At 36.6% G+C, this 56,125-nt stretch carries 66 protein-coding genes (2 of these 66 running past the window's edge); 20 read left to right on the forward strand and 46 right to left on the reverse strand.

What is annotated here, in order from left to right:
- Window positions 1-1,238, reverse strand: the 5' portion of a protein-coding gene (locus tag Q0947_RS11420) for a citrate synthase (RefSeq protein ID WP_299397361.1). 49 nt of this gene lie to the left of the window's left edge; only the first 1,238 of its 1,287 coding nucleotides appear in the window; its start codon is at window positions 1,236-1,238; its stop codon lies off the left edge, out of view.
- Window positions 1,239-1,566: 328 nt separating this feature from the next.
- Between Q0947_RS11420 and Q0947_RS11425 the strand changes: the two genes are divergently transcribed.
- Window positions 1,567-2,244, forward strand: coding sequence for a DUF481 domain-containing protein (locus tag Q0947_RS11425; protein ID WP_299397364.1), 678 nt, complete (start codon window positions 1,567-1,569; stop codon window positions 2,242-2,244).
- Window positions 2,245-2,254: 10 nt separating this feature from the next.
- Here the strand turns inward: Q0947_RS11425 and eno are convergent, their stop codons facing one another.
- From eno to rpsL, 34 genes are all read right to left on the reverse strand, one after another.
- Window positions 2,255-3,547 carry a phosphopyruvate hydratase gene (eno, locus tag Q0947_RS11430; protein WP_299397367.1) on the reverse strand — a complete coding sequence of 431 codons (1,293 nt, stop codon included), beginning with the start codon at window positions 3,545-3,547 and terminating at the stop codon, window positions 2,255-2,257.
- A 206-nt stretch (window positions 3,548-3,753) separates the two neighbouring features.
- Entirely contained in the window at window positions 3,754-4,857 is a 1,104-nt protein-coding gene (gene carA / locus Q0947_RS11435) for a glutamine-hydrolyzing carbamoyl-phosphate synthase small subunit (protein WP_299397369.1), read from the reverse strand.
- A gap of 86 nt (window positions 4,858-4,943) precedes the next feature.
- Entirely contained in the window at window positions 4,944-5,432 is a 489-nt protein-coding gene (gene rplQ, locus Q0947_RS11440; RefSeq protein ID WP_299397371.1) for a 50S ribosomal protein L17, read from the reverse strand.
- 142 nt (window positions 5,433-5,574) lie between these two features.
- On the reverse strand, window positions 5,575-6,567 hold the full coding sequence (locus Q0947_RS11445; RefSeq protein ID WP_299397373.1) for a DNA-directed RNA polymerase subunit alpha: 993 nt from the start codon (window positions 6,565-6,567) through the stop codon (window positions 5,575-5,577).
- A 94-nt stretch (window positions 6,568-6,661) separates the two neighbouring features.
- Window positions 6,662-7,267, reverse strand: coding sequence for a 30S ribosomal protein S4 (rpsD, locus tag Q0947_RS11450; protein ID WP_299397376.1), 606 nt, complete (start codon window positions 7,265-7,267; stop codon window positions 6,662-6,664).
- A gap of 177 nt (window positions 7,268-7,444) precedes the next feature.
- The gene (rpsK, locus tag Q0947_RS11455; RefSeq protein ID WP_027126054.1) at window positions 7,445-7,834 is read right to left on the reverse strand and encodes a 30S ribosomal protein S11; all 390 of its coding nucleotides are present in this window, start codon (window positions 7,832-7,834) and stop codon (window positions 7,445-7,447) included.
- A gap of 100 nt (window positions 7,835-7,934) precedes the next feature.
- The gene (gene rpsM, locus Q0947_RS11460; RefSeq protein WP_146893517.1) at window positions 7,935-8,309 is read right to left on the reverse strand and encodes a 30S ribosomal protein S13; all 375 of its coding nucleotides are present in this window, start codon (window positions 8,307-8,309) and stop codon (window positions 7,935-7,937) included.
- Window positions 8,310-8,311: 2 nt separating this feature from the next.
- Window positions 8,312-8,428 carry a type B 50S ribosomal protein L36 gene (gene ykgO / locus Q0947_RS11465; RefSeq protein WP_008269159.1) on the reverse strand — a complete coding sequence of 39 codons (117 nt, stop codon included), beginning with the start codon at window positions 8,426-8,428 and terminating at the stop codon, window positions 8,312-8,314.
- 12 nt (window positions 8,429-8,440) lie between these two features.
- The gene (gene infA, locus Q0947_RS11470) at window positions 8,441-8,656 is read right to left on the reverse strand and encodes a translation initiation factor IF-1 (protein WP_146893516.1); all 216 of its coding nucleotides are present in this window, start codon (window positions 8,654-8,656) and stop codon (window positions 8,441-8,443) included.
- 7 nt (window positions 8,657-8,663) lie between these two features.
- Window positions 8,664-10,010, reverse strand: a complete 1,347-nt coding sequence (secY, locus tag Q0947_RS11475) for a preprotein translocase subunit SecY (protein ID WP_299397388.1) — start codon at window positions 10,008-10,010, stop codon at window positions 8,664-8,666.
- A gap of 13 nt (window positions 10,011-10,023) precedes the next feature.
- Window positions 10,024-10,476, reverse strand: coding sequence for a 50S ribosomal protein L15 (rplO, locus tag Q0947_RS11480; RefSeq protein ID WP_299397390.1), 453 nt, complete (start codon window positions 10,474-10,476; stop codon window positions 10,024-10,026).
- Window positions 10,477-10,488: 12 nt separating this feature from the next.
- On the reverse strand, window positions 10,489-10,671 hold the full coding sequence (gene rpmD / locus Q0947_RS11485; RefSeq protein ID WP_299397393.1) for a 50S ribosomal protein L30: 183 nt from the start codon (window positions 10,669-10,671) through the stop codon (window positions 10,489-10,491).
- 11 nt (window positions 10,672-10,682) lie between these two features.
- On the reverse strand, window positions 10,683-11,207 hold the full coding sequence (gene rpsE / locus Q0947_RS11490; protein WP_299397395.1) for a 30S ribosomal protein S5: 525 nt from the start codon (window positions 11,205-11,207) through the stop codon (window positions 10,683-10,685).
- Window positions 11,208-11,213: 6 nt separating this feature from the next.
- On the reverse strand, window positions 11,214-11,570 hold the full coding sequence (rplR, locus tag Q0947_RS11495; RefSeq protein WP_299397398.1) for a 50S ribosomal protein L18: 357 nt from the start codon (window positions 11,568-11,570) through the stop codon (window positions 11,214-11,216).
- A gap of 10 nt (window positions 11,571-11,580) precedes the next feature.
- Window positions 11,581-12,123: a 50S ribosomal protein L6 gene (gene rplF, locus Q0947_RS11500; protein WP_299397401.1), complete on the reverse strand. Its 543-nt coding sequence runs from the start codon at window positions 12,121-12,123 to the stop codon at window positions 11,581-11,583.
- Window positions 12,124-12,135: 12 nt separating this feature from the next.
- On the reverse strand, window positions 12,136-12,534 hold the full coding sequence (gene rpsH, locus Q0947_RS11505; RefSeq protein ID WP_299397404.1) for a 30S ribosomal protein S8: 399 nt from the start codon (window positions 12,532-12,534) through the stop codon (window positions 12,136-12,138).
- Between the two features lie 64 nt (window positions 12,535-12,598).
- On the reverse strand, window positions 12,599-12,868 hold the full coding sequence (gene rpsN / locus Q0947_RS11510; RefSeq protein WP_299397407.1) for a 30S ribosomal protein S14: 270 nt from the start codon (window positions 12,866-12,868) through the stop codon (window positions 12,599-12,601).
- 3 nt (window positions 12,869-12,871) lie between these two features.
- Entirely contained in the window at window positions 12,872-13,423 is a 552-nt protein-coding gene (gene rplE / locus Q0947_RS11515; protein ID WP_299397410.1) for a 50S ribosomal protein L5, read from the reverse strand.
- A gap of 2 nt (window positions 13,424-13,425) precedes the next feature.
- Window positions 13,426-13,737, reverse strand: a complete 312-nt coding sequence (gene rplX / locus Q0947_RS11520; RefSeq protein WP_299397413.1) for a 50S ribosomal protein L24 — start codon at window positions 13,735-13,737, stop codon at window positions 13,426-13,428.
- An 11-nt stretch (window positions 13,738-13,748) separates the two neighbouring features.
- Window positions 13,749-14,117 carry a 50S ribosomal protein L14 gene (gene rplN / locus Q0947_RS11525; protein WP_299397415.1) on the reverse strand — a complete coding sequence of 123 codons (369 nt, stop codon included), beginning with the start codon at window positions 14,115-14,117 and terminating at the stop codon, window positions 13,749-13,751.
- 2 nt (window positions 14,118-14,119) lie between these two features.
- Window positions 14,120-14,377: a 30S ribosomal protein S17 gene (gene rpsQ, locus Q0947_RS11530; RefSeq protein WP_066436347.1), complete on the reverse strand. Its 258-nt coding sequence runs from the start codon at window positions 14,375-14,377 to the stop codon at window positions 14,120-14,122.
- Window positions 14,378-14,395: 18 nt separating this feature from the next.
- Window positions 14,396-14,587 (reverse strand): 50S ribosomal protein L29, encoded by a 192-nt coding sequence (rpmC, locus tag Q0947_RS11535; protein ID WP_299397421.1) that lies wholly within the window; start codon window positions 14,585-14,587, stop codon window positions 14,396-14,398.
- A 12-nt stretch (window positions 14,588-14,599) separates the two neighbouring features.
- A complete protein-coding gene (gene rplP, locus Q0947_RS11540) occupies window positions 14,600-15,025 on the reverse strand; it encodes a 50S ribosomal protein L16 (RefSeq protein WP_299397423.1) in 426 nt (141 codons plus the stop codon).
- Window positions 15,026-15,044: 19 nt separating this feature from the next.
- The gene (rpsC, locus tag Q0947_RS11545; RefSeq protein WP_199599717.1) at window positions 15,045-15,776 is read right to left on the reverse strand and encodes a 30S ribosomal protein S3; all 732 of its coding nucleotides are present in this window, start codon (window positions 15,774-15,776) and stop codon (window positions 15,045-15,047) included.
- An 8-nt stretch (window positions 15,777-15,784) separates the two neighbouring features.
- Window positions 15,785-16,192 (reverse strand): 50S ribosomal protein L22, encoded by a 408-nt coding sequence (rplV, locus tag Q0947_RS11550; RefSeq protein ID WP_027126036.1) that lies wholly within the window; start codon window positions 16,190-16,192, stop codon window positions 15,785-15,787.
- Between the two features lie 8 nt (window positions 16,193-16,200).
- The gene (gene rpsS / locus Q0947_RS11555; RefSeq protein WP_299397431.1) at window positions 16,201-16,479 is read right to left on the reverse strand and encodes a 30S ribosomal protein S19; all 279 of its coding nucleotides are present in this window, start codon (window positions 16,477-16,479) and stop codon (window positions 16,201-16,203) included.
- Between the two features lie 10 nt (window positions 16,480-16,489).
- Complete coding sequence (rplB, locus tag Q0947_RS11560) at window positions 16,490-17,317, reverse strand: 50S ribosomal protein L2 (protein WP_299397434.1); 828 nt, start codon at window positions 17,315-17,317, stop codon at window positions 16,490-16,492.
- Window positions 17,318-17,327: 10 nt separating this feature from the next.
- Window positions 17,328-17,618, reverse strand: a complete 291-nt coding sequence (rplW, locus tag Q0947_RS11565; RefSeq protein ID WP_299397436.1) for a 50S ribosomal protein L23 — start codon at window positions 17,616-17,618, stop codon at window positions 17,328-17,330.
- Between the two features lie 6 nt (window positions 17,619-17,624).
- Complete coding sequence (gene rplD / locus Q0947_RS11570; RefSeq protein ID WP_299397439.1) at window positions 17,625-18,254, reverse strand: 50S ribosomal protein L4; 630 nt, start codon at window positions 18,252-18,254, stop codon at window positions 17,625-17,627.
- Complete coding sequence (gene rplC, locus Q0947_RS11575; protein WP_299397441.1) at window positions 18,254-18,871, reverse strand: 50S ribosomal protein L3; 618 nt, start codon at window positions 18,869-18,871, stop codon at window positions 18,254-18,256. The genes rplD and rplC overlap by 1 nt, the downstream gene beginning before the upstream one ends.
- A 253-nt stretch (window positions 18,872-19,124) precedes the next feature.
- Window positions 19,125-19,430, reverse strand: coding sequence for a 30S ribosomal protein S10 (rpsJ, locus tag Q0947_RS11580; protein WP_066436369.1), 306 nt, complete (start codon window positions 19,428-19,430; stop codon window positions 19,125-19,127).
- Window positions 19,431-19,441: 11 nt separating this feature from the next.
- A complete protein-coding gene (gene fusA / locus Q0947_RS11585) occupies window positions 19,442-21,571 on the reverse strand; it encodes an elongation factor G (protein WP_299397445.1) in 2,130 nt (709 codons plus the stop codon).
- 3 nt (window positions 21,572-21,574) lie between these two features.
- Window positions 21,575-22,051: a 30S ribosomal protein S7 gene (gene rpsG, locus Q0947_RS11590; protein ID WP_133758911.1), complete on the reverse strand. Its 477-nt coding sequence runs from the start codon at window positions 22,049-22,051 to the stop codon at window positions 21,575-21,577.
- A 21-nt stretch (window positions 22,052-22,072) separates the two neighbouring features.
- On the reverse strand, window positions 22,073-22,447 hold the full coding sequence (gene rpsL, locus Q0947_RS11595; RefSeq protein WP_299397451.1) for a 30S ribosomal protein S12: 375 nt from the start codon (window positions 22,445-22,447) through the stop codon (window positions 22,073-22,075).
- A gap of 174 nt (window positions 22,448-22,621) precedes the next feature.
- Here rpsL and Q0947_RS11600 point away from each other — a divergent pair, with 174 nt between their 5' ends.
- The 4 genes from Q0947_RS11600 to rlmB all read left to right on the forward strand — a co-directional run bounded on the left by Q0947_RS11600 (window position 22,622) and on the right by rlmB (window position 30,247).
- On the forward strand, window positions 22,622-24,307 hold the full coding sequence (locus tag Q0947_RS11600) for a ShlB/FhaC/HecB family hemolysin secretion/activation protein (RefSeq protein WP_299397454.1): 1,686 nt from the start codon (window positions 22,622-22,624) through the stop codon (window positions 24,305-24,307).
- A 350-nt stretch (window positions 24,308-24,657) separates the two neighbouring features.
- Window positions 24,658-27,897 carry a SusC/RagA family TonB-linked outer membrane protein gene (locus Q0947_RS11605; RefSeq protein ID WP_299397456.1) on the forward strand — a complete coding sequence of 1,080 codons (3,240 nt, stop codon included), beginning with the start codon at window positions 24,658-24,660 and terminating at the stop codon, window positions 27,895-27,897.
- A 13-nt stretch (window positions 27,898-27,910) separates the two neighbouring features.
- Complete coding sequence (locus Q0947_RS11610) at window positions 27,911-29,347, forward strand: SusD/RagB family nutrient-binding outer membrane lipoprotein (RefSeq protein WP_299397458.1); 1,437 nt, start codon at window positions 27,911-27,913, stop codon at window positions 29,345-29,347.
- 165 nt (window positions 29,348-29,512) lie between these two features.
- Window positions 29,513-30,247 (forward strand): 23S rRNA (guanosine(2251)-2'-O)-methyltransferase RlmB, encoded by a 735-nt coding sequence (rlmB, locus tag Q0947_RS11615; RefSeq protein WP_299397461.1) that lies wholly within the window; start codon window positions 29,513-29,515, stop codon window positions 30,245-30,247.
- Window positions 30,248-30,526: 279 nt separating this feature from the next.
- On the opposite strand, the gene Q0947_RS11620 is transcribed toward rlmB, so the two are convergent.
- Window positions 30,527-31,369: a rhomboid family intramembrane serine protease gene (locus tag Q0947_RS11620; protein WP_299397464.1), complete on the reverse strand. Its 843-nt coding sequence runs from the start codon at window positions 31,367-31,369 to the stop codon at window positions 30,527-30,529.
- 228 nt (window positions 31,370-31,597) lie between these two features.
- On the opposite strand from Q0947_RS11620, the gene Q0947_RS11625 reads away from it, so the two are divergent.
- A complete protein-coding gene (locus Q0947_RS11625; protein WP_299397467.1) occupies window positions 31,598-32,878 on the forward strand; it encodes a replication-associated recombination protein A in 1,281 nt (426 codons plus the stop codon).
- Between the two features lies 1 nt (window position 32,879).
- On the opposite strand, the gene Q0947_RS11630 is transcribed toward Q0947_RS11625, so the two are convergent.
- From Q0947_RS11630 to radC, 4 genes are all read right to left on the reverse strand, one after another.
- Window positions 32,880-33,791, reverse strand: coding sequence for a hypothetical protein (locus tag Q0947_RS11630; protein WP_299397469.1), 912 nt, complete (start codon window positions 33,789-33,791; stop codon window positions 32,880-32,882).
- Between the two features lie 141 nt (window positions 33,792-33,932).
- Entirely contained in the window at window positions 33,933-34,622 is a 690-nt protein-coding gene (locus Q0947_RS11635) for a YjjG family noncanonical pyrimidine nucleotidase (protein ID WP_299397472.1), read from the reverse strand.
- Window positions 34,612-35,913, reverse strand: a complete 1,302-nt coding sequence (locus Q0947_RS11640) for a polysaccharide deacetylase family protein (protein WP_299397475.1) — start codon at window positions 35,911-35,913, stop codon at window positions 34,612-34,614. The genes Q0947_RS11635 and Q0947_RS11640 overlap by 11 nt, the downstream gene beginning before the upstream one ends.
- A 183-nt stretch (window positions 35,914-36,096) precedes the next feature.
- Window positions 36,097-36,795, reverse strand: coding sequence for a DNA repair protein RadC (gene radC, locus Q0947_RS11645; RefSeq protein WP_299397478.1), 699 nt, complete (start codon window positions 36,793-36,795; stop codon window positions 36,097-36,099).
- A 143-nt stretch (window positions 36,796-36,938) separates the two neighbouring features.
- On the opposite strand from radC, the gene Q0947_RS11650 reads away from it, so the two are divergent.
- From Q0947_RS11650 to Q0947_RS11660, 3 genes are all read left to right on the forward strand, one after another.
- Complete coding sequence (locus Q0947_RS11650; RefSeq protein ID WP_299397481.1) at window positions 36,939-37,415, forward strand: DUF1569 domain-containing protein; 477 nt, start codon at window positions 36,939-36,941, stop codon at window positions 37,413-37,415.
- Window positions 37,416-37,580: 165 nt separating this feature from the next.
- Complete coding sequence (locus tag Q0947_RS11655; RefSeq protein ID WP_299397484.1) at window positions 37,581-38,174, forward strand: FMN-binding negative transcriptional regulator; 594 nt, start codon at window positions 37,581-37,583, stop codon at window positions 38,172-38,174.
- Window positions 38,175-38,281: 107 nt separating this feature from the next.
- The gene (locus tag Q0947_RS11660) at window positions 38,282-38,953 is read left to right on the forward strand and encodes an RluA family pseudouridine synthase (RefSeq protein ID WP_299397487.1); all 672 of its coding nucleotides are present in this window, start codon (window positions 38,282-38,284) and stop codon (window positions 38,951-38,953) included.
- Between the two features lie 9 nt (window positions 38,954-38,962).
- On the opposite strand, the gene Q0947_RS11665 is transcribed toward Q0947_RS11660, so the two are convergent.
- On the reverse strand, window positions 38,963-40,840 hold the full coding sequence (locus Q0947_RS11665; protein ID WP_299397490.1) for a radical SAM protein: 1,878 nt from the start codon (window positions 40,838-40,840) through the stop codon (window positions 38,963-38,965).
- A 243-nt stretch (window positions 40,841-41,083) separates the two neighbouring features.
- Between Q0947_RS11665 and Q0947_RS11670 the strand changes: the two genes are divergently transcribed.
- The 3 genes from Q0947_RS11670 (at window position 41,084) to Q0947_RS11680 (ending at window position 43,079) form a co-directional block, all read left to right on the forward strand.
- A complete protein-coding gene (locus Q0947_RS11670; RefSeq protein WP_299397493.1) occupies window positions 41,084-41,449 on the forward strand; it encodes a DUF2200 domain-containing protein in 366 nt (121 codons plus the stop codon).
- A gap of 57 nt (window positions 41,450-41,506) precedes the next feature.
- Window positions 41,507-42,502, forward strand: a complete 996-nt coding sequence (locus tag Q0947_RS11675) for an alpha/beta hydrolase (protein ID WP_299397496.1) — start codon at window positions 41,507-41,509, stop codon at window positions 42,500-42,502.
- Between the two features lie 169 nt (window positions 42,503-42,671).
- Window positions 42,672-43,079, forward strand: a complete 408-nt coding sequence (locus tag Q0947_RS11680; RefSeq protein WP_299397498.1) for an antibiotic biosynthesis monooxygenase — start codon at window positions 42,672-42,674, stop codon at window positions 43,077-43,079.
- Window positions 43,080-43,108: 29 nt separating this feature from the next.
- On the opposite strand, the gene Q0947_RS11685 is transcribed toward Q0947_RS11680, so the two are convergent.
- Entirely contained in the window at window positions 43,109-44,032 is a 924-nt protein-coding gene (locus tag Q0947_RS11685; protein WP_299397501.1) for a mechanosensitive ion channel domain-containing protein, read from the reverse strand.
- A gap of 227 nt (window positions 44,033-44,259) precedes the next feature.
- Here Q0947_RS11685 and Q0947_RS11690 point away from each other — a divergent pair, with 227 nt between their 5' ends.
- The 8 genes from Q0947_RS11690 (at window position 44,260) to Q0947_RS11725 (ending at window position 50,301) form a co-directional block, all read left to right on the forward strand.
- Complete coding sequence (locus Q0947_RS11690; RefSeq protein WP_299397504.1) at window positions 44,260-44,820, forward strand: GNAT family N-acetyltransferase; 561 nt, start codon at window positions 44,260-44,262, stop codon at window positions 44,818-44,820.
- Between the two features lie 144 nt (window positions 44,821-44,964).
- Window positions 44,965-45,531 carry a GNAT family acetyltransferase gene (locus Q0947_RS11695; protein ID WP_299397507.1) on the forward strand — a complete coding sequence of 189 codons (567 nt, stop codon included), beginning with the start codon at window positions 44,965-44,967 and terminating at the stop codon, window positions 45,529-45,531.
- Between the two features lie 115 nt (window positions 45,532-45,646).
- Window positions 45,647-46,438 carry a YoaK family protein gene (locus Q0947_RS11700; RefSeq protein WP_299397510.1) on the forward strand — a complete coding sequence of 264 codons (792 nt, stop codon included), beginning with the start codon at window positions 45,647-45,649 and terminating at the stop codon, window positions 46,436-46,438.
- A gap of 149 nt (window positions 46,439-46,587) precedes the next feature.
- Window positions 46,588-46,920, forward strand: coding sequence for a metalloregulator ArsR/SmtB family transcription factor (locus Q0947_RS11705; RefSeq protein ID WP_299397512.1), 333 nt, complete (start codon window positions 46,588-46,590; stop codon window positions 46,918-46,920).
- Between the two features lie 34 nt (window positions 46,921-46,954).
- Window positions 46,955-47,842 (forward strand): arsenite methyltransferase, encoded by an 888-nt coding sequence (locus tag Q0947_RS11710; RefSeq protein WP_299397515.1) that lies wholly within the window; start codon window positions 46,955-46,957, stop codon window positions 47,840-47,842.
- Between the two features lie 101 nt (window positions 47,843-47,943).
- Complete coding sequence (locus Q0947_RS11715; protein WP_299397517.1) at window positions 47,944-48,723, forward strand: HipA family kinase; 780 nt, start codon at window positions 47,944-47,946, stop codon at window positions 48,721-48,723.
- Window positions 48,713-49,096 carry a DUF3037 domain-containing protein gene (locus Q0947_RS11720; protein ID WP_299397520.1) on the forward strand — a complete coding sequence of 128 codons (384 nt, stop codon included), beginning with the start codon at window positions 48,713-48,715 and terminating at the stop codon, window positions 49,094-49,096. The genes Q0947_RS11715 and Q0947_RS11720 overlap by 11 nt, the downstream gene beginning before the upstream one ends.
- A gap of 95 nt (window positions 49,097-49,191) precedes the next feature.
- Complete coding sequence (locus Q0947_RS11725; protein WP_299397522.1) at window positions 49,192-50,301, forward strand: formylglycine-generating enzyme family protein; 1,110 nt, start codon at window positions 49,192-49,194, stop codon at window positions 50,299-50,301.
- 82 nt (window positions 50,302-50,383) lie between these two features.
- Here Q0947_RS11725 and Q0947_RS11730 read toward each other — a convergent pair whose 3' ends face one another.
- From Q0947_RS11730 to Q0947_RS11745, 4 genes are all read right to left on the reverse strand, one after another.
- The gene (locus Q0947_RS11730; protein WP_299397524.1) at window positions 50,384-51,841 is read right to left on the reverse strand and encodes a glycosyltransferase family 2 protein; all 1,458 of its coding nucleotides are present in this window, start codon (window positions 51,839-51,841) and stop codon (window positions 50,384-50,386) included.
- Window positions 51,842-52,158: 317 nt separating this feature from the next.
- Window positions 52,159-54,102, reverse strand: a complete 1,944-nt coding sequence (locus tag Q0947_RS11735) for an OmpA family protein (RefSeq protein WP_299397527.1) — start codon at window positions 54,100-54,102, stop codon at window positions 52,159-52,161.
- Window positions 54,103-54,122: 20 nt separating this feature from the next.
- Window positions 54,123-55,052, reverse strand: a complete 930-nt coding sequence (locus Q0947_RS11740; RefSeq protein WP_299397529.1) for a type IX secretion system membrane protein PorP/SprF — start codon at window positions 55,050-55,052, stop codon at window positions 54,123-54,125.
- Between the two features lie 16 nt (window positions 55,053-55,068).
- Window positions 55,069-56,125, reverse strand: partial view of a gliding motility-associated C-terminal domain-containing protein gene (locus tag Q0947_RS11745; protein ID WP_299397532.1) — the 3' portion only. 185 nt of this gene lie beyond the right edge of the window; only the last 1,057 of its 1,242 coding nucleotides appear in the window; its start codon lies beyond the right edge, outside the window; the stop codon is at window positions 55,069-55,071.

The raw sequence follows: 56,125 nt of genomic DNA on the forward strand, positions 1-56,125 counted from the left end.
ATCTGTCTTGGTCTACCTATTGGTTCCTTATTCAATCTCATTTCACGCCATTGTGCAATCCAACCTGGTAAACGTCCTAATGCAAACATTACTGTAAACATATCCGTTGGAATACCCATAGCTCTGTAGATGATTCCTGAATAGAAATCTACGTTTGGATATAACTTACGATCTACGAAATAAGGATCTTTTAAAGCTTCTTGCTCTAGGGCTTTTGCAATTTCTAAAATTTTATCTTCAACACCTAAATCGTTCAACACTTCATCAGCTGCTTTTTTAATGATTTTAGCTCTAGGATCGAAGTTTTTGTACACACGGTGTCCGAAGCCCATCAAACGGAATGGATCCTCTCTGTCTTTGGCTTTTGCCATGTATTTATCAGTATCTCCACCATCAGCGTTAATGCCTTCCAACATTTCCAACACAGCTTGGTTAGCACCACCGTGAAGTGGTCCCCAAAGTGCAGAAATACCTGTAGAAAGTGATGCAAATAATCCAACGTGAGATGAACCTGCTATTCTTACTGTAGATGTAGAACAGTTTTGCTCATGATCAGCATGAAGGATCAATAATTTATCCAACGCGTTTAATACGATAGGATTCATTTTATACTCTTCATTAGGTTGTTTGAACATCATTTTCAAAATGTTCTCTACGTAACCTAAATTTTTATCACCATAATCTAATGGTAAACCATTTTTCTTACGGAACGTCCAAGCAACCAATACTGGGAATTTACCTAAGATTTTAACGATGGCTTTATACATATCCTCTTCAGAATCTACATTCACTGAAGATGGGTTAAACGCTGTCAATGCACTAGTAAGTGAAGCAATAACACCCATTGGATGCGCCGACTTAGGAAATGCATCTACTATTTTGCGGATATCTTCGTCAACAACAGATTGCGCTTTAATATCTGCATGGAATTTTTCCAATTGCTCTTTTGTTGGCAATTCTCCAAAAATCAACAAGAACGCTACCTCAAGAAAATCTGCCTTTTCGGCCAATTCCTCAATAGAGTAACCGCGGTACCTTAAAATTCCTTGTTCACCGTCTAAAAATGTAATGGCACTCTGGCAAGAACCTGTATTCTTATAACCTGGGTCCAGTGTAATAACACTATCTGTAGTACTTCTTAAACTGCTGATATCAATGGCAACTTCTTTTTCAGTGCCTACAATCAGTGGGAATTCGTATTTTTTACCGTCTATTTCTAACGTAGCTTTGTCTGACATATGTTTTTATAAGTTTATTTTGAGTTTGTGTATCTGAAAAGATGTCACGAATTTACAAAATATATCACTATTCTGAAAGCAAGTTAACAAGCATTTTAACAATCCTAATATTTATAAAATCTATATAGAAACCTTCATAACACACCCGAGATTGAATGGTTTTATTAATTTTACCCTATTCCAAATTAAGGTATAGTACCTCCTCTTTTGTAGAGGTCAACTAAAAACTCATTTTTACTAATTTGATTATTACATGCGACTCCCAATTTTCATATTCTTATTATTTCTCACCGGATATACTCATGCACAGGTGATTAATGTTGAAACGATGAGAAAGAAAACCGATTCTGCAAAATGGACAGGTTCTGTAAGTTTGGATGCGAGCTTAATAAAAAACAAGAACAGTATCTTTAAAATTGCTACTAAAGCCGATGTTCAGTATAACAATAAAAAAGAATTATGGCTTTTTGTCAACGATTTAAAGTTTGAAAAAGCAGCAGAAAAATCCTTTGTCAATAAAGGTACCCAACATTTACGTTACAATCATAAAGTTATGGAAACCATAAAGATGGAAGGGTTCGTCCAAGCGCAATATGATGCTATTTCAGAAATTGATTTCAGGGGATTAATAGGCGCTGGACCACGATTTAAATTGTCGTCTGATGAGGATTATCGTTTTTATTTGGGAACGCTTATCATGTATGAATATGAACAAACGTCCGAAATTGAAAACAACAAAATAAACAAGGACGTGCGCGGCAGTACTTATTTTTCGTTCAGCATTTATCCTACAGAAACCATCGGCATCATTAGTACGAGCTATTACCAACCCCGCTTGGATGCTTTTAAAGATTACAGGCTGTCGAGCACCACAAGTGTCTTGTTTAAGATTTTGGAGAATCTTGCGTTTAAAACAACGTTTACATACAATTTTGACGCTTACCCAGTGGTTACAATACCAAAAGCCCAATACGAGTTAACGAATGGGCTTTTATATACGTTTTAAAAACTAAGGTTTATTTCAGCTTAAAGGCGTTAGTTTGTGGAAAGTAAGCCACATGTTCCAATTCTTCCTCTATGCGCAACAATTGGTTGTATTTCGACATACGGTCACTACGTGATGCTGAACCTGTCTTAATCTGTCCTGTATTCAACGCTACTGCCAAATCCGCAATAGTGTTGTCCTCAGTTTCTCCTGAACGGTGAGACATTACAGACGTGTAGCCCGCATTGTGAGCCATATTGACTGCTGCAATAGTTTCCGTTAAGGTTCCAATTTGGTTTACTTTAATTAAAATTGAGTTGGCAATACCATTTTCAATTCCTCTAGATAAACGTTCTACGTTAGTCACGAACAAATCATCGCCCACCAATTGAACCTTATCACCAATTTTCTCAGTTAAATATTTCCAACCTTCCCAATCATTTTCATCCATTCCATCTTCAATAGAAATAATTGGATATTTAGATGCTAATTCTGCTAAGTAATCCGCTTGCTCTGTGCTTGTTCTTACTTTTCCAGTTTCGCCTTCAAATTTGGTGTAATCATATTTTCCATCCACATAAAATTCTGCGGCAGCGCAATCTAAAGCAATCATAACGTCATCACCTAAAGTGTAACCAGCTTTATCAACTGCTTTTTTGATCGTATCCAAAGCATCTTCCGTACCACCAGCTAAGTTTGGTGCAAAACCACCTTCATCGCCAACAGCAGTACTTAAGCCTCTATCATGAAGAACATTTTTTAGGTTGTGGAAAATTTCAGATCCCATTTGCATGGCATGGGTGAAATTTTTCGCTTTTACCGGCATAATCATGAATTCCTGGAAAGCGATAGGCGCATCAGAATGTGAACCACCGTTGATGATGTTCATCATTGGTACAGGAAGCGTGTTTGCAGAAACACCACCTACATATCTGTACAACGGCATGCCCAATTCTCCTGCTGCTGCTTTCGCAACGGCCAAAGAAACACCCAAAATAGCATTAGCGCCTAATTTTGACTTGTTTTTGGTACCGTCCAAATCGATCATCATTTGGTCGATTTTATTTTGTTCAAATACAGATGTTCCCAAAAGTTCCTGAGCAATCTTAGTGTTGACGTTTTCTACCGCCTTAAGCACACCTTTGCCCATATAATCTTTACCACCATCTCTAAGTTCTACTGCTTCATGTTCTCCCGTAGAAGCGCCAGACGGTACTGCAGCGCGTCCCATAATCCCGTTTTCTGTAACGACATCCACTTCTATTGTAGGATTGCCACGTGAATCAAAAATTTGTCTTGCATGAATGTTGATGATGATGCTCATTGTTATAATTTTTATTAGTGTTGTTATTAATTTTTATTGATGACACATTGAAAAGCCAATGGTTTCCATGCCCCACACTGTTGCTAATTTACAAAATACTTACCCCAATCCCTTAATTGGGTTTCAGAATTACGTTTAAAATCAGCTATAATGTTTGCGCAATGAAGAAACCTCAAAAAACACTGAGGTTTTTTGAGGTTTTACTACTATATATTTTTAATGTTTTCTATAAACTGATCGAACAAATAAGAGGCGTCTTGTGGCCCTGGACTTGCTTCCGGATGGTATTGTACCGAGAAACAGTTTTTAGACTTCATACGCATTCCTGCTACAGTCTGATCATTTAAATGCAGGTGTGTAATTTCAAAATCTGGATGCTTTTCAGTTTCCTCCTTATTGATAGCAAAACCATGATTCTGTGAAGTGATCTCTCCTTTTCCAGTAAGTAAGTTCATTACAGGATGATTGATCCCTCTATGTCCATTATGCATCTTATAAGTTGAAATTCCGTTAGCTAATCCTATCACCTGATGCCCAAGGCAAATACCGAAAAGTGGTAGGTTACGATCGATGATTTCTTTTGCTACAGAGATCGCATTCTCTAAAGGTTCTGGATCTCCAGGCCCGTTAGAAAGAAAGAATCCATCAGGATTAAAGCTATTCATCTCCTCAAAGGTTGCAGTGTATGGAAACACTTTGATGTACACATCTCTCTTAGCAAAATGTCTTAGAATATTCTTCTTAATTCCTAAGTCTAACGCTGATATGCGGTATGTTGCATTTTCATCACCTACAAAATAAGGTTCTTTAGTGCTTACTTTGGAAGCGAGTTCCAAGCCATTCATATCAGGTATTTCAGCCAATTGCTTCTTTAGACCTTCAATATTGTCAACCTCCGTAGAAATAACAGCGTTCATCGCGCCATTTTCTCTGATATAGGTTACCAAGGCACGTGTATCGACATCTGAAATGGCCAATAAATTATTTTTATCAAAAAAATCTTCAAGAGATCCTTCTGCTGATGGTCTTGAATAATTATAGCTAAAGTTCTTGCAGATTAATCCTGCAATTTTAATAGAATCAGATTCTACTTCTTCAGCATGAGTCCCATAGTTACCAATATGTGCATTGGTAGCTACCATCAATTGTCCGTAATATGAAGGATCTGTAAAAATCTCTTGGTACCCAGTAGTTCCAGTATTAAAACAAACTTCTCCAAAGGCCGAACCTTCTTTACCTACTGATTTACCGTGGAAAATTGTGCCATCTGAAAGTAGAATAATGGCTTTTTGTCGTTTATTATATTTCATAATTCGAAAAGAGTTTGGCAAAATTGCATAAAAAAAAGGATAAACTAAAATGTTTATCCTTTTTATATTTATAAATGTAATCCCATTTATTCTTCTTCTTCGTTGGTTGCCTTTTTATCAACAGCTGGAGCAGCAGGTGCCACAGCAGCGTCAGATTTTTTAGAACGACCTCTACGAGTAGTTTTCTTTTTAGGTTGCTTATCTACATTGTAAATTTCGTTGAAATCTACTAATTCGATCATTGCCATATCAGCGTTATCACCTAAACGATTTCCTAATTTAATGATACGTGTGTATCCTCCTGGACGATCGCCAACTTTTGGTGCAACATCTCTGAACAATTCAGCTACCGCTTCTTTTTGTCTGATTCTGCTATACACAATACGTCTGTTGTGTGTAGTGTCTTCTTTAGACTTTGTAATCAATGGCTCAACAAATTGCTTTAAAGCTTTTGCTTTTGCAACTGTAGTGTTGATGCGCTTGTGCTCAATTAAAGAACAAGCCATGTTTGCCAACATTGATTTTCTGTGTGCGGTTTTACGACCTAAATGGTTTACTTTTTTTCCGTGTCTCATGACATTTTTGTTTACATCATCTTGCTACAATATCCGTTCGTCGGAGAGCAAATTATGATGGGTTATTTATTAATTTTTGATTTATGACTTCCGAATTACGACTTCAACATTCCAAAATCGTAAATCTAAAATCGTAAATCGACTAGTCTTTATCTAGTTTGTATTTGCTTAAGTCCATTCCGAAGTTCAAACCTTTAACGTTTACTAGTTCTTCTAGCTCAGTTAATGATTTTTTACCGAAGTTTCTGAATTTCATTAAATCATTTTTATTGAAAGATACTAAGTCTCCTAAAGTATCAACTTCTGCAGCTTTTAAGCAATTTAATGCACGTACAGAAAGATCCATATCAACCAATTTGGTTTTCAATAGTTGTCTCATGTGAAGTGATTCTTCATCATAAGTCTCCGTCTGTGCAATTTCATCAGCTTCTAATGTGATACGCTCATCAGAGAATAACATAAAGTGATGGATTAAAATCTTAGCCGCTTCAGTTAACGCATCTTTAGGATTGATTGATCCGTCCGTTTGAATTTCAAAAACCAATTTTTCGTAATCGGTTTTTTGCTCAACACGGAAGTTTTCAACTGCGTACTTTACATTTTTTATTGGCGTATAAATTGAATCTGTAAAGATGGTTCCAATTGGTGCAGAAGCTTTTTTATTCTCTTCAGCAGGAACATAACCTCTACCTTTTTCAATAGTCAACTCCATGTTGAAGTTTACTTTAGAATCTAAATTACAGATTACCAAATCTTTGTTCAACACTTGAAATCCTGATATGAATTTTTGGAAATCGCCAGCAGTAATTTGGTCTTGTCCTGAAATAGAAATGGTAACAGTTTCGTTATCAATTTCATCAATTTGACGCTTAAAGTTAACTTGCTTTAAGTTCAAAATAATTTCAGTAACATCTTCAACTACGCCTGCAATTGTAGAAAACTCATGATCTACACCTTCAATTCTAACAGAAGTAATAGCAAATCCTTCCAAAGAAGACAACAAAACTCTTCTTAAAGCATTTCCTACTGTTAATCCGTAGCCAGGTTCAAGAGGTCTGAATTCAAACTTACCTTCAAAAGGTGTTGAATCAATCATGATTACTTTATCAGGCTTCTGAAAATTTAATATTGCCATAGTGTTCTTCGTTTTAATTGTTAATTAGTTGCGCGGTCTATAAGTATGAAGAAGACTAATAAACCCTTTGGCTAATTCCCAATATAATTAATTATTATTTAGAGTATAACTCAACGATAAATTGTTCGTTGATATTTTCTGGAATTTGAACTCTTGCTGGAACTGATACATAAGTTCCTTGTTTAGTTTCGTTGTTCCATGTCATCCACTCATAAACAGTGTTAGAGTTAGACAATGAATTTTGAATAGCATCTAGAGATTTAGATTTTTCTCTAACGGCAACAACATCTCCAGCTTTTAATTGGTAAGAAGGAATGTTTACGATTTCTCCGTTTACAGTGATGTGTCTGTGAGAAACTAATTGACGTGCTCCACTACGAGATGGTGATAAGCCCAATCTGAAAACTACGTTATCTAAACGAGATTCACATAATTGTAACAATACCTCACCAGTAATACCTTGTGCAGCAGTTGCTTTTTTAAACATGTTTCTGAATTGCTTTTCTAATATACCGTAAGTATATTTCGCTTTTTGCTTCTCCATTAATTGGATTGCATATTCAGATTTTTTTCCACGACGCTTGTTAGCACCATGTTGACCTGGAGGATAGTTTCTTTTTTCGAAAGCTTTATCATCTCCGAAAATAGCTTCACCGAATTTTCGGGCTATTTTAGTTTTAGGACCAGTATATCTTGCCATTTCTTAAATTTAATTATGAGAGTGTTTATGAATTAAGGTCTTAATCTTATCCTTCGATAAACAGTGATCTCTCGTTAATACTTGTTTGTTATTTTTTTTGAGTCTGCAAATTTACATATAAAAAAACTAATATCAACCATTAAAAACGGTTGATATTAGTTCTACATATATTATAAATTATACACGTCTACGTTTTGGAGGACGACATCCGTTATGTGGTAATGGTGTAACGTCAATGATTTCTGTAACTTCAATACCTGCATTGTGGATAGAACGGATAGCAGATTCTCTACCATTTCCTGGTCCTTTTACGTATACTTTTACTTTTTTCAGTCCAGCTTCTCTTGCTACTGCTGCAGCATCTTCAGCGGCCATTTGGGCAGCATATGGAGTATTCTTTTTAGAACCTCTAAAGCCCATTTTACCTGCTGATGACCAAGAAACGACATCACCTTTTTTGTTTGTCAAAGAGATAATGATGTTGTTGAATGAAGCGGCAATGTGTGCCTCTCCGTTAGCTTCAACAATAACCTTACGTTTTTTAACTTTTGTACTTGACTTTGCCATATTTAATTAGTTTTTAGTATTAGTTTATAGTCGCTAGAATCCTAAACCGTTAAATTTCAAACAGATTCTTTCCAACGTCTAATAGACTAAAGACTATTTTTTATTTAGTTGCCTTTTTCTTGTTAGCAACAGTTTTTCTTCTACCTTTTCTCGTTCTAGAGTTGTTTTTAGTACGTTGACCTCTTAATGGAAGTCCAGCTCTATGACGAATACCTCTGTAACATCCGATATCCATTAAACGTTTAATGTTTAATTGAATTTCTGAACGTAACTCACCTTCAATAGTTAAGGCACCTACAGCTTCACGAATATTACTGATTTCGTCATCTGTCCAGTCCTGAACTTTTGTGTTTTCATCAACTTTAGCTTGTGCTAAAATTTCTTTTGCTCTGCTTGCACCTATTCCATAGATGTAAGTTAAAGAGATTACTCCTCTTTTCTGTTTTGGTATATCTACACCTGCGATTCTTGCCATAATTAACCTTGTCTTTGTTTGAATCTAGGATTCTTTTTGTTAATGACGTAAAGTCTTCCTTTGCGACGTACTAACTTACAGTCAGCACTTCTTTTTTTAACTGATGCTCTTACTTTCATCTGTTCTATATATTAATATCTATAAGTTATTCGAGCCTTAGACAAGTCATAAGGGCTCATTTCTAATTTGACCTTGTCTCCTGGTAACAGTTTTATGTAGTGCATACGCATTTTACCAGAAATATGCGCTGTAACTATATGTCCATTTTCTAATTCAACACGGAACATTGCATTGGATAATGCTTCAATTATTGATCCGTCTTGTTCTATTGATGCTTGTTTTGCCATAATAATATTAAGCTACTGCTTTTCTATTTTTGCCGGTTTTCATTAAGCCATCGTAGTGCTTGTTCAGTAAATATGAATTGATTTGTTGCATTGTATCAATAGCAACACCAACCATAATCAATAAAGATGTACCTCCAAAGAACAATGCCCAACCTTGCTGAACGCCCATCAATTTCACAACAACTGCAGGGAACACAGCAATCATTGCTAAAAATATAGAACCTGGTAGGGTAATTTGAGACATAATCTTGTCTAAATACTCTGAAGTTTCAGTGCCCGGTCTAATACCTGGTATAAAACCACCACTACGTTTTAGATCATCAGCCATTTTATTAGTTGGTACTGTAATAGCAGTGTAGAAATACGTAAACACGATAATCAACAATGCAAATACAACGTTGTACCAAAGTCCAAAGATGTCAGAGAAGTTAGTTTGCATCCAAATTCCAACAGCACCTTCACCTAAACCTTTACCTATTAATGTTGGCACGAACATAATTGCTTGCGCAAAAATGATTGGCATAACACCAGAGGCATTTAATTTTAAAGGTAAAAACTGTCTTGATCCAAATACATTCTTTTCATAACCACCAGAAGCGGTACGACGAGCATATTGTACAGCAATCTTACGAACGCCCATTACCAACATAATTGATAGTAAAATAATAACGAACCAGATAACCAATTCAATAAGTACCATCATCAATCCACCGTTACCACCACCTTCTAATCTAGAAGCGTAGTTAAGTAGGAAAGACGCTGGCATGTTAGCGATGATACCAACCATAATCAATAAAGAAATACCGTTACCGATACCTTTATCAGTGATTTTCTCACCCAACCACATTGCAAACACAGTACCAGTTACCAAGATAATTACTGAAGATACGTAGAACATTGTTCCTGTACCCAATAAGAATGCTGATGAAGGAATACCTAATGCTGGTAAACTTGCCAAGTATCCTGGTGCTTGCACCAAACAGATACCTATGGTTAACCAACGTGTAATTTGATTGATCTTTTTACGTCCGCTTTCTCCATCTTTCTGTAATTTTTGAAGATAAGGGATTGCGATACCCATTAATTGAACGACAATTGAAGCCGAAATGTAAGGCATGATACCAAGTGCAAATACTGACGCGTTTGCGAAAGCTCCACCTGTAAAGGCATTTAGAAGTCCTAGAAGACCTTGATCCGTATTATCGGCCAAAGCACCTAATTGACTTGCATCAATACCTGGTAATACTACTTGTGCACCAAAACGATAAACTAAAAGAAGACCAAGCGTAAGCATGATTCTATCTTTTAGTTCTGTTATTTTCCAAACATTTTTTAAAGTCTCTATAAATTTCATTCTCTAAAAGGTCTTATAAAGTTACAGCTTCTCCTCCGGCAGCTTCAATAGCAGCTTTTGCTGAAGCGGTAAATTTATGAGCAGTTACTTTTAATTTTGATTTCAATTCGCCACGACCTAAGATTTTAACAAGATCATTCTTGCCAACAACTCCTAGTTCTAACAACGTTACGAAATCTACAGTGTCTTTAATTACTTGATCATCTACCAATGCTTGTAATTTATCAAGATTTACACCTTGATACTCTACGCGGTTGATATTTGTAAATCCAAACTTAGGCACACGTCTTTGAAGTGGCATTTGACCACCTTCAAAACCTACTTTCTTAGAGTAACCAGAACGAGACTTAGCTCCTTTGTGACCACGAGTTGCAGTACCACCTTTTCCAGAACCTTGTCCTCTACCTATTCTTTTGCCTTGATTTTTAACTGACCCTTCAGCCGGTTTTAAATTACTTAAATCCATTATTCTGCTGTATTATTTTGTTTCCTCTACAGAAACTAAATGTTGAACTTTATTAATCATTCCAAGGATACTTGGCGTGTCATCATGCTCAACAACCTGATTCATTTTATGCAAACCTAGAGATTCTAAGATTCTCTTTTGAGTTAGCGTACGGTTGATAGCACTTTTTACTTTTTTTACTTTGATCTTTGCCATTATTCTATAGATTAACCGTTAAATACTTTTGAAAGTGAAATACCTCTGTCTTTAGCGATAGTTCCTGCATCTCTTAATTGTAATAAAGCATCAAAAGTTGCTTTAACTACGTTATGAGGGTTTGAAGATCCTTGAGATTTTGATAATACATCATGTACACCAACAGCCTCTAAAACCGTTCTTACAGCTCCACCAGCAATAACTCCAGTACCTTCAGCAGCTGGAATGATATTTACTCTTGCACCACCATACTTACCTTTTTGTTCGTGTGGTAATGTTTTTTTAAGGATAGGAATTCTAACTAAGTTTTTCTTAGCGTCTTCAATTCCTTTTGCAATTGCAGTAGCAACATCTTTAGATTTCCCTAAACCATGTCCTACAACACCTGCTTCATCTCCAACTACTACAATAGCAGAAAAACCGAATGCTCTACCACCTTTAGTAACTTTAGTAACTCTTTGTACACCAATAAGGTGATCCTTAAGGTCTAACCCACTAGGTTTTACTAATTCTGCGTTTTTATATTTTTGATACATAATGTCTTAAAATTTTAGTCCTGCTTCTCTAGCACCATCTGCTAGTGATTTTACTCTTCCGTGATATAAATACCCACCTCTATCAAAAGAAATAGTTTCAACACCAGCTTTTAAAGCTTTTTCTCCAACAGCTTTACCAACTAAGGCAGCTATTTCAGATTTTGTACCTTTTGTAGAACTAATGTCTTTATCTCTTGAAGATGCAGCACTAATAGTATTACCAGTTACATCGTCGATAATTTGAGCATAAATTTCTTTATTGCTTCTATATACAGCTAAACGAGGTCTTGCTTCTGTTCCAGAAACAACCTTACGAATTCTGCTTTTTATTCTTAATCTTTTTTGATTTTTTGTCAATGCCATAACTATACGATTATGCTGATTTACCTGCTTTTCTTCTTAATACTTCTCCTACAAACTTAACACCTTTTCCTTTGTAAGGTTCAGGTTTTCTATAGCCGCGGATCTTCGCTGCAACCTGACCTACCAATTGTTTGTCATGTGAAGTTAATTTTACGATTGGATTCTTTCCTTTCTCAGAAATTGTCTCAACAATAACTTCAGGAGCAACTTCTATAATGATATTATGAGAAAATCCTAAAGCTAAATCTAATTTTTGACCTTGGTTTGAAGCTCTATAACCTACACCAACCAATTCTAATTGTTTGGTCCAACCTTTAGATACACCTTCAACCATGTTATGAACCAATGATCTGTAAAGACCATGGTTAGTTCTTGCCTCTTTACTGTCTGATGGGCGTGCCACTGACACTTCACCATCTCCTACAGTAATTTCAACACCTGTGAATTTTTGACTTAATTCACCTAATTTACCTTTTACAGTAATTACGTTGTCTTTGACGTCTATTGTAACCCCTTGTGGGATTGCTACTGGATTATTTCCTATTCTTGACATATCTCTCCTTTTTTAGTAAACGTAGCACAATAATTCACCACCAACATTCTCTTTATATGCTTGCTTTCCTGTCATTACTCCGTGAGAAGTTGACACAATTGCAATTCCAAGTCCGTTAAGGATTCTTGGCATTTCGCTAGAGCTTGCGTATTTACGTAAACCTGGTTTACTAATTCTTTGAATTTTTCTGATGACAGGCTCTTTAGTCTCTTTGTTGTATTTAAGCGCTATCTTGATAGTGCCTTGTACTGAAGAGTCATCAAACTTGTAACTTAAAATATATCCTTGGTCGAATAATATTTTAGTAATTTCTTTTTTCAGATTTGAAGCAGGAATTTCGACAACTCTATGGTTGGCCATTACTGCATTTCTAACGCGCGTTAGATAATCTGCGATTGGATCTGTATTCATTTATATTAAATTGCGGACGTGGTTTTTGGTTCTCCCCAAACCTATGTCCAGTTCATACTTATTATTACCAGCTAGCTTTTCTAACTCCTGGGATCAAGCCTTGGTTTGCCATTTCGCGTAACATTACACGAGAGATTCCGAAGGTACGTACGTATCCTCTTGGTCTTCCGGTTAATTTACAACGGTTGTGCAAACGTACTGGTGATGCATTTCTTGGTAATTTTTGTAATGCTTCGTAATCTCCAGCTTCTTTCAAAGCTTTACGTTTTTCAGCATACTTATCTACCATTTTTTGTCTCTTCACCTCACGGGCTTTCATTGATTCTTTAGCCATATCTTAGTTCTTTTGAAAAGGTAAACCTAATTCTGTTAATAGCGATTTTGCTTCTTTATCTGTAGCAGCCGTCGTGACAAAGGTAATATCCATTCCTGAAATATTGTTAACTTTATCAATATCTATTTCTGGAAAGATAATTTGCTCAACAATACCTAAATTGTAATTTCCTCTTCCGTCAAAGCCAGTAGCTTTAATTCCGTTAAAGTCTCTTACACGTGGTAACGCTGAAGTCACCAAACGGTCTAAGAACTCATACATTTGCTCACCGCGTAATGTAACTCTTGCACCAATTGGCATACCTTTACGTAATTTGAACGTTGCGATATCTTTTTTAGACAATGTAGCTACGGCTTTTTGACCAGAAATTTTAGTCAATTCTTCCACTGCGTGGTCTACTAATTTTTTATCGGCAACTGCAGCACCTACACCTTTAGATATTACTATCTTTTGTAGTTTAGGAACCTGCATTACGTTTTTATATCCGAATTCTTCTGTAAGAGCAGTAACTACTTTGTCCTTGTACTCTTGTTTTAATCTTGGAATATAAGCCATAACTAAATTACTTCATTTGATTTTTTAGAAAATCTCACTTTTTTATCGCCTTCTACTCTAAATCCAACACGTGTTGTTTCACCTTTACCACTTAATAGTGATAAGTTGGAAATATGAATAGGCGCTTCTTTCTCTACAATGCCACCTTGAGGGTTTTGTGCACTTGGTTTCGTATGTTTCTTAACCATGTTCACACCTTCTACGATCGCTTTGTTCTTATCTTTTAAGATCTTTACAACTTTACCTTCTGTACCTTTATGGTCTCCAGCAATTACTTGTACTGTATCTCCCGATTTTATTTTAAACTTTGTCATCTTATTAGTCATTAAAGCACTTCAGGTGCCAATGATACAATTTTCATGAATTGCTTATCACGAAGTTCTCTTGCAACAGGTCCGAAAACACGTGTGCCTCTCATTTCTCCTTGCGGATTTAAAAGTACACAAGCATTGTCATCAAATCTGATATAAGATCCGTCTGGACGTCTTACTTCCTTCTTGGTACGTACAACAACGGCTGTAGAAACAGCACCTTTCTTAACGTTACCATTAGGCGTTGCATCTTTTACAGAAACAACTATCTTGTCACCTACAGAAGCATATCTTCTTTTAGTACCACCTAGAACGCGGATAGTTAAAACTTCCTTCGCTCCAGTGTTATCAGCTACTTTTAATCTTGATTCTTGTTGTAACATAATTACTTCGCTCTTTCAATTATTTCTACTAATCTCCAACATTTAGATTTAGATAAAGGTCTTGTTTCCATGATCTTTACTGTATCTCCAATGTTACAGTCATTTGTCTCATCGTGTGCAACGTATTTTTTCGTCTTTAACACGAATTTACCATACATAGGGTGTTTTACTTTCTTAACTTCAGAAACCACAATTGATTTCATCATTTTGTTACTAGTAACAATCCCTATACGTTCTTTTCTTAAATTTCTTTTTTCCATCTTTCAGCGGAATACAAATTATTGTACTTCTCTTTTAGTTAATTCGGTTGCAATTCTTGCTACAGAACGTCTCACGTTGCGTAATTGAATCGGATTTTCTAAAGGCGAGATAGCATGTGCCATGTTCAGGTCAGCATAACTCTTTTTAGTTTCACCTAACTTTTCTTGTAATTCAGCTGTAGAAAGCTGTTTAATTTCTGATTGCTTCATAATATCTATGTATTAAGCTTCGTAATCTCTAGCGATTAAGAATTTAGTTTTTACAGGTAATTTTTGTGCTGCCAAACGTAATGCTTCTTTAGCAACCTCCAATGGCACGCCACCTACTTCAAACATAATTCTACCTGGTTTCACTACAGCAACCCAATATTCTACAGCACCTTTACCTTTACCCATACGTACTTCAAGAGGCTTCTTGGTGATAGGCTTGTCTGGATATACTTTGATCCAAAGCTGACCTTCTCTTTTCATAAAACGTGTAGCTGCAATACGAGCTGCTTCAATTTGTCGAGATGTTAAAAACATTCCCGTTTCGTGTACCGATTTTATACCGAACATTCCATTTGAAAGTTCATGTCCTCTTCCGGAATTTCCTTTCATGCGGCCTTTATGCTGCTTACGGAATTTTGTCTTTCTAGGTTGTAACATTTTTCTTTAACTTTAAAAATTACTTTCTACGACGAGGTTTGTTGTTCCCACCGCGTCTTGGCGCATCAGATCCTCCTTTGCCGCCTTGTTTTTTGGATAATCCAACAAGCGGGGAAAGATCTCTCTTACCATACACTTCACCTTTCATGATCCACACTTTAACACCCAATCTACCGTAGGTAGTATGTGCCTCAACTAAAGCATAGTCAATATCAGCTCTAAACGTCGATAATGGAATTCTTCCTTCTTTGTAGTGCTCAGAACGTGCCATTTCAGCTCCGTTTAAACGACCACTAATTTGGATCTTGATACCTTCAGCATTCATACGCATTGTTGCAGCGATTGCCATTTTAATGGCACGTCTGTAAGAAATACGATTCTCGATTTGACGAGCAACGCTAGATGCTACTAAAAATGCATCCAATTCTGGTCTCTTGATCTCGAAGATGTTCAATTGAACTTCCTTATCTGTAATTTTCTTAAGCTCTTCTTTTAACTTGTCTACCTCTTGACCACCTTTCCCGATAATGATACCAGGTCTTGCAGTTGTGATAGTAACGGTTACAAGTTTAAGCGTACGCTCAATAATTACTCTTGACACACTTGCTTTAGATAAACGAGCGTGAACATATTTTCTAATCTTATCGTCTTCAGCAAGTTTATCTCCATAATCATTGCCACCATACCAGTTAGATTCCCATCCTCTGATAATTCCTAAACGATTTCCGATTGGATTTGTCTTTTGTCCCATATCTCTATTTAAGCTTGTGTATTATTGTTTGCTCCAATAACCACTGTTACGTGGTTAGAACGTTTTCTAATTCTGTGTGCACGACCTTGAGGTGCTGGACGTAATCTTTTTAACATTGCGCCACCATCTACTCTGATCTCTTTAACGAACAAGTCAGCATCTTCAATGCTTGCATCTTCGTTTTTTGCTTGCCAATTGGCAATTGCTGAAAGCACCAACTTCTCTAAACGACGAGATGCTTCTTTAGGGCTAAACCTTAAGATATTAAGAGCCATTTCAGCTTTTTGTCCTCTAACCAAATCCGCAACTAAGCGCATTTTTCTTGGTGATGTAGGACAGTTATTAAGCTTTGCAAAAGCAATGTGCTTTTTCTCTTCCTTAATAGCGTCTGCCATTTGTTTTTTACGACTTCCCATAGCTCTACTTATTTTTTACCTTTATTTTTAGCACCCGCATGACCTCTAAAAGATCGTGTTGGTGAAAATTCTCCTAATTTGTGACCTACCATATTCTCAGTTACGAAAACTGGTACAAATTGACGACCATTGTGAACAGCGATTGTTTGTCCAACAAAATCCGGTGAAATCATAGAGGCTCTAGACCACGTTTTGATAACCGTCTTTTTGTTTGAAGCTACATTCTCTTCAACTTTTTTACTCAATTTATAATGGATGTAAGGTCCTTTTTTTAATGAACGTGCCATATTATCTCAATTATTTCTTTCTACGTTCTACAATATATTTATTACTCGCTTTTGTTTTAGAACGGGTTCTATAACCTTTAGCAGGTATACCATTTCTAGAACGTGGATGACCACCTGAAGACTTACCTTCACCACCACCCATTGGGTGATCGACTGGGTTCATCACTACTGGTCTCGTACGTGGACGTCTACCTAACCATCTTGATCTACCTGCTTTACCAGATACTGTCAATTGATGATCAGAGTTAGATACAGCTCCAATAGTTGCCATACATTCTACAAGCACTAAACGTGTTTCACCAGAAGGTAATTTAATAGTTGCGAATTTTCCATCTCTCGCCATTAACTGAGCGAATGCACCAGCACTTCTTGCCATGATTGCTCCTTGTCCAGGACGCAATTCGATACAAGAGATAATAGTACCAAGTGGAACATACTTAAGGATCATTGCGTTTCCAATTTCTGGAGCAACACCTTCAGTACCAGAAACTACAGTTTGCCCAACTTGTAAACCATTTTGAGCAATGATGTAACGTTTTTCACCGTCTTGATAATTCAATAAAGCGATAAATGCTGTTCTGTTTGGATCGTACTCGATAGACGCTACCTCTGCTGGAATTCCAGTTTTGTTACGTTTGAAATCGATAACACGATACTTTCTTTTATGACCACCACCAATATAGCGCATGGTCATTTTTCCTTGACTGTTTCTACCACCAGATCTTTTGTTCGGAACGAGTAAACTCTTTTCCGGCTTATCAGTAGTAATGGCGTCAAATCCATTAACTACTCTAAATCGCTGACCTGCTGTGATCGGTTTTAATTTTCTTACTGACATTTGTCTTTAATTACATGTTAGTGTATAAATCAATAGATTCACCTTCCGCCAGTTGTACAATTGCTTTTTTAACAGCATTTGTTTTACCATTCTGAATACCTGTCTTTGTGTGACGGGTTCTTCTATCTGGACGGACATTTATAGTGCGAACTTTTTCAACGGAAACGCCATAAGCAGCTTCCACCGCTTTTTTTATTTCAACCTTGTTCGCCTTCGTATTCACTTGGAAGCTAAAGCAGTTGTTTAACTCGCTATTAGCAGTCGCTTTTTCAGTGATTATAGGTTTAATTAAGATGCTCATGTTTCCTTATTTACTTAAATTCGATTCAATTCCTTCTAAAGAGCTCTCTAAAAGGACTAATTTATTTGCATTTAAAATCTTGTAAGTGCTTAATTCTGAGTTCATTATGACATCAGAGCCTTTTAAATTGCGTGACGACAAATATACATTATTATTTGAGGCACCCAACACAAACAAAGATTTTTTACCCTCAACACCCAACGCTTTCAATACGTTAGTGAAGTTTTTGGTTTTTGGAGAATCAAAATTGAAATCTTCCATAACCACAATCGCGTCATCATTAGCTTTCATTGTCAAGGCTGATTTACGTGCTAAACGCTTAAGACCTTTGTTCAATTTGAAGCTATAGTTTCTTGGTCTTGGACCAAACATACGTCCACCACCTTTAAATACACCAGACTTGATAGATCCTGCACGTGCTGTACCGGTACCTTTTTGTTTCTTTATCTTACGTGTACTACCAGAGATTTCTGCTCTTTCTTTAGCCTTATGCGTTCCTTGACGTTGGTTAGCAAGATATTGCTTAACGTCTAAGTATACTGCATGGTTATTAGGCTCAATAGCAAACACATCTGCAGAAAGTTCAACCTCTCTACCTGTGCTTTTTCCGTTTATATCTACAACTGCTACTTTCATTATTTCTGAATAATTACATAAGAATTTTTATGACCAGGAACACATCCTTTAACCACCAATAAGTTCTTTTCAGGAACTACTTTGTAAACTCTTAAATTTTCAACATTCACTCTCTCGCCACCCATTCTTCCGGCCATTTTCATTCCTTTGAATACTCTCGCAGGGTATGAAGCAGCACCAATAGAACCTGGAGCTCTTAAACGGTTATGTTGACCATGCGTAGCTTGACCAACTCCACCAAAACCATGACGTTTTACAACCCCTTGGAATCCTTTTCCTTTAGATGTACCAGCAATATCAACATATTCACCTTCTATGAAATGATCTACTGTAATAGCATCACCTAATTTGTAATCTTCTCCAAATCCTTGGAATTCAACGACTTTTCTTTTAACAGAAGTACCGGCTTTCTTAGCATGACCTGCTTCAGCTTTTGTGGCGCTTTTCTCTGTCTTGTCATCGAAACCAAGTTGAAGAGCACTATACCCGTCAACCTCTTCGGTTCTGACTTGGGTAACGATACATGGACCTGCTTCAATAACGGTACAAGGAATGTTCTTTCCGTTCTCGTCGTAGATACTGGTCATACCGATTTTTTTTCCAATTAACCCAGACATAAATATTAATTTGTTTGTTATGGACAATTCACGACTTGCCCGCTATTGTTTTTTTTTGATAGATAATTCGCGACTTACCTACTTACTATTGAAAAATATTCAGGGCCGAAAATACTTCAGCCCTGAATGTATTTTTACCGTTTTTCCCTCGCTCGCAGCTCGGGACATGTTTATCCTCGCGAATGCGGGGATCTTTTGATCAATGACAACGTATCGTCATCCAATTTTGAGACACCTGCCTTCGCAGGTATAACTAAACTTTGATCTCTACTTCTACACCACTTGGTAACTCAAGTTTCATCAAAGCATCAATTGTTTTTGATGAAGAGCTATAGATATCCAAAAGTCTCTTGTAAGAACTTAATTGGAACTGCTCTCTAGCTTTCTTGTTAACGTGTGGTGAACGTAAAACCGTAAAGATTTTTTTATTTGTTGGTAAAGGAATTGGTCCAGTAACAACTGCTCCAGTACTTTTTACCGTTTTAACAATCTTATCAGCAGACTTGTCTACCAACATGTGATCGTAAGATTTTAGTTTTATTCTGATTTTTTGACTCATTTTCTTAAAATTTAAGCTTCTACGCCTCCTTTAGCTGCTTTAATCACTTCTTCAGATATGTTAGAAGGTGTTTCAGCATAATGTGAAAATTCCATTGTTGATGTTGCACGACCTGAAGACAATGTTCTTAATGTAGTTACATAACCAAACATTTCTGATAATGGCACAGTTGCTTTTACAGTTTTAGCGCCAGCTCTGTCACCCATATCATTTACTTGTCCTCTTCTTCTATTCAAATCTCCTACAATGTCACCCATGTTTTCTTCAGGTGTAATCACCTCAATCTTCATGATAGGTTCCATGATAACAGCTTTTGCAGCTTTTGCAGCATTTTTGAATCCAAGTTTCGCAGCCAACTCAAACGATAATTGATCAGAATCCACATCGTGGTAAGATCCATCAGTTAACGTCACTTTCATAGCATCTACTTCGTAGCCTGCCAATGGACCGTTAACCATAGCCATTTTAAATCCTTTTTCAATTGAAGGGATAAATTCTTTAGGAACGTTTCCACCTTTAATTGCAGAAATGAACTCTAAACCTACTTTACCTTCTTCAGCTGGTTCCAATGTAAATTGGATATCAGCAAATTTACCACGACCACCAGATTGTTTTTTGTAAACTTCTCTATGTTGTGCAGTTTTAGTAATTGCCTCTTTATATTCAACTTGTGGTGCACCTTGGTTAACCTCAACTTTGAATTCACGACGCATACGGTCTACAATAATATCTAAGTGAAGCTCACCCATTCCAGAAATAATAGTCTGTCCTGAAGATTCATCAGTTCTTACTGTAAATGTAGGATCTTCTTCTGCTAATTTAGCAAGGGCCATACCCATTTTATCAACGTCAGCTTTAGTTTTAGGCTCTACCGCGATACCAATTACTGGATCAGGGAAGTTCATTGATTCTAAAACAATTGGATGTTTCTCATCAGACATAGTATCACCAGTCTTGATATCTTTAAATCCTACTGCAGCTCCAATATCTCCTGCTTCGATAAAATCGATAGCATTTTGTTTGTTAGCGTGCATTTGGTAGATACGAGAGATACGCTCTTTTTTACCTGAACGGTTGTTCAAGATGTAAGAACCTGCATCTAAACGACCAGAATAAGCTCTAAAGAATGCTAAACGACCTACGAAAGGATCAGTAGCAATTTTAAATGCTAGAGCAGCAAAAGGTTCGTTAACACTTGGCTTACGTCTTTCTTCTTTATCAGTATCTGGGTTATACCCAACAACACTTTCTCTATCCATTGGAGAAGGTAAGTAACGACAAACCGCATCCAATAAGAATTGAACTCCTTTATTTTTGAATGATGACCCACATACCATTGGTATGATTGCCATATCCATAACAGCAGCTCTTAATGCAGCGTGTACTTCGTCTTCTGTAATAGAGTCTTCATCTTCCATGAATTTCTCTAATAAGTTCTCGTCGTAACTTGCTACTTCTTCGATTAAGTTCGCTCTAAATTCACGAACTTCATCTTTCATATCTGCTGGAATCTCAATCACGTCAAAAGTAGATCCGAAGTTATCATCATGCCATACAATAGCTCTGTTTTTAACTAAATCTACGATTCCTTTGAAATCTCCTTCATCTCCAATAGGCAATACAATAGGCACTGCATTAGAACCTAGCATTTCCTTAACTTGTTTGTTAACTTCTAAAAAGTTAGCACCTTGACGGTCCATTTTGTTAACAAACCCAATTCTTGGAACTTTATAATTATCGGCAAGTCTCCAGTTAGTTTCAGATTGTGGCTCAACGCCATCAACTGCACTAAACAAAAACACTAACCCATCAAGAACACGTAGTGAACGGTTTACTTCAACTGTAAAATCAACGTGACCCGGAGTATCAATAATATTGAAGTGGTAAGACTGAGCATCCTCAGTTGGCTCACCATTCTCTCTTGGGAACGTCCAATCACATGTAGTCGCTGCAGACGTAATTGTAATACCTCTTTCAGCTTCTTGCTCCATCCAGTCCATTGTCGATGCACCTTCGTGAGTTTCTCCAATTTTATGGTTTACACCAGTATAAAATAAGATACGTTCTGTAGTTGTTGTTTTTCCAGCATCAATATGTGCTGCAATTCCTATATTTCTTGTAAGTGTTAAATCTCTTGCCATATATTAGAATCTAAAGTGTGAGAAAGCTTTATTAGCTTCTGCCATTTTATGAGTATCTAAACGCTTTTTAACAGCTGCACCTTCTTCTTTGGCCGCAGCTAAAATTTCAGCAGCAAGTTTTGCAGGCATAGATTTCTCATTTCTTTTACGTGAGTAACTAATCAACCATTTCATAGCTGTAGATACTTTACGGTCTGGACGAATTTGCATTGGGATTTGGAATGTTGCACCACCAACACGACGACTACGTACTTCGACGTGAGGCATTACGTTAGATAAAGCATCTTTCCATGTTTCCAAAGCTGTTTTTTCTTCGTCAGTTTTCTTTGCTTCTACAATGTCAATCGCATCGTAGAATACTTTAAAAGCTACAGACTTTTTACCATCCCACATCATCATGTTAACGAAACGAGTTACTAACTGATCGTTAAAACGTGGATCCGGCAAAAGCGGTCTCTTTTTTGCTGCTCTTTTTCTCATGTCTTCTTCTTAAAGTTTTAATTACTTCTTAGGGCGTTTTGTTCCGTATTTAGATCTACGTTGCGTTCTACCTGTAACACCTGCGGTATCTAAGGCACCACGTACAATGTGATATCTAACTCCTGGCAAATCTTTTACCCTTCCACCTCTAACCAATACTATCGAGTGCTCCTGTAGGTTGTGACCTTCACCGCCGATGTATGCGTTAACCTCGTTTCCGTTTGTTAAACGAACCCTTGCTACCTTACGCATTGCTGAGTTAGGTTTCTTAGGTGTCGTCGTGTAAACACGAGTACACACACCACGTCTTTGTGGACACGAATCTAGGGCAACCGATTTACTCTTCTTGGCTATTTTGGTTCTTCCTGTTCGTACTAATTGTGAAATTGTTGGCATATATTTCTATATAAATTTGTTTAACTCCTCGCTTTTGAGGGCTGCAAAGGTAGAAAATAAATTCGCTTTTTCAAAAGTAAATTGATTAATTTTCAAATCTTTGGTAGATTATTTAACATTGAACCTGTTTTTAGATAAATTTTTCCTTTAGCTTTGAAAATCTTTAAGTTTTACATGACTTTAAAAATCTTCTCATTTTTTTTTCTCTTTGGATGGTTCTCATCTCCAACACTATTAGCTCAAACTTTACATCTTACTGCAAATGGTAAAACTGAAGAGGAAACTAATTTTTTGGAGGGGCTTAATTATCAAAACGCATTTAGTGATTTTAACACCCTTAATGAGGAAGTTCAAAAAATCAAATCCAACTTAACACAGTATGGATATCTGGAAAGCCAATTTATCAATTTAGAAAAAACTACAGATTCATCATTTGTTGCTACCTATCATTTAGGTGTGCTTTATAAGAAAGCTCGAATTTATTTTGACATCGGTTTAAATGAAAAGATACTGAAATCAATTTCCAATACCATTACAGAAAATTATTTTGAAGTTGAATTACACAAACTCGAAACTTCGCTTCAGAATTTAAATACTGAAATTGCGAATAATGGGGATCCATTTTCCACGCTTCAACTTATAAACATTAAAAAAGAGAACGGCATATTAGTGGCCGATTTAAAAATTGAGGATACTCACAAAAGAACAATTGACACTATTATTGTAAAAGGTTATGACAAGTTCCCCAAAGCTTACGTCAAACGTTATTTAAAACTTCAAGCGAAACAACCCTTCAATTTAAAAACCATCAAACGGAAAACGCTAGATTTAGAAAATTTACACTTTGCAACTCAAATAAAAGAACCAGAAGTACTCTTCACAAAAGATTCTACTATACTATATATATATGTAGAAAAACAAAAAAGCAACACTTTTGATGGTTTCTTAGGATTTGGCACCAATACCAAAAGCAACAAAATAGAGTTCGATGGTTATTTAAATCTCAATCTTATCAATACTCTTAATTATGGGGAGTCGTTTAGAGTGCTCTATAAAAGCGATGAAAACGACCAAAAGACATTCGACGTTAAAGCTAAACTGCCTTATTTGTTCGGATCACCAATCGGCACCCAAATTGGTCTAAATATTTTCAAAAGGGACTCTACCTTTATAACTACCTCTCAATTTGCAAAAGCAGATTATCAAATCAATCCAAATAATACTATAGCAATCGGTATCACATCTTTAAATTCGACAAACCTATTAGACACCCATTTTTTGAACATTGCCGATTTTAAGTCCACATTTTATACGATAAACTACAACCACCTTACGCCGCAGCGGTACGATAAACTATTTCCTATAAATTTCATGTTTGATTTTTCTACCGGATTTGGGAATAGAACCATTAAGAGTATAAGTGACACACAGACAAAATTTGAACTGAATACTTTTAAAATATTCAATCTGAATTTTAGAAATAGTATTTATACTAATGTTAGCGCGGTGGTTTTGAATTCAGACCGGTTTTTAGAGAATGAACTCTTCCGGTTTGGCGGCATTAATTCTATCAGAGGTTTTGAAGAAAACAGTTTAATGGCAAATCTCTTTGGCGTACTTAATACAGAATACCGGTACAAACTCACCAATAGCTTATATGTCAATTCAATTATTGACCTCGCCTATTACGAAAATCAGATCATTTCTACGCAAAACAAACTTCTCGGATTGGGTTTTGGATTTGGAATACTCACGCGAGCAGGCCTATTTAAACTAAATTACAGCAATGGCAGTTCAGAAAATCACCCTATAAAATTATCCAACTCGAAAATCCATATCAGTTTATCAGCCACTTTTTGATAACAAATCTTTAACAAACACTAATGTTAAAATTAAGCTTAATTTAACAAATACATTGGGCTCATGCCCATTGATCAAATCACAATTTATTGTAAATCAACACTAAAGATTTTCAAGATTTAGCCCTAAAAGGCAAAACCATTCCTTAATTTTTTTTTTAATCCTTCTTTCGTGAGTAATTCGACCAACAAAAGAACTGTATTCCAAGAGATTGAACCTTCAAGCATGGAAAAATCAAAGACCATATAGAAAATTTAATTTGGTTCCAAATGAAATTGATAGTTAATTAAATTGTTTTTTTAACTTTTTATTAGCATTTTTACGGCAGGCTAATTCAAATTAATTTAAATATGAAAACAAAGTTTAGTGGAATTCTAACGCTATTACTAGCGTTCTTTGTGCAAATAACGTTTGCACAAGAAAAAACAATTTCAGGAACGGTATCAGATCAATCTGGTTTACCACTTCCTGGAGTTAACATTATTGTAAAAGGCACCGCATCGGGTACACAGACGGATTTTGATGGTAATTACTCCATCTCCGCCAAGTCAGGAGATGTATTGTCTTTTACTTACGTGGGGTTGAAAGCCCAAGAAGTTACAGTAGGAGCTTCTAATAGTATTAACGTAACAATGCAAGAAGATGCATCTGTATTAGATGAGGTTGTTGTAACTGCGTTAGGTATTAAAAGAGAGAAGAAAAGTTTAGGTTACGCTACCCAAGAAGTTAAAGGGGACGCTGTATCGAACGTGAAAAGCTCTAACTTCGTTAACTCGTTATCCGGTAAAGTTGCTGGTCTAGATATTAAAACATCTGGTACTTTAGGTGGTTCTACCAACGTAGTTATTAGAGGTAACAACTCTATTGCTGGTAACAACCAAGCATTATTTGTTATTGACGGTATTCCTGTAGATAACAGCAACTCAAACTCTTCTGGACAAAGAAGTGGTAGAGGTGGTTATGACTACGGTAATGCTGCTTCTGACATTAACCCTGATGACATCGAGTCTATCAACGTGTTAAAAGGTGCAGCTGCAACAGCTCTTTATGGCTCTCGTGCTTCTAATGGTGTGGTAATGATCACAACTAAAAAAGGTACTGCTAAAAAAGGTCTTGGTGTAACTATCAGCTCAAGTTTAACAATGGGTACTGCTGATTCTTCAACATTGCCAACATATCAGAAAAAGTATGGTTCTGGTTACGGTCCATATTACTCTTCTGATGATGGATTTTTCGAATTGTATGATGTTAATGGTGATGGTATTGATGATTTAATCACTCCATTTACTGAAGATGCATCTTACGGTGCGGCATTCGATCCAAGTTTAATGATTTACCAATGGACATCTATCTATCCTCAATTGGGTAGTACTTACCAACAAGCAACGCCATGGGTAGCAGGTAAAAATGATCCAAATTCAATCTACAAAGCATCTATTACAGCGGTAAACTCTGTTTCCTTAGATGGTGGAACTGACAAAAGTTCTTTTAGATTAGGTTTTACTAACTTATTACAAGAAGGTAATTTACCAAACAGTGAAATTAAAAGAAACACTGTTAATTTTTCTGGATCACATGACTTGAGCGACAAACTTACAGTGTCTACTACTTTTAACTTCATCAAAACAGATGGTAAAGGTCGTTATGGAACTGGTTATAGTTCAAAAAACGTGATGCAACAGTTTAGACAATGGTTCCAAACTAACGTCGATTTCCAAGAACAAAAAGCAGCGTATTTTTCTACACGTGAAAACATCACTTGGAATCCAAATGGTCCTGACAACTTAAGTCCAATTTATTCAGATAACCCTTACTGGACGTTATATGAAAACTATGAGACTGATACACGTTCAAGATACTTCGGTAACTTTGCATTGAACTATGAAATTACTGATTGGTTAGATGTAATGGGTAGATTCTCTTTTGACAGCTACAGTGAGTTACAAGAAGAAAGAACAAACGTAGGTAGTGCTGATGTGTCTGAATATACAAGATACAATAACAGTGTTGGCGAGTACAACTATGACATGATGTTGAATTTCAACAAAGACTTATCTGATAAATTAAACTTAGAAGGTAACCTTGGTGTTAACATTAGAAGAAACACTCAAAACAGCATCTTTGCTGCAACTAACGGTGGTTTAAACTTAGCAGGTCTTTATGCATTGTCTAACAGTGTAAGTCCAATCAACGCTCCAGCGGAATATGACGCTACAACTATGGTTGATGGTCAATACATCCGTGCAAGTTTAGGATATGACAATTTTGCTTATTTAGAAGGTTCTTATAGAACTGACCGTTCTTCTACACTTCCAAAAGACAACAACAGATATGGGTACTACTCGGTATCAGGAAGTTTAGTGTTCTCTCAACTAATTGATGCAAGATGGTTATCATTTGGTAAAGTAAGAGCTAACTACGCAGAGGTAGGTAGTGATACAAACCCATACAGAGTTTTCAATACATTTGGTATTGGTACACCATTTAATGGTGGTGGTGTTGCTTCAAACCCTAATGCTCAAGCTAACTTAGACTTATTACCAGAAAGACAAGAAAGTTTTGAGGTAGGTTTAGAGATGCAATTTGCAGATAGACGTGTAGGTTTTGACGTGTCTTACTATAACACTCAAAACATCAACCAAATTACAAGTATTCCATTATCTACAGCAACTGGTTATACTTCAGCTGTATTGAACGCAGGTACTATTGAAAACAAAGGTGTGGAAGTTCAATTGAATTTAACACCAATCAAAAGTGAAGATTTCCAATGGGATATTACTGCAAACTGGTCTAAAAATGAGAGTTTAGTTGTTGAGTTATTAAATGGTATTGACAACTTACAATTAGCAGCATTACAAGGTGGTATTTCCATCAATGCTACACCAGGTCAACCATATGGTACTATTAGAGGTACTGATTTCGTTTACACAAATGGTGAAAAAACAATCAGATCTAATGGATATTACCAAACTACAGGTACTAACAACAACGTGATTGGAGATATCAATGCTGACTGGAAAGGTGGTGTTTATAACAACTTCAAATACAAAAACTTCAATTTTAACTTCTTAATTGATGTTCAAAAAGGTGGTAATGTATTCTCATTAGATACTTGGTATGGTTATGCAACAGGTCTTTATGACTTTACTGCAGGAAATAATGACTTAGGTAACCCAGTAAGAAATCCAGTTGTTGGAACTCCAGGTAACTATGCTGCTAATAGTGGTGGTGTATTATTGGACGGTGTTAAAGCTGACGGTTCTCCTAACGATGTTAGAGCTGATGCAACTACATATGCAAACCCTTGGGGATATGTTAGAACTCCAAATGCTGCACACGTTTATGATGCAGGTTACGTAAAATTACGTGAGGCAAGTTTAACTTATAATCTTAGCCCTAAAGCATTAGAGCAAATGGCATTTACAGGTGTTTCTATTTCATTAATCGGTAGAAACTTATGGATCATTGACAAAAACACACCTTATGCTGATCCTGAAGCAGGTTTAAGTTCTGGTAACGTTCAAGGTTACCAATCAGGTTCTTACCCTTCTATTAGAGAAATAGGTGCAAGTCTTAAACTACAGTTTTAAATAAAAAATAATTATGAAAAAAATAATATTAACCGTTTTAACTTTCGTAGCCTTAGTGTCTTGTCAGTCTGACCAAGCCTACGAAGATTTAAATAGAGATCCTAAAAATCCAACTCAAGTTCAAGCAGACTTCTTATTTAATTCTGCTACTAAAAGTTTGTATGATCAAATGACGAGTACCAATGTGAACCTTAACGTTTTTAGAATGTTAGGTCAGCACTGGACAGAAACTACGTATACTGATGAGGCGAATTTTGATTTGAATGGAAGAAATATCACTCAAAACCATTGGTCTGAGTTGTATAGAGATGTTCTATTAGATTTGAAAACTGCTCGTGAAAACACAAACGACGACGCTAGTTTAACTCAAGCAGAAAAGGATACTAGAAATGCTCAAATAGAAATACTTATGGTATACACTTGGGCTCACTTAGTAGAGACTTATGGAGATATTCCTTACTCACAAGCCTTAAGCCCAAATGAGTTTGTTTTACCTGTGTATGACGATGCTGCTACAGTTTATACTGATTTATTAGCACGTTTAACTGCAGCTATCCCAAACATTACTGATTCTGGTTTTGGTTCAGCAGATCCTATCTATGGAGGTGACTCTGCAAAATGGAAAAAATTCGGAAACTCATTACTTTTAAGAATGGGAATCAGAATTGCAGATGCTCCAGGTTTTTCTTCTCTAGCGCAAGCAGCAGTTACAACAGCTGTAAGTGGTGGGGTATTTACATCTAACGCTGACAATGCATCGTTAGTTTATTCTAGCACTACTCCAAACACAAATCCTGTGTGGGTTGATTTAGTACAATCTGGTCGTTCTGACTTTGTTGCTGCAAATACTTTGGTTGACGTTATGAATGCATTAGAAGATCCAAGAAGACCTTACTACTTTGACCAAAACTTAGGTGCTGGTGTTTATGTTGGAGGACCTTATGGTGACAATAACAGCTATAGCTCATACACTCACGTTGGAGACAGAATGTTAGATCCCACTAACCCTGCTTCTTTAATAGATTATTCTGAAGTATCTTTCTATTTAGCTGATGCAGCTGAGCGTTCTTTATCTGGAACACCAGCATTGGCAGCAGGTTTTTATAACGATGGTATCAAAGCATCTTTTGATGATTGGGGAGCTCCTGGTGTTGAAGCTTACTTGCTTAAGCCAAGTGTTAATTACTTAACAGCTCCAGGTACTTGGAAACAAAAAATTGGAAAACAATTCTGGTTAGCAATGTACAACAGAGGATACGAAGCATGGACTGCTTGGAGAACCTATGATGTACCAACATTAAACTTGCCAGCTGAATCTGGACTTCCGGTTCCAACAAGATATACTTACCCTGTTAATGAGCAAAACCTTAATGAGGCAAATTGGTCAGCGGCATCAGCAGCAATTGGTGGTGACGAACAAACTACCAAATTGTTCTGGGATGTTAACTAATTAATTAATTATCTATTACAAATATCTAAAACCTCTTAAGTTGAAAAATTTAAGAGGTTTTTTTATACCCTAACTTTTCTGTCCCTGTAAAGACACATCGCTTTTTGTCTTTTGTTTTTTGCAGTCCAACTAAATATATGAGGCTTTATTTTATACCTTTGCGCCATGGAACATGAAACAACTATTTTTGGAATCAGAGCGGTTATTGAAGCGATTAAGTCTGGTGAAAACATTGATAAAATCTTTTTACAAAAAGGACTACGTGGAGAGCTATTTACCGAGTTAGAACAATTGTTGCATAAGGAACGTTTAAATTCCTCTTACGTGCCCGTTGAAAAACTCAACCGACTTACCAACAAGAACCATCAAGGTGTTGTAGCGCAAATTGCGCCTATCAGTTTCTATCCATTGGAAGAATTGGTAACCAACGTCATGGAATCAGGTAAAACACCTTTATTTCTTCTTTTAGACCAATTGAGTGATGTCCGTAATTTTGGTGCGATTATCAGAACGGCAGAATGTACTGGTGTTTCAGGAATCATCATTCAGAAAAAAGGTGGTGCCCCAGTTAATGGTGATACTATAAAAACTAGTGCCGGTGCTATTTTTAAAATTCCAATTTGTAAAGTAGACCATATTAAGGATGCTGTATTCTATATGCAGGCTTCTGGAATAAAAGTAATTGCAGCTACTGAAAAAACGGATCAAAATCTTTATGACGTTTCATTTACTGAACCTTGTGCCATTATCATGGGTTCTGAAGGTAAAGGCATCAATCCATCCATCTTAAAAGTGGTTGATGACAAAGCCAAACTCCCTATTTTAGGCGATATCGAATCATTGAATGTTTCCGTAGCCTGTGGTGCATTTTTATACGAAGTAGTGAGACAGAGACTTTAGATTGGTGACCCGCCCGAACGTACCAGTTCGGTACGGGCAGGTTGAAGATTGAAGATTGGTGATTGAGGATTGTTGACCCGCCCGAACGTGCCTTTTCTGTACGGGCGAGTTGCTGATTTCATTCTGATTCAGAAATTGAAATTGTGAACTAATTACTGCCATCTGAAGACTGAATACTGCTTACTGAAGACTGAATACTGCCAACTAAAATTTACACGTCCCTTCCTCTACTCTATTTACCCAACCAAGCACTTCGACTGCGCTCAGTGTGACAAATATTTATGACTTTGGAGTTTCCTTATAAATGTAGTTGATGTTTGGCGGATTTGTATTATCGTTTTGTTGAACCTTATTTTGTGCTTCATTGCCTGCTTGATTACCCCCTTTTAATTGATTTTCGCTTTCATTTTCAAATTCAATTTCAGTTTCATCTTCAATTTCAGTTTCATCTTCAATTTCCAAATTTTCAATAAAATTCCCATTTTCATCAAAATGTCTTAAAAACGGATCATCCTCTTCATTGTATTCGGGTTCCTGCCATACATACCGATCCGGTTTTGCAATAGCTTTTCTGAATATTACGGCAAACACAAAACCTGTCACGAGTCCGCCTAAATGTCCTTCCCAAGACACGCCGTCCTTAATGGGAAACACATACCAAATCATACTTCCATATAAAAATATGATCATTAAGGACAAGGCAATCAATCGGAAGTGTTTCGCGAAAATCCCTTTAAAAAAGATAAAACTGACCAACACATAGATGAGTCCACTGGCGCCAATATGATTTGACGGTCTACCGATTACCCAAGTAATCAACCCTGACAGTAGAATTCCAAACAACAGCACCTTCCAAGCAATGGGTCTGTAAAAATAAAACAGCGCCATAGAGAGGACTACTAAGGGAATGCTATTATGATATATGTGTTCAATATTGGCGTGAATAAACGGACTCAGAAGTATACCTCGTAGACCAACCACTGTTTCTGGAACGATACCCCAAGTTTTAATGACTGGAAAGAAGCGGACCTGTAACCAAAACACGATCCAGATGAGCATCAGAAAAAAGATGGGATAACCAACAACGCCTGTTGAATATTTAAAATGTTGTTGATTGCTCATGGTTAAATTTAATGGTTTCTAATCAAATTTATAACCATTTGTGCAAAATATGAAATATTGTCACCCAACTGCATGAGTGATGGAGCGGTTTGTTTGAAATCCTTTTTGTTTTTTCAACAAAAAGATTGAGCCGCGAGAGCACGACTTTTTTGTCCTTCACAAAAAAGGCATGCCCAAAATTGTAATGGGAGATTCCTCTTTGTAAAGGATTTGATGTAATTTTGCACCATGAACGCACCATTAGCAGAACGATTACGCCCAAAGTACTTGAAGGATTATTTGAGTCAGTCTCATTTAATTGGAGATCAAGGGGTTTTAACGCAACACATCAAACAAGGTGTGATTCCGTCGATGATTTTTTGGGGACCTCCAGGCACCGGAAAAACAACGTTGGCGAATATTATTGCCAATGAATCCAACCGTCCGTTCTACAAGCTGAGTGCTATCAATTCTGGCGTCAAGGACATCAGGGAGGTGATTGACAAAGCCAAACATAGCGGCGGCTTATTTACCGCGAAAAATCCGTTGTTATTTATTGATGAGATCCATCGTTTTAGCAAATCACAACAAGATTCGTTATTGGAGGCGGTTGAAAAAGGTTGGGTCACCTTGATTGGTGCGACCACTGAAAACCCAAGTTTTGAGGTTATTCCCGCCCTACTCTCACGAGCACAAGTATATGTACTGAATTCTTTCGATAAAAAAGATTTAGAGGCACTTTTACAACGTGCAATTACTGAAGACGACATTCTATCCCAGCGTGACATTACGCTTTCAGAAACGGAGGCTTTACTACGCCTTTCAGGTGGTGATGCGCGTAAATTGTTGAATATTTTTGAGTTGATCATTTCTTCTTATGACGACAATGAGAAGATTGTAATTACCAACGACGCTGTGCTCCAAAAAGTACAGAGCAATACGGTGCGGTATGACAAAACTGGCGAACAGCATTATGATATCATCTCAGCGTTTATAAAATCTATTCGCGGGAGCGATCCAAATGGTGCTGTGTATTGGTTAGCGCGCATGATTGAAGGTGGTGAGGACGTGAAATTTATTGCAAGACGGATGCTCATTTTAGCCAGTGAGGATATCGGTAATGCCAATCCGACGGCTTTGGTGATGGCAAACACAACATTTCAGGCAGTGTCCGTCATTGGACATCCTGAATCGCGCATTATTTTGAGTCAATGTGCTACATATTTAGCCACGTCGCCAAAAAGCAATGCCGCTTATGAGGCCATTGGAAGAGCGCAACAATTGGTGCGGGAAACCGGTGATTTATCGGTACCGTTATCTGTGCGGAATGCACCCACCAAACTTATGAAAGAATTAGGGTACGGCGACAACTACCAATATGCCCATAACTACGAAAATAATTTTGCTCCCCAAGAATTTCTTCCGGACGAAATTAAGAATACAAAACTCTATAATCCTGGGAATAATGCCAGGGAGCAATCTCAGCGTGAGTTTTTAAGGCAACGATGGAAATCCAAATACGGATATTAAATTAGTTGAATTTTACGTTTAGCGTTTTCATAGACACACCTGAATCGTTGGCTGTGGCTACAATCCAAGTATTATTCATTTTATAAAGAATAGCGTCCTGACCTTTTACGATGTACACATCTTCTTTACCCGAAAACACTAACTGATACAACACTTTACTAGATGCGTCTGTAATGGTATAGCCATTTGCAACTGGATTTGCATAGAATGTTTGAAGGGTTTCGTTTGAAATATTCTCAGCTTTAATCACTTCCTTAACTTCCTTCTTAACTTCTTTCTTAACTTCTTTCTTAACCTCTGACTGTACGTCTTGAGGTTTCGTGTTTTTTTTTGCTTCCTTTAAGGCAATTTCCTCTTTAAGACGCGACTCGCGCAATGCTTCAACTTCCTTTTGCAAACGTTGAATTTCTTCTTGCGCTTGCGTGTTTTCAGCAACTGCAGGAACAGTTTTCGATCCTCTCAATGCTACTTTTTGACTAGGCTCGTATTTGTAATTTACAGTTTCAAAACTATTGAAAGCTTCGCGCAAGGCAATATTATATACTTTGTCAAACTGTTTTTCTCGAGACTCGCCAACTTCTGAAGAAAATACTACTTTATTATTACAATCCTTTAAGTGAACCTGTAATTTGGTTTTCAAGAACGCACTCAGTTTTTCTACATCAGCGAACAACCCTAAACATCGGTTGCTTGTTAAATCTTCTGGATACACATCATCAGCCATAATTGCTGTAAAACCATATTTTTCAAACAAGAATTTAGTTAAGGAGTTGATTTGATATTGATCTGGTTCATTTAAAAAACTAAATGAATTAGGAACAATGACATATTTATAGGCATTGATGCTTTCTTGAGCATTTCCTTTAACGTTAAACAACATTAAAAAGGCACATATAGTTACGATGGATTTCATAGGATATTTGAATATATTAATTTTATAAAGATACAATAATGTGCGAAAAAAGAATTACAATCGCTTAGATTGATTTCTAGTTTTATAGATGCAGGCTTAGCGAAACTCACTAAACACAAGGCACTCAACAGCATTCACTATTTAAAGGTAATCTTTAAGTTGCAATAAATGTTTCACCTGTTTGATATGCGGTTCAGTTTGGTCATTTCTGTAATTGAAGAAAATGGCGTCATAACCTACATTTAATGCCCCAAGTACATCAGCTTCGTAATTATCGCCAATCATAATGCTTTCTTTTGGTTGTGCATTTGCAATTTTTAGCGCATAATCAAAAATTATAGGATTAGGCTTCTTTACACCCGCAACCTCAGCATTGGTAACGGTTTTAAAAAATGGTGTTATGGCAGAAGAATTCATTTTTTTAAGTTGAGCTTCCTCAAATCCATTGGTAATAATATGCAACTGATATTTAGGCTGTAAGTATTGTAATAAATCCATTGTACCTTCAAAAAGATGGCTGAAACTTGATAAATGCTCAATATAAGCGTGCGACAGATTCTGTATTAACGCATCATCCACAGAATAGTTAATGGTGTTAAAAGTATCTCGTAATCTACCGTAACGCAATTCCATTTTATCAATTTCGTCATTTCTGTAACGTTTCCAATAGTCTAGATTTACAGGTTCATAAACCTCCAGAAACGTATCTAAACTAACGCCGACATCATGCATTTTAAAAATCTTATCAAAGGTCAATGCCGAATTTTTATCAAAATCCCAAAGGGTATGATCCAAATCAAAAAAAACGTGTTTAATAGCTTTATTTTTCATTTACTGACTCTAATACTAATCTAAATAAATCTCGAAATCCCTTCCAGCGTTCCAAGTTGCTAAATGAATAATTATGGAAAACTGGTGTAAACGTTCCATTCACACTTTTCACGGTATCCATTAAACGCTGCAAATCTTCCTTTTTATCTAAATAAGACTGTCTTTTTAACAAGGCATAATCCACGCAATGAAACGGATTAATTTGCAATGGCGTCTGCACTTCATAATCTAAGTCGTAAAACTGAAATGGCGTGCATGTACCGGCTCTAAATCCCATATAATTGATGTAGCCCATTGTAAAATCCTGTCTGATTTCCAATTCAATAAGATTCCGGTATGTTTCTGGCAAATTTAATTTTGAAAAGGAATGCCTAGATGCTTCTAACGGATAATTTGTAGTCGCTTCCATTTTTAATTTCTCCTTTTTGAGCATGGCAAAATCATCCAAAGCTAAAAAAGACACCTTTAAACCGATCTTGCAATAGTCGCCCACATATTTAATGAGCGATACAAATCGTTTTTTATTGATATTGATATTCTTATCGAAGGTGGAATATTCGCCAATTAGGAAAAACACGATGAATTTAACCCCGCTGTTCTTCTGCTTGGTCACAATCCATTTGAAGGTATCATATGGATCTCTCTTAAACCCCATTATTGATTGATACCGTTGGTATAACTGTTTAAATTTTAAACTAAACACATCCCCGAGGGTACCACCAACTGTCCTTAACAGCCCTTTTTCCTTAAAATAATAGGCAACGGGCACATCTATAATAGGCTGAATATTGTATTTTCTTTCTGGGAATTCAAATTCGGGAAACTGTGCTTGCAGAATTTCTTTAAACTTATACGCCCACAAATCAACGACAGGCTGATGCAGAAATCCTTTGTTATAAGCCAAACTTTCAGTGGCCAAAAAGCGCCCGTATTCATCTTTTACATGAGGTAAATACTCTTCATAACGGCTTAATAGATAAAATGTAGCTGCAAAAATATCAAACGGCAAACTGCTTTTATCTGATGTTGAAAAGAAGCATTTCGTATTCCCCCAATCTTGGACATTGATGTCCAAATCAGAAATTCCCTGTTCAAACAAAAGATCGTGACTACGGACAAAAACCTCACTGCTCAACGGTTGCTTAGTGTATGAAATCTTCATACTGTCATGCGCTATAAACTCTTCAACAGTGGTTGTAAAACTGACAGGAACGTTTAAAATCCGCAGACTAATATGCTTAAAGGCATAGGTTAATCGCGGGGTGATTTTATGTGTGTAAACTAGTAGCATTCCCTGTTGTAAAGTCCAAAGTTAAAAATTTCAAGTTCCTAGGTATGGTTTCTGTAAAAATTTTGTGGATGATTATTAAAGTTGTTCAGATATTTCTGAAACGAACCTCTCTATCTGCAATAGTTCTTTAAGATGATTAAATAGTTGCTATGTCGTTATCGGACGAAAATTGAATATTCGGAATCACAAGATACCTCCGTCTGCAAAGCTATAAAAAGCATTTTCAGTAATGATCAGATGGTCCAGAATTTTAATATCGAGACTGTTTCCGGCAGTTTTTAATTTCTGTGTGATTTGTTTGTCGGCCTCACTAGGCTTCAGTGTTCCTGACGGATGGTTATGCGCCAAAATAATACCAACGGCGCCAACTTCTATACCTGTTTTAAGCACCAAGCGCACATCCACCAAGGTGCCGGTGATACCGCCTTTACTCAGTTGGATTTTCTGTATGACCTTATTGGAATTATTTAAATAGATGATCCAAAATTCTTCATGCGGCAACTCGCCTATTATAGGCTGCATGAGTTCAAAAACCGATTGACTGGACTCAATTTTGTAATGTTGCAAGGCTTCTTCTCCCCTACGTCTTCTGCCCAATTCTAACGCCGCTATAATGGTAAGTGCTTTCGCTTCCCCAATGCCTTTAAAATGCATAAGTTGCTTGAGCGACAATTTACCTAAGGCACTTAAATTGTTGTCGGTACTTGCCAAAATCCGTTTACACAACTCTACAGCACTCTCGTTTCTACTGCCTGACCCAATTAAAATAGCCATTAATTCAGCATCACTTAAGACTGCTTTTCCTTTATCTCTTAACTTCTCGCGAGGTTGATCATGGTGCGACCAATTTTTTATGGAAAACGAAGGTTGTTTTTCTGACATAAGCACCATATGGAATTTAACTTGTTATAAAGTTAAACTTAATTGGATAGTACTGTCATTTTTCGTTCAAAAAAGAGCTCATTTTGACTAAATAAAAAGATAAAAATTGTAAATTTCCGAACCAATTCAATAATTCAGATTGTATGCACACTTTATTCGATCAAAAAGTACATCAGGAAGTATTGAAGCGTGTGGACAGTCTGACGGAAAACTCGACGCCCAAGTGGGGCAAAATGAATGTGGCACAAATGGTAAAACATTGTCAGATGCCGCTTTTGGTAGCTACCGGAAAACTGGAATTGACGGAGAACGTAGGGGTTTTTAAAAAACTTGTTCTTAAACTTTACAAACCGGTAATGTACAACGACAAACCTTGGCCTGAAAACACTACCACTCCAAAGGATTTTCTGGTAACAGAGAATTACAATTTTGAAGATGAAAGAGTGCTTTTAATAGCAGCGATTAATGAATTTCACAATAAAGCACTCAATATGCATTGGCCAAAACATCCTTATTTTGGAAACTTCAGCACGGATCAATGGGGAAAAATGCAATACAAGCATTTGGATCATCATTTGACACAGTTTGGAGTTTTGGAGTTTAGGAGTTTAGGAGTTTAGGAGTTTAGGAGTTTAGGAGTTTAGGAGTTTAGGAGTTTAGGAGTTTAGGAGTTTAGGAGAAAAATAAAATAACTCCCAATCAAAATCAAGAAATTATCACATTGTTTAAAAAAGGGATTTGACCACATAATTATAAAATTGTCGATCTTCGCGGAAACCAAATCCATGGCACAATATCCTCCAAAACAGCACCAAGACGACAATCGTGATCACATGATTGAGGTCATTAAAACCTATCCCTTAGCTACGCTCATATCGGTTATGGACAACAAGCCTTTAATTTCTCATCTCCCGTTAATTTATTCTGAAGGCAAACTTATCGGTCATTTGGATAAGTACAATCCGCAGGCGGCAATGCTAAAAGATAATCACGAGGTGACTGTTTTATTTTCTGGTCCGCAATGCTATATTTCCCCAAGTATTTATAACACCACCCAACTACCTACATGGAATTACATCATGGTCCATCTTACAGGAAAAGTCACTGAAATCAAAGATCCGGAAGCCATTAAAGCATCTATGATTGAAATGACTGCTTTTTTGGAGGCGCCAGAACATCGCTATAAATTAGAACCCGACAATCCTCGAATGGAACAATTTATCAGTTATGTAAAGGGTTTCGAAATTGACATCACTACATGGGAAGGTAAGTTTAAACTCTCTCAAGACAAAAAGCCATCCGATATTGAGAATGCCAAAAATGAATTGATACGTGCCAATCAGGAAAGTATTAAGACGTTTTTAGAGCGCGTATTTTGATGGATTTCGATTGATATTGGAAGTCCTATTCACATCGGTTTCATTGTAAAATAGCGTATACTCGACTAAAAAGTAATATTTTTGGCCCGAACTATTGAAACAACTACATGCAAAACCTTGACATCGTACATGAAAACAACGACATTATTGTCGTGAATAAATTGGCTGGACTTATAAGCGAGAAAAGCCCCTATGAGGAATGCACTGTAGAAACTCAAGTTCTAAACCACTTTCTAAAAAGTAAAAAGAAACCTTATATAGGCGTCATTCACAGATTAGACCGTGTGACGAGTGGAGTTATGATTTTCGCAAAGAAAAAGAGCACACTTGTAGCATTCAATAATCTATTTAGCAGCCGCAATGTTCAAAAAACGTATTTGGCAATTGTAAAAAATAAGCCCTCAAAAGACAAAGGGGTGTTGACCAATTTTCTCGTTAAGAACAACCATGAAAAACGAGCGGATATTGTAGCTTCAAAATCGAAAGAATCTCAAGATTGCAGTCTTTCCTATGAAGTTATTGGAGAAAATGAGTTTGGATATTTGTTGGAGGTAAAACCGAAAACAGGTCGGTTTCATCAAATTAGAGCGCAATTGGCACATATTGGTTCACCAATTATTGGCGATGAAAAATATGGCTCAGACCAATCGTATTTGCCGCTTTCTGTTTGTCTTCATGCTTATAAAATCACCTACCAACCAGCTGGTTCCAATGAGTTCGAAACTTTCGAAGCGCCTATGCCAAAGAATAAATTTTGGAACTTCAATTCACTAAAATAAGAGTAAAATTTAAGCTGTTTCCGCTGCTTTTGGAACCAAAAAACTTTGGATTAAATCCTTAGGATGACTTGGTGAAGGAATAGGGAATTCAAACCAATTCTGCAAGTCTTCATCGTAGCCTGCATTATTCAAATAATTATGCAGAGCCAGATTCAATCCTTTTGTGTACTTAGGATGATCGGCTCCCTGAGGATCTTCGTGGTATAAATCATTTTGAGCAAAGCCTTCAAATTCAGGTCCGGTTATTAGTATTCCGAAATCTTGCGGGTTCTTACCAATCGGACTGTGTACGGTAGTTGTGAATTGATGCCAATAAGCCGACTGAATGCAATTCCTTTCAAATAACTGCCTTACAACTTCTAAGGAATCTATCGTTTCTTGCTCGTTTTGCGTTGGGAATCCGTACATCAAATAGGCATGCACCATAATTTTTGCTTCTGAGAAGTTGTGAGTCACTCGGGTAACTTGAGCAATATCCACACCTTTCTTCATTTTTGATAACAATCTGTCTGAGGCAACTTCCAATCCGCCGGTGACAGCAATACAACCCGATTTTGCCATTAATTGACATAGCTCCGCATCAAAGGTTTTTTCGAAACGGATGTTTGTCCACCATGTGATGTTAATGTTCCTATCCAACAATTCCTTCGATAAGGCTTTTAACATTTTGGGCGGCGCTGCTTCATCAACAAAATGGAAACCAGTGATACCGGTATCCTTTATGATTTTTTCAATTTTATTGACTAAATCTGCTGCAGTGGTATTTTGATAATTCCTGATATAATCGAGGTTGACATCACAGAACGAACATTGTTTCCAATAACATCCATGAGAAATTGTCATTTTATTCCATCTAGCATCTGTCCACATGCGATGCATCGGATTGACAACATCCAGGAAGGACACAAATTTGTCATAAGGCAAACCTGAATAATCAGGTGCCAGTAAATTTCTATGATGGTAAATGGTATTTGGCAATTTATTCTTATAAACCACCTGATCATCTTCTAAGACATAAGTTCTTTCCAATTCATTGCTATCCACCGCGCCTTCAAGAAATCTTACTATTTTCAACAATGGACCTTCGCCATCATCCAAAGAAATAAAATCAACAAATTCAAAAATCCGTGGATCTTCAAGAGAGCGTAATTCCGTGTTACAATAACCGCCACCAAAAGCAACAGGAATATCAGGAAAAAGCTGTTTGATAAACTGAGCACAACGCAATGCTGCAAATAAATTTCCAGGAAAAGGGATGGTAAAACACACCAAATTAGGATTCTGATCTTCAATTTGAGCGACTAAAATGTCCAACATACGCTCTTCAATGATTGTTGGTTGGTAGCTTAAAAAATCGTCCAACTGATCAAAACTACTCGCTGAAGTCGCAATTTGTTCGGCGTATTTTGTGAATGCAAAAAACTCATCGACATTGGCTTGAATGAAATCGCCTATTTCCTCAATAAAAAGGGTTCCATAATGTTTTGCCTTATCGATAATCCCAAGCTCCCCTTCTGCCCAAACGATACTCGTATTAACGTTTTCCAAGCGATGCCCGATTGGCAGAAAACCAGGTTCTAAAATTCGATGCGCCGTATTGATATCCTGTTTTTGTAGAAAGTTGATAACCACGTCAACACGAGAAATGTACAACGCTTTCATCTTACTGACCTTCGGATAATGGAAATTCCGTAAGGCTTTCGCTTCTTTAAAAATAGAACGCAGAAAATCGCTCGTAAAAATGGATGTAAACAACTCAATACTTAAATCGCATTGGGCAACAGCAATCTCATGTTCTTCCAAAAATCCTTTAAGATAGGCAGACGCCGGATAGGCAGTGTTTAACTGAGTAAACGGTGGTGTAATAAAAAGAATTTTGGATTGCATGCTGCAAAGATATGGATTGTAAGATTACGCTTTTACAAATAGCAACACATAATTGGAATTTTACGCTGCTTTATAAATCTAGTATTTTGTAAACAAAAAGGCTTTAGACTTCTGATATATAATAATTTGCTATCACAACACCCTAGATAATCCTTCAAAAACGTATAAAAAGCTATATTTGTTTAAGTCTGATTCCTTAAAATCAGATTTACTTTTTAAGTTTGAACAGCAATATCAAAAATTATGACAACCACTCCTGAGCATGACGAGCGTATAGCGAAAATGACCTTCGCTTCCGTATATCCACACTATGTGACAAAAGTTGAAAAGAAAGGTGGCACTAAAGAAGAATTGCATCAGGTAATTGCCTGGCTTACCGGTTTTAATGATACTAAACTGCAACAGCTTATTGATGATAAAGTGACGTTTGAGAGCTTTTTTCAACAAGCAACATTACATCCAAATGCACACCTTATTAAAGGCGTTATATGTGGGTATCGGATTGAAGATATTGAAACACCATTAACGCAACAGGTGCGATATTTAGATAAATTAGTGGATGAATTAGCTAAAAGACGTAAAATGGAGAAAATTTTACGCAGTGAATAGCTTTGCGAAATCCGCGATTCTTAACAAGTCAACAATAATTGATTCCGATAAAACATCATGAAACATATTTTTACAGTACTCACAGTTCTTTTTACCGTTTTTAATTCAACCGCTCAAGACGCTAATTTACAATTGCTAGATCTTGAATTAGCGAATTACCAATATCCTTATGAAGTCTCAACGTTGGATTTGAAGATTCAAAATCAAGATTTAAAAATGGCTTATATGGATGTTAAGCCAGACAATTTTAATGGAAAAAGCATTGTTCTCTTACATGGTAAGAACTTCAATGGCGCCTATTGGAAAACAACTATTGACGCTTTAATCAAGGTAGGATATCGTGTGATTGTACCTGATCAAATAGGGTTTGGAAAATCGTCAAAACCTCATCATTTTCAATATACCTTTCAGCAATTGGCGCAAAACACAAAAACGCTTCTCGACACTTTAAATATTACCAAAACAGCCGTTTTAGGACATTCTATGGGTGGCATGTTAGCAACACGATTTGCCTTAATGTATCCTAGCACCACTGAAAAACTCATCTTAGAAAATCCTATAGGTTTGGAAGATTGGAAATTAAAAGTACCGTATAAACCTGTGGAATGGTGGTATGAAAATGAACTTAAATCGAGTTATGAAGGGATTAAAAAATACCAGCTCGTCAATTATTATGACAATAAATGGAAGCCTGAATATGACCAATGGGTAAATTTATTGGCGGGATGGACCTTAAATTCTGATTATAAAACCATCGCTTGGAATGCTGCGCTCACCTATGATATGATTTTTACGCAACCTGTTGTCTATGAATTTAAAAACATCACAGCACCAACATTATTGATAATTGGCACACGAGACAGGACAGCACTCGGGAAGCCATTAGTTTCTGCTGAGATTAGTAAAACTATGGGTTTGTATGATACATTAGGCAAGCAAACTCAAAAAAGCATACCTGGCGCTCAATTAGTAGAACTACAGGACGTAGGCCATTTACCGCATATTGAAGTGTTCAGTGACTTCATAAAGCCATTAATTTCTTTCTTGAAATAATAATTGCGCTAATACTTTCTATCTGAGATATAAGGCAGTTGCGACTATTCAAGTCTTGAAAGCTGGTTTCTGAATATTTATCTGCAAAACATCTTTCACAGGCGATTTTAACATTCGTTGCATCGAAGAAATCACTAATTTTAATAGGTCTCTTTTAAAATCGATTCCTATGAAAGCACGATTTGTATTATCCGCTAAGTTAATGCTCCTAGCCGCTGTGTTTTTGCTCATGGGATGCAATTCAAACACTAAGCCAACTGACACCAGAAACGACGACCATATTGTCGTTTTAGTATCCTATACATCCCAACCAAATAAAGAAACTGAAACGTTTAACGAGTTGACGAAGCTGGTCGAACATGTAAAAAATGAACCGCACTTTGTTTCTATTAAACTTCATGTCGATCCTAAGGATAAATTAAATATTCTCCTATATGAGGAATGGGACGATGAAACCTATTACACAACGGAGCATATGCAAACAAGCCATTTGCAGAAATTCATCGCGGATTCTAGAAACTTTTTAAATGGACCGCCTGAGGTTTCATTCTGGAAATTGGAAAAGGAATTTAAATAGTCCGTAATTCCTTCACATTAAAGATTGATTTATCGTTGAGTACCTTCAGGAAACTGAACCTTATCCGGAGCAGCGTTGAGCATTGGTAAAACCTGTTTTAAGATTCGGTTACGCCTATTCGTAGTATCCGTGGGCTCAACAGGATAGGAAATAACCGCTTCCATCCATGCAAACTGATTATTTCTAAAGTATACCGCAGGCTCCCAATGTTCATAATTATGCTCAGAAATTTGTGGATAACGCTTATTGAAATCTTGTTTGGCAACGTCCAATAAACAGGTTTCCACATATTGCAAATCTGATGTATAAGCCACCTGAATGGCGGTTTCGTTCCATATAAACGGAATTTGCGGTCCTGAATAATTGATGACTTCTTCTCTCAAAATCATACTATTTGGAAATCGGATGACTCTTCCACTCAATCTGTCATTACCTAAATAATCACCGCTGCACTCCAAAATTGACGTATCCAAATAACTTATTTCTACCACATCGCCACGGAAACCTTTAATCTGAATCCGATCGCCCACCAAATAGGAACGTCTCAAGATCAAATAAATCCAAGCAATAAAAGAAGCAATAGGTGCTTGTAAAGCGAACCCTATCACCAAGGAAATCAATCCAAAACTCACTGCTGCCGCATATAAATTTTGAAATATAAACGACGTGACAACGATTAAACTGAATACGATAGAGAGGAATCTGATGATCCGCAACAGATTATAACGGTCGCCTTCAAGATGGTCTTGAGTGTTAACCACCTTGGCAACAATTCGACTAATCAGAAAAATTAAAGCGATTAGAAACAAGCTCAAACTAAATTTTTTCAAAATAGGAACGTATTCATCCCATCTATCAAAAAATGCTAAGTCCAAGAGATAATGCATAGCTACCAAAAGGATAACTATAACTCCGTAAATGGCGATCCAACGATTATTTTTTTGGGGTTTCATATGAAATATCTACTTTGACTTGTGAAAATAACACATCTTATGAATATAATGAAACCTTATAAGCGTTAAGATGTTACAATAAGGCTTTTGGCATTTATTTAAAACAAATAGAACAATTTCTGCCCATTTAAAAGAAGGAGATTACCTTTACTTCTTTGCGTCAAATTAATCACGTTGGGCACATAGCAGCTCAAAACTAATTGCTATCACTGAGTAAAATTTAAATTATGATTATCCGAAAAGCAGAAGCATCAGATGCACCTTCTATAGCTACCTATTTACTTTTGGCTATGGAAGACATTATTTATGAATTTATAGGACAACACAATCATGAAAGCGCAAAATCCTTTCTATTGCATTTTGTTGAAAAAGCCAACAATCAATATTCCTTTCAGAATTGCTTTGTTGCTGAAGATAATGGTGAAGTGATTGCGGCCATCAATATTTATGATGGTGCAAAGCTCCATAAGTTACGGGAACCTGTAGCTCAATATATCAACACTCACTTTTACAAGGATTTCAATCCGGAAGATGAAACGCAAGCAGGCGAATATTATATAGATTCCTTTGGAGTCAATCCCAACCATCAAGGTAAAGGGATTGGCGCCAAAATGCTACAGTATGTGATTGAGACTTATGTGCATCAACATGGACATTCCGTCGGACTTTTAGTCGATGAAGACAATCCGAATGCCGAAAGACTCTATTTAAAACTAGGTTTCAAATCCGTTGGGGAAAAAATATTAGTTGGTAAACAGATGAGCCATTTACAAGTAAATCCGGAGTGATGTAATTCTATAGGCTACGAGAAGTTAAGTCTTGAAACTAAAGATTCCGCTCTTGATTGCATATTGACATTTCAAATAATCATTACATTAGATGTTCTAACAATTCCATAGTGTTTTCACACGAGTGTATAATAAACAATTAAAATGATTACCACCAGAATAGGAACCAACGCCGATATTGATGGCGTGTTAGCGCTGCAAGAACGCTATCTCTATAGTAATTTAAATAAATTAGAGCGGCAAAAAGGATTCGTTACCACACCTTTTACAACGGCTCAAATTGAAGAAATCATTCAGCAAAACGGCATATTCATAGCCGAAAATGAACTTGGGACTCTAATTGGCTACGCATTTGCCGGAAGCTGGCGCTATTTTGAGCAATGGGAAATTTTTAATTATATGGTCTCCCGTTTTCCTCAATTATCATTTGAAGGTAAAGAAATTACAACATCAAACAGTTTTCAATACGGCCCAGTTTGTATAGATGAAGCCTACCGAGGGAAAGGACTTTTAAACCAACTTTTTGAAGAAATGAGACTTGAATTCGTTAAAAATTATCCCATTTCTATCACCTTTATCAACAAAGTGAATGTCATTTCAGAAAAAGCGCACACCAAAAAATTGGGCTGGCAAATTATTGATGAATTCGAATTTAATTCTAAAAATTATATCGCACTTGCCTTCAACATGAGAAATTCAGTTTTAACATAAACGTATTTATCATAAATTAGTAGTCAGAATTGTAGGTGAAAAAATAAATCCTGTTGCCAATTTTCCACTATAAACACGTAAGTTAACAGCAAAACTCTAACCAAAGAACAAGTACATGTTCAGACATCAAGGCAAAAGCAGAACTTTAAAACACAATCTACGTATTGCCACCATTTTATCTTTTGTTGCCGGCGTTGTCAATGTCACCGGGTTTCTCGCATTTCATGAATTAACAACTCATGTAACTGGGCACTTTTCATTATTTATTAGAGATGTCGCCGATTCACAATGGTGGCAAGGGACAATATATTTGCTTTATATTTTGGCGTTTCTCTTTGGTTCGTTTTCATCAAGTTTCTTAATCGAAAAGTTTAAAGAGAATAAAAAGTTGAACGTTTTTGTGATCCCAACACTTATGGAATGTGCAATTTTAATTGGGGTGGCGCTATTCAGTAATTTTGACCGAATGGAAAATGCACACCTCACCGTGTGTTTGCTGCTTTTCGCGATGGGATTGCAAAACTCCTTTGTTACCAAAATATCGAACGCTGTGGTCAGAACGACACACCTTACCGGATTGTTTACAGATTTAGGGATTGAACTTTCTCATTTATTCTTTCCCAAATCCCATTCTAATAAAGCCAAATTAAAAGCCACTATCAGACTTCGGTTGTTTATCATTTGCTTCTTTTTTATGGGCGGCATTATTGGAGGATTCCTCTATTCTACACTCAATTTCAAATTGAACACACTCCTTTTAGGAGCACTAATTTTACTTGTGAGTCTGTTTTTTGATGACTTCAGATTAAGACTAATAATCATCAAAAGGAGATACAGACGTCAAAATAAATCTGCACGAGCCCTTAAAAAGAAGGTGAAACCACGGTTTTTAAACAGAAACAAATAGTCATTTGACATTACCAAAAACGACCATTTTATTACTAATTATTTAGAAATCAACTTTAACACAAAAGGGTATTATCTAAAATATATCTTAAATTATTTTGATACTTTTTTGATTCATCGTAATATTGCAATGAAGCAATCATTTAGATTATGGGCATATCCAAAACAGAAATATTTACAGACCAACAGAATGAAATAGCACTTTTTTCCAAAGTTTTTGGTCATCCTGCACGTGTCGCTATTTTACAACACTTATTCAGAATTGACACCTGCGTATGTGGAGATTTAGTCGAGGAAATAGGCCTTGCGCAACCTACCATTTCCCAACACTTAAAAGAATTAAAGCATCTGGGATTGATAAAAGGGAGCATTGAAGGCACACGTGTTTGTTACTGTATTGATACCGAAAACTGGATCAAAATGAAACACATTATGTTAGCCTTTTTAAATCAGGATCTCAAAGCTAAAGCAGATTGCTGTTAAAAAAACAAGATTATTAAATCAAAATAAAATTAAAATGAAAAAAGCTCAAGAATTAAAAGACATCGTCAAAGAGCGCTACGCTAAAATTGCCGAACAAGGAAAAGCTGAAAACGCAGCGTCATGTTGTGGTGCAACGACGCCTTCAAACAAAATTTACAACATTATGATGGATGATTATTCTGAAACCCAAGGCTATAATGAAACTGCTGATTTGGGTTTAGGATGTGGACTTCCAACACAATTTGCCAAAATTAAAAAAGGAGATACGGTTATTGACTTAGGTTCAGGCGCTGGAAATGACTGCTTCGTTGCACGTCATGAAACTGGTGCTGAGGGGAAAGTTATTGGAATTGATTTTACACCAATAATGATTGAAAAGGCACGTATCAATGCTGAAAAACTAGGCTATAACAATGTCGAGTTTAGAGAAGGTGATATTGATGCAATGCCAGTAAGCAATGATGTTGCAGATGTTATTGTTAGTAATTGTGTATTGAACCTTGTTCCGGATAAGCAACAAGTCATTAAAGAAATCCACCGTGTGTTAAAACCTGGAGGTCACTTTAGTATTTCAGATATTGTTTTGGTGGGCGATCTTCCAGAAGCATTAAAAAACGATGCTGAAATGTATGCAGGATGTGTGGCTGGCGCTATTCAAAAATCAGAATATCTTCAGATGATTACCGATCAAGGATTTCAAAATGTAACCATCCAAAAAGAAAAACCTATTACGATTCCTGATGACATCCTTATCAAATATATGTCAGAAGAGGATATAAAAACCTTCAATACAGCGGCTACCGGAATTTTCAGTATTACCGTTTATGCAGAGAAAGCAGGAAGTGCTTCCAATAAACCGAAATTGCAGTTTTCTGAGCTTTCAACAAGCTCTTCATGCAATCCAGCATCTGGTTGTTGCTAGATTAAATTTTTAAAAATTGCTTCGGGCACTGAGAGCACTCTGATCTTAATAATGTACTTTTCGGTGCCTGAGCAATTTACATTTTTAGTACCTTCGCCCTTATGAATGCACTCGATATTCGCACCGTAGATGTTGTGCAATATGTTACTCCCTTACGTGAAGGTGGCTCCATGCCTGCCATTGTTAAAGCTTGCGACGGATTTTTATACGTTTTAAAATTTCGTGGTGCCGGACAAGGCAAAAAAGCATTGATCGCCGAGTTTATTGGTGGTGAATTGGCACGCGCTATCGGATTGAAAGTTCCAGAAGTTGTATTTATGAATCTTGACGATTCGTTCAGCAAAACAGAACCCGACGAAGAAATTCAGGACTTGTTAAAATTCAGTGTCGGCCTCAATTTAGGCCTGCATTTCCTTTCTGGTGCCATCACTATAGATCCATTAGTGACTCAAATTGACGGCGTTGTTGCTTCAAAAGTTGTGTTGTTGGACAGTATCATTAGCAATATAGATAGAACGCATAAAAACCCGAACTTGCTTTATTGGAACAAGGAATTGTGGGTCATAGACAATGGCGCCAGTTTCTACTTCCATCATAATTGGCCAACTTGGGAAAACCATTTGACCAGAACCTTTCCTCTTATTAAAGATCACGTTTTATTAGCGCAAGCCACACAATTACCTGCGGCTGCAAAGAGTATTGAGTTAACGTTGGATAGCGCAACAATTAAGCGAATTATAGACAGTATTCCTGAGGATTGGTTATTAAATGAAGCCGACACCATGTCTCCTACTGAAATTAGAGCGGCCTACACGCATTATCTGAACACGAAGCTATCAATGATTGACGTATTAACAAAAGAAGCACAAGATGCAAGATAAAGTTACTTACGAATATGCTATCATTAGGGTTGTTCCTAAAGTAGAACGTGAAGAATTCTTTAATGTAGGTGTAATCCTATTTTCTAAACGGAAAAATTATTTGGGTGTTAAATATAAAATCGACAGAAAAAAATTGGAAGCTTTTTCTGAGGATTTAGAGTATGATATGCTCAAGGAACACTTAGATGCATGGCAAGACGTTTGCACGGGTACATCGGAAAGCGGAACCATTGGTCAGTTTGAAGTTTCAGATCGTTTCAGATGGTTAGCGGCATCCAGAAGCACAATCATTCAAAGTTCCAAAACACATTCAGGGCTTTGTAGGGATCCAAAACAGGAACTCGAACAGCTTTTTAAAACATTCGTTTTATAATTCATTTCTAGTCACTTTCAAGTGAACCGATAGCCAGATTATTTAAGTAAATTTATCCTTCAAAATTTACAACGATTAATTTCCTCTTTTATACCATGATCATCCCATTCTCTAAAAACGCTTTATTTCTAACGCTGATTACAATCGCTTTTGTAGGTTGTAAAAATTCGTCATCAGAAAAAAGCGAACCTACCAATATCACTAATGAACACGTACTCATAAAGGAGCAGCCAGATACAATTCAAACCCCAGAAGGTATGGTTTGGGTGGAAGGTAAAACGTTCACAAAAGGTGCAAAACCCGGAGATCCTTATGCTATGCCAAGAGAAAAGCCTGCACATGAGGTTACAGTTGATGGGTTTTTCATGGATATTACAGAAGTGACCAACAAGCAGTTTCGAGATTTTGTTGAGGCTACAGGCTATATTACTGTTGCCGAACGGCCGATAGATTGGGAGGAAATGAAAAAACAGCTTCCAGAAGGCACTCCTAAACCTGCAGATAGTGTTTTACAACCGGGAAGTCTCATATTCAATAAACATGTCAATGCGGTGGCAAACATGGACAATTATGCACAATGGTGGACATGGAAAATAGGCGCCAATTGGAAACATCCGGAAGGCCCAGGAAGCTCTATTGACGGGAAGGACAATTACCCTGTAGTCCATATTGCTTACGAAGATGCTTTGGCATATTGCAAATGGGCCAATAGACGTTTGCCAACAGAAGCTGAATGGGAATCAGCCGCACAAGGCACTAAAACCAACAACATTTACACTTGGGGCAGCGATGGCAATCAACTAAACGCATCGGCCAATACATGGCAAGGTATTTTTCCTGTAAAAAATGAAAGTGTTGACGGTTTTCCTTTAATTGCACCAACAAAATCCTATCCTCCAAACAGCATCGGAATTTATGATATGCTCGGAAATGTTTGGGAATTAACTCAAGATTGGTACAATGAAGGCTATTATAAGCTGATTGACGCCTCTAAACCGCTCATCAATCCCACAGGAGCGGAAACAGCTTACAGCCCCAACAATCCATATCAAAAAGAGCACATCATAAAAGGCGGCTCGTTTTTGTGTCATGATTCCTATTGCGCCAGTTTTAGAATTTCGGCACGCATGGGAACCAGTATAGATTCTGGATCAGACCATGTCGGATTTCGAACTGTGGCGACAGTGGATATGCTAAAAAACTAAAGCATATAAATAGCAAAGGGATCACGACTAAAAATTTATAAGCCGCAATCCCTAAACATGTTGTCACATTCAGAAGAATATATTATTTTTTCTCTGTCAGTTCGCGTGTTAACCAACCTCTTCTACTTGCTGTTGCAATGGCATATGGTGTAATCCAAAACAATCCGAAAGTATATAAAAGACTGTATGAATATGCCCAAAACGATTCTGATAGTTTATAGTTTTTCGCATAAAACAATACTGGGAAACTCGATAAAATCAGAATACTAAAAATTGTAGAACTGATAAATAAGATCGGATGCATTATGATGAAAAACAACATGAATACTAAAAATGGGTAACTCATGATAATTTTAGAGGACTGACTGATAAATAACAGTCGGGTTCCTAATTTAGAACCTTCTCTAAAGTTCGTAAATACATATTTTGACATTTGAATGTTCTCACGCACATTACTTCTACCCCATCTGATAAACATTTTGTACAAGCCTTTATATTGCTCAGGAACATTGGTGTAACAATACGCGTTCTTTTGAAATAGTACGTGTTTTCCTTGTTTCAAAATCATGTTGGTCATGGCACGGTCTTCACCAATATCTGAGGGCTGTCCCATAAACGTTTGATTGATCCAATCTTCCAAACACGCAAACACTGCTGTTCTACGGTATGCTGCTAAAGCGCCAGGAGTACAAAGAACGGAATTCAAACTACTTTCCGCAGAACGTACAAATTCAAAACTCAATACGAAACTCACGTTTAACATTTTAGGCAATAACGCTTTCTCATTGTTCAATACGCGGATATTTCCTGCAACTGCACCACAGTTTTCGTTAGTTACAAACGGACTCACTAAATTTCTTAATGTATCGCTTTTAACTACTGAATCACTATCAACGGTAACAAAAACATCTCCTGTTCCTAAGTTGAATCCACGGTATAAGGCATGACGTTTACCTTTGTTTTTTGGTTGCTTGTAGATTGACAAACGATCACCTAATCTCTTTTTGGCTTCTTGCATCCAATACCAAGTATCGTCTTTACTACCATCATCAATCGCCAACAACTCTAATTTGCCTTCTGGATAGTCGCTATCTGCTAAACTCATCAAAGTATCCCAAACCTGTTTGCCTTCGTTATACGCAGGCACAATCACAGTACATGTGGGTAATTCTGAATCAGAAACTGATTCCACCGCTTTATATTTGAAATAAAGAAAGAGGTTGTAAATAAAAAATCCAGCTTTAAAAATAAAAAGACCTGTAGCGACCACTAAAAAGATGAGTCCAAAAGTAGAATTGATACGTTCAGATCTAAACTCTTCAAAATCAGTTTGTAAATCAAAAACCAAGAACGCCGAGCCAATCATTAATAAAAATGTGCTGACCAAAACAACTACGCCCCATGGGTTAATTGAATTTTTTGTAGCGATGCTATTAAAAAAGGAACCCTTTTTAGCTCCTGCATTGACGGTCTTTATTTGACCTTCCATTGTTGATGTTTTCAAGTCTGTTGAAGTGTTTGAAAGTGTTTCAGTGTTCATAGATGTATGCAAATTATGATGCGAAATTTTTGTTGTTATTCTAATCAATTTTTCAATCTACTATTACTAAGCAACAGTTATACCATTACACAAATAGGGCATTTTAGACGGATTTTGGGGATAATGTTGTGTAAAAGTGTATAGATTTTACACAACTTATAGTAAGGTTACACATAAGGTTACACACTTAGCTCTTTTCAGGTGTAACATTACACACTGAAATAGGGCAATGATGTCGTTCACTATAAAACACAAAAAAGCCGAAGAATAATCTTCGGCTTTTGTAAACTATAAATTAATGTATTCGGTTTAATTTATTATTGTTTGATAATAAATTCAGAACGTCTGTTTTTCTGATGTTCATCTTTAGAACATTTCACACCATTTGTACAACCATTAACTGGGTTAGATTCACCCATACCAATAGCGTTTAATCTTGATTCATCAACACCGTTATCAACTAAGTATTTAAGGGTTGATGTCGCACGACGTTGTGATAATTTTTGATTGTAATCATCATTACCTCTACTGTCAGTATGTGCGCGGATTTCAAGTTTTAACTGTGGGTATTGATTTAATGCAGCCAATACTTTTTCCAATTCAACTTTAGCATCATCTCTGATGTTCGACTTATCAAAATCAAAATAGATAATTGGAATATTTAGAACCTTAGCTAAATCTACACCTTCCTCTAATGCAACTTCGTTTGGTTGCAATTGGAAATCGATTTTTTGGTGCTCTAAATTTGGTTTAGAGGATACTTCATCCGTGTCATATTTATCCTTTGTAGCTCTTACTAAATAGGTATCGAACTTGTTTGTTCCAACAGTGTAGTGACCAGTACTATCCGTCTTAACAGTTCTGAAAGGTTTATTATCTGAATCCGTTAAGGTAACCGTAGCATCTGCTAAAGGTTTCCCTGATTGAGAATCTGTAATTACACCTTCAATCTCTCCAGCAAACACGTCAATGATAGGAGCGGTTTCAAGAAAAGTATAAATGTTATCACGTACAAATTCTGCATTTTTAGTAGAGCGATTAGAACTTACAAAACCTCTTTTGGTATTGAAATCAATGCCGTAAGCGAAATCATCAGCATAAGAGTTGATTGGTTTACCAACGTTGATTAAGTTCCCGTGTCCAAAATCTGTGATTTTAACATAGAAAACATCCAATCCTCCTAAGCCAAAATGACCATCTGAAGAAAAGAATAATTCATTGTCTACAGATACGAAAGGAAAGGTTTCCTTACCTCTAGTATTGATTCTATGACCTAAGTTAACAGGCGCTCCAACCGTACCATCAGCACTAATTTCTGAAACATAAAGATCAGATTCTCCATATCCACCAGGTCTATCTGATGAAAAATAAAGTTTCGTTCCATCAGGACTTAATGCAGGGTGGGCAGAAGAATAGTTGTCGCTATTGAAAGATAACTCTTCAGCTTCTTGCCATTTGCCATCTTTCTTTGTCGATCTGTAAATTTTTAATTTATGTTCATCCTCTTTTGTAAGGCTTGTATTATTACTTCTTGTAAAATAGATAGTATTTCCATCAGCTGTAATCACTGGTGAAGATTCATGATATTTACTTTCAAGATTCGCATGTAATTTTTTAGGTCTGTCCACCGCTTTATTTAGAGAATCTACTTCTACCGTGTATAATGATAAAAAGCTAAGGCCATCCCATGCACTTCTTCTATTGTAAAACGTTTCGGTATCATTAGTAGAAGAATAATACAACGTATTTCCTAACTTAAAGTTTCCAAAAGAAATTTTCTTTTCATCATAAAGACGCTCAAGCGTTTCCATGTTGTAGCGACCAGAATTTTTCTCAATCAATTTTTCATAATCGATTGTATTGCGCAAGTGCATTTTAGAGCCATTCTTTACTACATACGTGTCATAATACTTTGCTGCTTTTTCTAGTTGTCCCGTAGCTTTTAAAGCTTGAGAGTAACGCAAGTAAACGATGTCTTCTTTAGGATTCGCGTTAAATTGAAATAAACGCTCATACCATTTCACGGCCTCATCATATTGGGCATTGAAATAATAAGTATTTCCCAGCTTTGTAAAAAGCTCTTCAGATTCGTGACCTCTTGCGGCAACATCCAAATAGATTTTTTGAGCATTAACATAATTTAATTGCTCATAATTTTCAGCAGCTTTCTCCATTTTGCGTTCCTGTCCGAAGACAATTGCAATGTTTGAAAAGCAAAGAAAACACAAGAAGAAACTATAGGTTGTAATTTTATTTTTCATCAAATCTATTTTAAGATAAATTAAAAGAATCTTGGATTAACTTTTGTCTTTAATCTTGTTCCCAATTCAAAGCGTAAAAATATTTCATGAGATCCACTGTTGTAATTCCCCAATTCTGTCGTGTCATAATCATAAGCATACCCGAGCATGATATGATCAGAAACTTGGAATCCTGCCATAGCACTTACCGCTGCGTCCAGTCTGTAAGCCAAACCAAAAGTAACCGTATCATACATAAGTGCATTAGCTGAAATATCAAGTGCCAAAGGCGCCCCAACCACAGCTTTTGCCATGAAAGCAGGCTTTAATTTTAAATTAGGATTTAATGTAAACACATAACCTCCCATTAAATACATGTGCGCTTTTTCACTAGCTGTAGATATTTGCACATCGTCATAATGTTCTGTTTGCAAAATATTAGGCGAAGACAAGCCTACATACCATTTTGGGGCATACAGGTAAAGTCCAGTTCCTATTACAGGTGAACTATGATTTTCTCTTCTCAGATTGTAATCGTTTGGATTGTAAATGTTCAATCTACTCGGATCTAAATTCCAGATTGACACCCCTCCTTTAAGACCAAAAGATAGTTTTAAATCATTTTGTAGTTGAAGTGTATATGAGAAATCGGCCGTTACCATACTTTCGTCTGATGGTCCGATTTTATCACTGACAAATCCAAGTCCTAATCCTACACCTCTAACACCAATTGGTGAATGCAATGAAAAATTAAGAGTTTCAGGAGCGCCATCTAATCCTACCCATTGATTTCTATACACACCCATAATGCTTAATGACCCTCTTGAGCCAGCATATGCAGGGTTAACAGAAACCGGGTTATACATATATTGCGTGTATTGGGAGTCTTGTTGTGCCTGCGTAGTAGACACGCTAAAGAACATACTCACAAAAACTGCAAGTAGCAATAAATTCGATATTTTATAAGTCATTAGAAATTGATTCATTTTAGTTGGCACTTAAATATAAATATCCAGCTTGTTTGTGAAAGTTTTTCTCTGCATCAGGTCCATATTGATACTCTAAGATGTAATAATAAGTACCAGAAGGTAATTGTTCAGAATCCTTAAATGTAAGTCGTCCTGAAGAATAGCCTGCAAAGACATTTCCATTTACGCCATAATTATTAGTTTCATAAACCTTAACACCCCATCTGTTGAACACCTGAACTTTTAAGTTCTTAGCACATTCATTGTTGGATTGATCAATAAGGAACGTATCATTAATACCATCACCATTCGGTGTTACAGAATTGTAAATCACAAGACCGCATGGTAAAATCAAATCCTTTTTAACACGACCAAGTGTAAACACACCATAACCGTACACGGATGTAGTAACTGTTTTGTTTGCAGTGTCGATAGCGCCACCTTCATCAACCCACATGTTTGTTGTTGGATTCCAACGTACAATTGTAAGCGCACCTTGTTGTGCAGCATCAATCATAGATTGTGGCGTAGTTGACGCATCCCATGATAATGTAATCATCATGTTTTCGTCTGGTGTAGATTGTTTTTCAATAGTCCAATATTCTTGGTTGTCTATTTCTTCAATAACCCCAGCTCTTAAATTGTGAGGATACATTGCATCGCTATTATCAAAATAATATTTCCCTTCAAAAATAGCTGCTGCATTTGAAGGCGCAGAAATACCACCAAAACGATAGAAACCACCATCTCCAATAGGAAACATAAATTCTTTATCTCCAACTTTATTTACAGGACCATCTACGTGACTGGCATTGGAAGTATTTACATGATACCCGTCTGTACTAAAGGTAATTTCGCCTCCAAAATTGTCGTTATCTAAAATACCTGCAAAAAAATTGGCCTCTCCACTAATGTCAATACTTCCTGATACTTCAAAAGGCACTGCGGTACTTACATTATTAAAAAAGGCATTGTAAAGAAAACTTGTTTTTGATCCGCTAATCTTTTGGTTAGCGTTTCCGATAAATCTGGAAAGCCCAGTATTTTGATAAAAATCTACAACACCTTCATTATTA

Source organism: uncultured Gelidibacter sp. (assembly GCF_947500795.1).
Lineage (GTDB): Bacteria > Bacteroidota > Bacteroidia > Flavobacteriales > Flavobacteriaceae > Gelidibacter.

What these genes read in the sequence shown, in the direction of transcription:
- Q0947_RS11425 (WP_299397364.1), top strand. Translation starts at nt 1,567, where the DNA reads ATGAGAAAGAAAACCGATTCTGCAAAATGGACAGGTTCTGTAAGTTTG.
- eno (WP_299397367.1), bottom strand. Translation starts at nt 3,547, where the DNA reads ATGAGCATCATCATCAACATTCATGCAAGACAAATTTTTGATTCACGT.
- carA (WP_299397369.1), bottom strand. Translation starts at nt 4,857, where the DNA reads ATGAAATATAATAAACGACAAAAAGCCATTATTCTACTTTCAGATGGC.
- rplQ (WP_299397371.1), bottom strand. Translation starts at nt 5,432, where the DNA reads ATGAGACACGGAAAAAAAGTAAACCATTTAGGTCGTAAAACCGCACAC.
- Q0947_RS11445 (WP_299397373.1), bottom strand. Translation starts at nt 6,567, where the DNA reads ATGGCAATATTAAATTTTCAGAAGCCTGATAAAGTAATCATGATTGAT.
- rpsD (WP_299397376.1), bottom strand. Translation starts at nt 7,267, where the DNA reads ATGGCAAGATATACTGGTCCTAAAACTAAAATAGCCCGAAAATTCGGT.
- rpsK (WP_027126054.1), bottom strand. Translation starts at nt 7,834, where the DNA reads ATGGCAAAGTCAAGTACAAAAGTTAAAAAACGTAAGGTTATTGTTGAA.
- rpsM (WP_146893517.1), bottom strand. Translation starts at nt 8,309, where the DNA reads ATGGCAAGAATCGCAGGTGTAGATATACCAAAACAGAAAAGAGGAGTA.
- ykgO (WP_008269159.1), bottom strand. Translation starts at nt 8,428, where the DNA reads ATGAAAGTAAGAGCATCAGTTAAAAAAAGAAGTGCTGACTGTAAGTTA.
- infA (WP_146893516.1), bottom strand. Translation starts at nt 8,656, where the DNA reads ATGGCAAAACAAGCATCAATAGAACAAGACGGATCAATAATTGAAGCA.
- secY (WP_299397388.1), bottom strand. Translation starts at nt 10,010, where the DNA reads ATGAAATTTATAGAGACTTTAAAAAATGTTTGGAAAATAACAGAACTA.
- rplO (WP_299397390.1), bottom strand. Translation starts at nt 10,476, where the DNA reads ATGGATTTAAGTAATTTAAAACCGGCTGAAGGGTCAGTTAAAAATCAA.
- rpmD (WP_299397393.1), bottom strand. Translation starts at nt 10,671, where the DNA reads ATGGCAAAGATCAAAGTAAAAAAAGTAAAAAGTGCTATCAACCGTACG.
- rpsE (WP_299397395.1), bottom strand. Translation starts at nt 11,207, where the DNA reads ATGTATCAAAAATATAAAAACGCAGAATTAGTAAAACCTAGTGGGTTA.
- rplR (WP_299397398.1), bottom strand. Translation starts at nt 11,570, where the DNA reads ATGGCATTGACAAAAAATCAAAAAAGATTAAGAATAAAAAGCAGAATT.
- rplF (WP_299397401.1), bottom strand. Translation starts at nt 12,123, where the DNA reads ATGTCAAGAATAGGAAATAATCCAGTAGCAATCCCACAAGGGGTTACA.
- rpsH (WP_299397404.1), bottom strand. Translation starts at nt 12,534, where the DNA reads ATGAATACAGATCCAATCGCAGATTATCTAACGCGCGTTAGAAATGCA.
- rpsN (WP_299397407.1), bottom strand. Translation starts at nt 12,868, where the DNA reads ATGGCTAAAGAATCAATGAAAGCCCGTGAGGTGAAGAGACAAAAAATG.
- rplE (WP_299397410.1), bottom strand. Translation starts at nt 13,423, where the DNA reads ATGGCTTATATTCCAAGATTAAAACAAGAGTACAAGGACAAAGTAGTT.
- rplX (WP_299397413.1), bottom strand. Translation starts at nt 13,737, where the DNA reads ATGACAAAGTTTAAAATAAAATCGGGAGATACAGTACAAGTAATTGCT.
- rplN (WP_299397415.1), bottom strand. Translation starts at nt 14,117, where the DNA reads ATGTTACAACAAGAATCAAGATTAAAAGTAGCTGATAACACTGGAGCG.
- rpsQ (WP_066436347.1), bottom strand. Translation starts at nt 14,377, where the DNA reads ATGGAAAAAAGAAATTTAAGAAAAGAACGTATAGGGATTGTTACTAGT.
- rpmC (WP_299397421.1), bottom strand. Translation starts at nt 14,587, where the DNA reads ATGAAGCAATCAGAAATTAAACAGCTTTCTACAGCTGAATTACAAGAA.
- rplP (WP_299397423.1), bottom strand. Translation starts at nt 15,025, where the DNA reads ATGTTACAACCTAGAAAGACAAAATTCCGTAAGCAGCATAAAGGCCGC.
- rpsC (WP_199599717.1), bottom strand. Translation starts at nt 15,776, where the DNA reads ATGGGACAAAAGACAAATCCAATCGGAAATCGTTTAGGAATTATCAGA.
- rplV (WP_027126036.1), bottom strand. Translation starts at nt 16,192, where the DNA reads ATGGGAAGTCGTAAAAAACAAATGGCAGACGCTATTAAGGAAGAGAAA.
- rpsS (WP_299397431.1), bottom strand. Translation starts at nt 16,479, where the DNA reads ATGGCACGTTCATTAAAAAAAGGACCTTACATCCATTATAAATTGAGT.
- rplB (WP_299397434.1), bottom strand. Translation starts at nt 17,317, where the DNA reads ATGTCAGTAAGAAAATTAAAACCGATCACAGCAGGTCAGCGATTTAGA.
- rplW (WP_299397436.1), bottom strand. Translation starts at nt 17,618, where the DNA reads ATGAGCATCTTAATTAAACCTATAATCACTGAAAAAGCGACTGCTAAT.
- rplD (WP_299397439.1), bottom strand. Translation starts at nt 18,254, where the DNA reads ATGAAAGTAGCAGTTGTAGATATAAACGGAAAAAGCACAGGTAGAGAG.
- rplC (WP_299397441.1), bottom strand. Translation starts at nt 18,871, where the DNA reads ATGTCTGGGTTAATTGGAAAAAAAATCGGTATGACCAGTATCTACGAC.
- rpsJ (WP_066436369.1), bottom strand. Translation starts at nt 19,430, where the DNA reads ATGAGTCAAAAAATCAGAATAAAACTAAAATCTTACGATCACATGTTG.
- fusA (WP_299397445.1), bottom strand. Translation starts at nt 21,571, where the DNA reads ATGGCAAGAGATTTAACACTTACAAGAAATATAGGAATTGCAGCACAT.
- rpsG (WP_133758911.1), bottom strand. Translation starts at nt 22,051, where the DNA reads ATGAGAAAAAGAGCAGCAAAAAAGAGACCGCTTTTGCCGGATCCACGT.
- rpsL (WP_299397451.1), bottom strand. Translation starts at nt 22,447, where the DNA reads ATGCCAACAATTTCACAATTAGTACGAACAGGAAGAACCAAAATAGCC.
- Q0947_RS11600 (WP_299397454.1), top strand. Translation starts at nt 22,622, where the DNA reads ATGACTTTAAAAATCTTCTCATTTTTTTTTCTCTTTGGATGGTTCTCA.
- Q0947_RS11605 (WP_299397456.1), top strand. Translation starts at nt 24,658, where the DNA reads ATGAAAACAAAGTTTAGTGGAATTCTAACGCTATTACTAGCGTTCTTT.
- Q0947_RS11610 (WP_299397458.1), top strand. Translation starts at nt 27,911, where the DNA reads ATGAAAAAAATAATATTAACCGTTTTAACTTTCGTAGCCTTAGTGTCT.
- rlmB (WP_299397461.1), top strand. Translation starts at nt 29,513, where the DNA reads ATGGAACATGAAACAACTATTTTTGGAATCAGAGCGGTTATTGAAGCG.
- Q0947_RS11620 (WP_299397464.1), bottom strand. Translation starts at nt 31,369, where the DNA reads ATGAGCAATCAACAACATTTTAAATATTCAACAGGCGTTGTTGGTTAT.
- Q0947_RS11625 (WP_299397467.1), top strand. Translation starts at nt 31,598, where the DNA reads ATGAACGCACCATTAGCAGAACGATTACGCCCAAAGTACTTGAAGGAT.
- Q0947_RS11630 (WP_299397469.1), bottom strand. Translation starts at nt 33,791, where the DNA reads ATGAAATCCATCGTAACTATATGTGCCTTTTTAATGTTGTTTAACGTT.
- Q0947_RS11635 (WP_299397472.1), bottom strand. Translation starts at nt 34,622, where the DNA reads ATGAAAAATAAAGCTATTAAACACGTTTTTTTTGATTTGGATCATACC.
- Q0947_RS11640 (WP_299397475.1), bottom strand. Translation starts at nt 35,913, where the DNA reads ATGCTACTAGTTTACACACATAAAATCACCCCGCGATTAACCTATGCC.
- radC (WP_299397478.1), bottom strand. Translation starts at nt 36,795, where the DNA reads ATGTCAGAAAAACAACCTTCGTTTTCCATAAAAAATTGGTCGCACCAT.
- Q0947_RS11650 (WP_299397481.1), top strand. Translation starts at nt 36,939, where the DNA reads ATGCACACTTTATTCGATCAAAAAGTACATCAGGAAGTATTGAAGCGT.
- Q0947_RS11655 (WP_299397484.1), top strand. Translation starts at nt 37,581, where the DNA reads ATGGCACAATATCCTCCAAAACAGCACCAAGACGACAATCGTGATCAC.
- Q0947_RS11660 (WP_299397487.1), top strand. Translation starts at nt 38,282, where the DNA reads ATGCAAAACCTTGACATCGTACATGAAAACAACGACATTATTGTCGTG.
- Q0947_RS11665 (WP_299397490.1), bottom strand. Translation starts at nt 40,840, where the DNA reads ATGCAATCCAAAATTCTTTTTATTACACCACCGTTTACTCAGTTAAAC.
- Q0947_RS11670 (WP_299397493.1), top strand. Translation starts at nt 41,084, where the DNA reads ATGACAACCACTCCTGAGCATGACGAGCGTATAGCGAAAATGACCTTC.
- Q0947_RS11675 (WP_299397496.1), top strand. Translation starts at nt 41,507, where the DNA reads ATGAAACATATTTTTACAGTACTCACAGTTCTTTTTACCGTTTTTAAT.
- Q0947_RS11680 (WP_299397498.1), top strand. Translation starts at nt 42,672, where the DNA reads ATGAAAGCACGATTTGTATTATCCGCTAAGTTAATGCTCCTAGCCGCT.
- Q0947_RS11685 (WP_299397501.1), bottom strand. Translation starts at nt 44,032, where the DNA reads ATGAAACCCCAAAAAAATAATCGTTGGATCGCCATTTACGGAGTTATA.
- Q0947_RS11690 (WP_299397504.1), top strand. Translation starts at nt 44,260, where the DNA reads ATGATTATCCGAAAAGCAGAAGCATCAGATGCACCTTCTATAGCTACC.
- Q0947_RS11695 (WP_299397507.1), top strand. Translation starts at nt 44,965, where the DNA reads ATGATTACCACCAGAATAGGAACCAACGCCGATATTGATGGCGTGTTA.
- Q0947_RS11700 (WP_299397510.1), top strand. Translation starts at nt 45,647, where the DNA reads ATGTTCAGACATCAAGGCAAAAGCAGAACTTTAAAACACAATCTACGT.
- Q0947_RS11705 (WP_299397512.1), top strand. Translation starts at nt 46,588, where the DNA reads ATGGGCATATCCAAAACAGAAATATTTACAGACCAACAGAATGAAATA.
- Q0947_RS11710 (WP_299397515.1), top strand. Translation starts at nt 46,955, where the DNA reads ATGAAAAAAGCTCAAGAATTAAAAGACATCGTCAAAGAGCGCTACGCT.
- Q0947_RS11715 (WP_299397517.1), top strand. Translation starts at nt 47,944, where the DNA reads ATGAATGCACTCGATATTCGCACCGTAGATGTTGTGCAATATGTTACT.
- Q0947_RS11720 (WP_299397520.1), top strand. Translation starts at nt 48,713, where the DNA reads ATGCAAGATAAAGTTACTTACGAATATGCTATCATTAGGGTTGTTCCT.
- Q0947_RS11725 (WP_299397522.1), top strand. Translation starts at nt 49,192, where the DNA reads ATGATCATCCCATTCTCTAAAAACGCTTTATTTCTAACGCTGATTACA.
- Q0947_RS11730 (WP_299397524.1), bottom strand. Translation starts at nt 51,841, where the DNA reads ATGAACACTGAAACACTTTCAAACACTTCAACAGACTTGAAAACATCA.
- Q0947_RS11735 (WP_299397527.1), bottom strand. Translation starts at nt 54,102, where the DNA reads ATGAAAAATAAAATTACAACCTATAGTTTCTTCTTGTGTTTTCTTTGC.
- Q0947_RS11740 (WP_299397529.1), bottom strand. Translation starts at nt 55,052, where the DNA reads ATGACTTATAAAATATCGAATTTATTGCTACTTGCAGTTTTTGTGAGT.